Source organism: Candidatus Colwellia aromaticivorans (assembly GCF_003333305.1).
Lineage (GTDB): Bacteria > Pseudomonadota > Gammaproteobacteria > Enterobacterales > Alteromonadaceae > Colwellia > Colwellia aromaticivorans.
On record NZ_QOLD01000053.1, the window covers coordinates 1 to 57,671 of the forward strand.

General features: G+C 38.1%; 55 protein-coding genes, 1 tRNA gene and 4 riboswitches. Of the genes, 23 read left to right on the forward strand and 33 right to left on the reverse strand.

Annotation, left to right across the window (positions count from 1 at the left end; all coding sequences use genetic code 11):
- Nucleotides 1-391: 391 nt before the first annotated feature.
- The 6 genes from cobO to DWA31_RS07705 all read right to left on the reverse strand — a co-directional run bounded on the left by cobO (nucleotide 392) and on the right by DWA31_RS07705 (nucleotide 8,670).
- Nucleotides 392-1,033 carry a cob(I)yrinic acid a,c-diamide adenosyltransferase gene (cobO, locus tag DWA31_RS07680; RefSeq protein ID WP_210725567.1) on the reverse strand — a complete coding sequence of 214 codons (642 nt, stop codon included), beginning with the start codon at nucleotides 1,031-1,033 and terminating at the stop codon, nucleotides 392-394.
- Nucleotides 1,034-1,074: 41 nt separating this feature from the next.
- Nucleotides 1,075-1,422: a DUF2149 domain-containing protein gene (locus tag DWA31_RS07685; RefSeq protein WP_114326019.1), complete on the reverse strand. Its 348-nt coding sequence runs from the start codon at nucleotides 1,420-1,422 to the stop codon at nucleotides 1,075-1,077.
- A gap of 10 nt (nucleotides 1,423-1,432) precedes the next feature.
- A complete protein-coding gene (locus DWA31_RS07690; protein WP_114326020.1) occupies nucleotides 1,433-1,939 on the reverse strand; it encodes a MotA/TolQ/ExbB proton channel family protein in 507 nt (168 codons plus the stop codon).
- A gap of 1 nt (nucleotide 1,940) precedes the next feature.
- Nucleotides 1,941-6,467: a cobaltochelatase subunit CobN gene (locus DWA31_RS07695; protein WP_168427309.1), complete on the reverse strand. Its 4,527-nt coding sequence runs from the start codon at nucleotides 6,465-6,467 to the stop codon at nucleotides 1,941-1,943.
- Nucleotides 6,468-6,611: 144 nt separating this feature from the next.
- Nucleotides 6,612-8,012 (reverse strand): cobyrinic acid a,c-diamide synthase CobB, encoded by a 1,401-nt coding sequence (locus DWA31_RS07700; RefSeq protein WP_245942541.1) that lies wholly within the window; start codon nucleotides 8,010-8,012, stop codon nucleotides 6,612-6,614.
- 46 nt (nucleotides 8,013-8,058) lie between these two features.
- Entirely contained in the window at nucleotides 8,059-8,670 is a 612-nt protein-coding gene (locus tag DWA31_RS07705; RefSeq protein WP_114326022.1) for a hypothetical protein, read from the reverse strand.
- 193 nt (nucleotides 8,671-8,863) lie between these two features.
- A riboswitch (cobalamin riboswitch) is annotated at nucleotides 8,864-9,112 on the reverse strand.
- A 173-nt stretch (nucleotides 9,113-9,285) separates the two neighbouring features.
- On the opposite strand from DWA31_RS07705, the gene DWA31_RS07710 reads away from it, so the two are divergent.
- Genes DWA31_RS07710 through cobD form a run of 3 tightly spaced genes read left to right on the forward strand, consistent with a single transcriptional unit; the run spans nucleotide 9,286 to nucleotide 12,003 of the window.
- Nucleotides 9,286-9,891 carry a histidine phosphatase family protein gene (locus tag DWA31_RS07710; protein WP_114326023.1) on the forward strand — a complete coding sequence of 202 codons (606 nt, stop codon included), beginning with the start codon at nucleotides 9,286-9,288 and terminating at the stop codon, nucleotides 9,889-9,891.
- A gap of 8 nt (nucleotides 9,892-9,899) precedes the next feature.
- Complete coding sequence (locus DWA31_RS07715) at nucleotides 9,900-10,925, forward strand: cobalamin biosynthesis protein CobD/CbiB (protein WP_245942543.1); 1,026 nt, start codon at nucleotides 9,900-9,902, stop codon at nucleotides 10,923-10,925.
- A 49-nt stretch (nucleotides 10,926-10,974) separates the two neighbouring features.
- Nucleotides 10,975-12,003 (forward strand): threonine-phosphate decarboxylase CobD, encoded by a 1,029-nt coding sequence (gene cobD, locus DWA31_RS07720; protein ID WP_114326025.1) that lies wholly within the window; start codon nucleotides 10,975-10,977, stop codon nucleotides 12,001-12,003.
- Nucleotides 12,004-12,079: 76 nt separating this feature from the next.
- On the opposite strand, the gene DWA31_RS07725 is transcribed toward cobD, so the two are convergent.
- The 19 genes from DWA31_RS07725 to DWA31_RS07815 form a co-directional block, all read right to left on the reverse strand.
- Nucleotides 12,080-12,973, reverse strand: a complete 894-nt coding sequence (locus DWA31_RS07725; RefSeq protein WP_114326026.1) for a TonB-dependent receptor domain-containing protein — start codon at nucleotides 12,971-12,973, stop codon at nucleotides 12,080-12,082.
- Nucleotides 12,943-13,929 (reverse strand): TonB-dependent receptor, encoded by a 987-nt coding sequence (locus DWA31_RS07730; RefSeq protein WP_114326027.1) that lies wholly within the window; start codon nucleotides 13,927-13,929, stop codon nucleotides 12,943-12,945. Before DWA31_RS07730 ends, DWA31_RS07725 begins: the two co-directional genes overlap by 31 nt.
- A 66-nt stretch (nucleotides 13,930-13,995) precedes the next feature.
- A riboswitch (cobalamin riboswitch) is annotated at nucleotides 13,996-14,138 on the reverse strand.
- Nucleotides 14,139-14,150: 12 nt separating this feature from the next.
- Nucleotides 14,151-14,978, reverse strand: a complete 828-nt coding sequence (locus tag DWA31_RS07735) for a cobalamin-binding protein (protein ID WP_245942545.1) — start codon at nucleotides 14,976-14,978, stop codon at nucleotides 14,151-14,153.
- Nucleotides 14,975-16,504 carry a cobyric acid synthase gene (locus tag DWA31_RS07740; RefSeq protein WP_114326028.1) on the reverse strand — a complete coding sequence of 510 codons (1,530 nt, stop codon included), beginning with the start codon at nucleotides 16,502-16,504 and terminating at the stop codon, nucleotides 14,975-14,977. Before DWA31_RS07740 ends, DWA31_RS07735 begins: the two co-directional genes overlap by 4 nt.
- The gene (gene cobU / locus DWA31_RS07745) at nucleotides 16,501-17,088 is read right to left on the reverse strand and encodes a bifunctional adenosylcobinamide kinase/adenosylcobinamide-phosphate guanylyltransferase (protein WP_114326029.1); all 588 of its coding nucleotides are present in this window, start codon (nucleotides 17,086-17,088) and stop codon (nucleotides 16,501-16,503) included. Before cobU ends, DWA31_RS07740 begins: the two co-directional genes overlap by 4 nt.
- Nucleotides 17,088-17,897, reverse strand: a complete 810-nt coding sequence (locus DWA31_RS07750; protein WP_168427312.1) for an adenosylcobinamide-GDP ribazoletransferase — start codon at nucleotides 17,895-17,897, stop codon at nucleotides 17,088-17,090. The genes cobU and DWA31_RS07750 overlap by 1 nt, the downstream gene beginning before the upstream one ends.
- A 37-nt stretch (nucleotides 17,898-17,934) precedes the next feature.
- Nucleotides 17,935-19,011: a nicotinate-nucleotide--dimethylbenzimidazole phosphoribosyltransferase gene (gene cobT, locus DWA31_RS07755; RefSeq protein WP_425451869.1), complete on the reverse strand. Its 1,077-nt coding sequence runs from the start codon at nucleotides 19,009-19,011 to the stop codon at nucleotides 17,935-17,937.
- 24 nt (nucleotides 19,012-19,035) lie between these two features.
- On the reverse strand, nucleotides 19,036-20,166 hold the full coding sequence (locus DWA31_RS07760; protein ID WP_114326031.1) for a FecCD family ABC transporter permease: 1,131 nt from the start codon (nucleotides 20,164-20,166) through the stop codon (nucleotides 19,036-19,038).
- Nucleotides 20,159-20,986 (reverse strand): ABC transporter ATP-binding protein, encoded by an 828-nt coding sequence (locus DWA31_RS07765; protein ID WP_114326032.1) that lies wholly within the window; start codon nucleotides 20,984-20,986, stop codon nucleotides 20,159-20,161. Before DWA31_RS07765 ends, DWA31_RS07760 begins: the two co-directional genes overlap by 8 nt.
- A 109-nt stretch (nucleotides 20,987-21,095) precedes the next feature.
- A riboswitch (cobalamin riboswitch) is annotated at nucleotides 21,096-21,270 on the reverse strand.
- Nucleotides 21,271-21,346: 76 nt separating this feature from the next.
- Nucleotides 21,347-21,988: a histidine phosphatase family protein gene (locus DWA31_RS07770; protein ID WP_114326033.1), complete on the reverse strand. Its 642-nt coding sequence runs from the start codon at nucleotides 21,986-21,988 to the stop codon at nucleotides 21,347-21,349.
- Nucleotides 21,989-22,178: 190 nt separating this feature from the next.
- Nucleotides 22,179-22,925: a 5,6-dimethylbenzimidazole synthase gene (bluB, locus tag DWA31_RS07775; RefSeq protein ID WP_114326034.1), complete on the reverse strand. Its 747-nt coding sequence runs from the start codon at nucleotides 22,923-22,925 to the stop codon at nucleotides 22,179-22,181.
- A gap of 44 nt (nucleotides 22,926-22,969) precedes the next feature.
- Nucleotides 22,970-23,158, reverse strand: a riboswitch (cobalamin riboswitch).
- Nucleotides 23,159-23,474: 316 nt separating this feature from the next.
- On the reverse strand, nucleotides 23,475-24,749 hold the full coding sequence (locus DWA31_RS07780; RefSeq protein WP_114326035.1) for a type II toxin-antitoxin system HipA family toxin: 1,275 nt from the start codon (nucleotides 24,747-24,749) through the stop codon (nucleotides 23,475-23,477).
- Nucleotides 24,749-25,036: a helix-turn-helix domain-containing protein gene (locus DWA31_RS07785; protein ID WP_114326085.1), complete on the reverse strand. Its 288-nt coding sequence runs from the start codon at nucleotides 25,034-25,036 to the stop codon at nucleotides 24,749-24,751. Before DWA31_RS07785 ends, DWA31_RS07780 begins: the two co-directional genes overlap by 1 nt.
- Before the next feature lie 412 nt (nucleotides 25,037-25,448).
- Nucleotides 25,449-25,763 (reverse strand): helix-turn-helix domain-containing protein, encoded by a 315-nt coding sequence (locus DWA31_RS07790; RefSeq protein WP_114326036.1) that lies wholly within the window; start codon nucleotides 25,761-25,763, stop codon nucleotides 25,449-25,451.
- Nucleotides 25,750-26,082 (reverse strand): type II toxin-antitoxin system RelE/ParE family toxin, encoded by a 333-nt coding sequence (locus DWA31_RS07795; RefSeq protein ID WP_114326037.1) that lies wholly within the window; start codon nucleotides 26,080-26,082, stop codon nucleotides 25,750-25,752. Before DWA31_RS07795 ends, DWA31_RS07790 begins: the two co-directional genes overlap by 14 nt.
- On the reverse strand, nucleotides 26,063-26,434 hold the full coding sequence (locus tag DWA31_RS07800) for a hypothetical protein (protein WP_114326038.1): 372 nt from the start codon (nucleotides 26,432-26,434) through the stop codon (nucleotides 26,063-26,065). The genes DWA31_RS07795 and DWA31_RS07800 overlap by 20 nt, the downstream gene beginning before the upstream one ends.
- Nucleotides 26,435-26,574: 140 nt before the next feature.
- Nucleotides 26,575-27,138 carry an excalibur calcium-binding domain-containing protein gene (locus tag DWA31_RS07805; RefSeq protein WP_114326039.1) on the reverse strand — a complete coding sequence of 188 codons (564 nt, stop codon included), beginning with the start codon at nucleotides 27,136-27,138 and terminating at the stop codon, nucleotides 26,575-26,577.
- A gap of 107 nt (nucleotides 27,139-27,245) precedes the next feature.
- Nucleotides 27,246-27,791 (reverse strand): class I SAM-dependent methyltransferase, encoded by a 546-nt coding sequence (locus tag DWA31_RS07810; RefSeq protein WP_168427310.1) that lies wholly within the window; start codon nucleotides 27,789-27,791, stop codon nucleotides 27,246-27,248.
- Nucleotides 27,792-27,930: 139 nt separating this feature from the next.
- Entirely contained in the window at nucleotides 27,931-29,283 is a 1,353-nt protein-coding gene (locus DWA31_RS07815; RefSeq protein WP_114326041.1) for a Fic family protein, read from the reverse strand.
- 582 nt (nucleotides 29,284-29,865) lie between these two features.
- On the opposite strand from DWA31_RS07815, the gene DWA31_RS07820 reads away from it, so the two are divergent.
- From DWA31_RS07820 to DWA31_RS07830, 3 genes are read left to right on the forward strand one after another with little or no spacing between them, the layout of a single operon-like run.
- Nucleotides 29,866-30,519: an ABC transporter ATP-binding protein gene (locus DWA31_RS07820; protein WP_114326042.1), complete on the forward strand. Its 654-nt coding sequence runs from the start codon at nucleotides 29,866-29,868 to the stop codon at nucleotides 30,517-30,519.
- On the forward strand, nucleotides 30,503-32,905 hold the full coding sequence (locus DWA31_RS07825) for an FtsX-like permease family protein (RefSeq protein WP_114326043.1): 2,403 nt from the start codon (nucleotides 30,503-30,505) through the stop codon (nucleotides 32,903-32,905). Before DWA31_RS07820 ends, DWA31_RS07825 begins: the two co-directional genes overlap by 17 nt.
- Complete coding sequence (locus DWA31_RS07830; RefSeq protein WP_114326044.1) at nucleotides 32,905-33,981, forward strand: lipocalin-like domain-containing protein; 1,077 nt, start codon at nucleotides 32,905-32,907, stop codon at nucleotides 33,979-33,981. The genes DWA31_RS07825 and DWA31_RS07830 overlap by 1 nt, the downstream gene beginning before the upstream one ends.
- 28 nt (nucleotides 33,982-34,009) lie before the next feature.
- Here the strand turns inward: DWA31_RS07830 and DWA31_RS07835 are convergent, their stop codons facing one another.
- Nucleotides 34,010-35,248: a tyrosine-type recombinase/integrase gene (locus tag DWA31_RS07835; RefSeq protein WP_114326045.1), complete on the reverse strand. Its 1,239-nt coding sequence runs from the start codon at nucleotides 35,246-35,248 to the stop codon at nucleotides 34,010-34,012.
- A gap of 146 nt (nucleotides 35,249-35,394) precedes the next feature.
- Entirely contained in the window at nucleotides 35,395-36,288 is an 894-nt protein-coding gene (gene nhaR, locus DWA31_RS07840) for a transcriptional activator NhaR (RefSeq protein ID WP_114326046.1), read from the reverse strand.
- A 225-nt stretch (nucleotides 36,289-36,513) separates the two neighbouring features.
- On the opposite strand from nhaR, the gene DWA31_RS07845 reads away from it, so the two are divergent.
- The 10 genes from DWA31_RS07845 to DWA31_RS07890 all read left to right on the forward strand — a co-directional run bounded on the left by DWA31_RS07845 (nucleotide 36,514) and on the right by DWA31_RS07890 (nucleotide 44,482).
- Nucleotides 36,514-36,828 (forward strand): hypothetical protein, encoded by a 315-nt coding sequence (locus DWA31_RS07845; RefSeq protein ID WP_114326047.1) that lies wholly within the window; start codon nucleotides 36,514-36,516, stop codon nucleotides 36,826-36,828.
- Nucleotides 36,825-37,298, forward strand: a complete 474-nt coding sequence (locus tag DWA31_RS07850; RefSeq protein WP_114326048.1) for a Na+/H+ antiporter subunit E — start codon at nucleotides 36,825-36,827, stop codon at nucleotides 37,296-37,298. Before DWA31_RS07845 ends, DWA31_RS07850 begins: the two co-directional genes overlap by 4 nt.
- Entirely contained in the window at nucleotides 37,298-37,591 is a 294-nt protein-coding gene (locus DWA31_RS07855; RefSeq protein ID WP_114326049.1) for an MrpF/PhaF family protein, read from the forward strand. Before DWA31_RS07850 ends, DWA31_RS07855 begins: the two co-directional genes overlap by 1 nt.
- The gene (gene mnhG / locus DWA31_RS07860) at nucleotides 37,592-37,921 is read left to right on the forward strand and encodes a monovalent cation/H(+) antiporter subunit G (protein ID WP_114326050.1); all 330 of its coding nucleotides are present in this window, start codon (nucleotides 37,592-37,594) and stop codon (nucleotides 37,919-37,921) included.
- Between the two features lie 59 nt (nucleotides 37,922-37,980).
- The gene (locus DWA31_RS07865) at nucleotides 37,981-38,949 is read left to right on the forward strand and encodes a Na(+)/H(+) antiporter subunit B (RefSeq protein ID WP_245942548.1); all 969 of its coding nucleotides are present in this window, start codon (nucleotides 37,981-37,983) and stop codon (nucleotides 38,947-38,949) included.
- Complete coding sequence (locus DWA31_RS07870; protein WP_210725568.1) at nucleotides 38,949-39,341, forward strand: cation:proton antiporter subunit C; 393 nt, start codon at nucleotides 38,949-38,951, stop codon at nucleotides 39,339-39,341. Before DWA31_RS07865 ends, DWA31_RS07870 begins: the two co-directional genes overlap by 1 nt.
- Nucleotides 39,338-40,816: a monovalent cation/H+ antiporter subunit D family protein gene (locus DWA31_RS07875; protein WP_114326053.1), complete on the forward strand. Its 1,479-nt coding sequence runs from the start codon at nucleotides 39,338-39,340 to the stop codon at nucleotides 40,814-40,816. Before DWA31_RS07870 ends, DWA31_RS07875 begins: the two co-directional genes overlap by 4 nt.
- Nucleotides 40,813-42,327: a monovalent cation/H+ antiporter subunit D family protein gene (locus tag DWA31_RS07880; protein ID WP_114326054.1), complete on the forward strand. Its 1,515-nt coding sequence runs from the start codon at nucleotides 40,813-40,815 to the stop codon at nucleotides 42,325-42,327. The genes DWA31_RS07875 and DWA31_RS07880 overlap by 4 nt, the downstream gene beginning before the upstream one ends.
- Nucleotides 42,328-42,552: 225 nt before the next feature.
- A complete protein-coding gene (locus DWA31_RS07885) occupies nucleotides 42,553-42,804 on the forward strand; it encodes a hypothetical protein (protein ID WP_136037985.1) in 252 nt (83 codons plus the stop codon).
- The gene (locus DWA31_RS07890) at nucleotides 42,797-44,482 is read left to right on the forward strand and encodes a Na(+)/H(+) antiporter subunit D (RefSeq protein ID WP_245942550.1); all 1,686 of its coding nucleotides are present in this window, start codon (nucleotides 42,797-42,799) and stop codon (nucleotides 44,480-44,482) included. Before DWA31_RS07885 ends, DWA31_RS07890 begins: the two co-directional genes overlap by 8 nt.
- A gap of 332 nt (nucleotides 44,483-44,814) precedes the next feature.
- Here DWA31_RS07890 and DWA31_RS07895 read toward each other — a convergent pair whose 3' ends face one another.
- The 4 genes from DWA31_RS07895 to yejK form a co-directional block, all read right to left on the reverse strand.
- Nucleotides 44,815-45,645, reverse strand: coding sequence for a M23 family metallopeptidase (locus DWA31_RS07895; RefSeq protein WP_245942546.1), 831 nt, complete (start codon nucleotides 45,643-45,645; stop codon nucleotides 44,815-44,817).
- Nucleotides 45,638-46,519, reverse strand: coding sequence for a 6-carboxytetrahydropterin synthase (locus tag DWA31_RS07900; protein WP_114326058.1), 882 nt, complete (start codon nucleotides 46,517-46,519; stop codon nucleotides 45,638-45,640). The genes DWA31_RS07895 and DWA31_RS07900 overlap by 8 nt, the downstream gene beginning before the upstream one ends.
- A gap of 76 nt (nucleotides 46,520-46,595) precedes the next feature.
- Entirely contained in the window at nucleotides 46,596-47,627 is a 1,032-nt protein-coding gene (gene pyrC / locus DWA31_RS07905; protein WP_114326086.1) for a dihydroorotase, read from the reverse strand.
- Nucleotides 47,628-47,766: 139 nt separating this feature from the next.
- Nucleotides 47,767-48,906 carry a nucleoid-associated protein YejK gene (yejK, locus tag DWA31_RS07910; RefSeq protein ID WP_114326059.1) on the reverse strand — a complete coding sequence of 380 codons (1,140 nt, stop codon included), beginning with the start codon at nucleotides 48,904-48,906 and terminating at the stop codon, nucleotides 47,767-47,769.
- Between the two features lie 100 nt (nucleotides 48,907-49,006).
- Here yejK and DWA31_RS07915 point away from each other — a divergent pair, with 100 nt between their 5' ends.
- The 4 genes from DWA31_RS07915 (at nucleotide 49,007) to DWA31_RS07930 (ending at nucleotide 52,534) form a co-directional block, all read left to right on the forward strand.
- Nucleotides 49,007-49,225 (forward strand): YejL family protein, encoded by a 219-nt coding sequence (locus DWA31_RS07915; protein WP_114326060.1) that lies wholly within the window; start codon nucleotides 49,007-49,009, stop codon nucleotides 49,223-49,225.
- A gap of 41 nt (nucleotides 49,226-49,266) precedes the next feature.
- Nucleotides 49,267-50,997, forward strand: a complete 1,731-nt coding sequence (locus DWA31_RS07920; protein WP_114326061.1) for a DUF3413 domain-containing protein — start codon at nucleotides 49,267-49,269, stop codon at nucleotides 50,995-50,997.
- Between the two features lie 167 nt (nucleotides 50,998-51,164).
- A tRNA-Pro gene (locus DWA31_RS07925) sits at nucleotides 51,165-51,241 on the forward strand.
- 231 nt (nucleotides 51,242-51,472) lie between these two features.
- Nucleotides 51,473-52,534 (forward strand): 3-oxoacyl-ACP synthase III, encoded by a 1,062-nt coding sequence (locus DWA31_RS07930; RefSeq protein WP_114326062.1) that lies wholly within the window; start codon nucleotides 51,473-51,475, stop codon nucleotides 52,532-52,534.
- Between the two features lie 10 nt (nucleotides 52,535-52,544).
- Here DWA31_RS07930 and DWA31_RS07935 read toward each other — a convergent pair whose 3' ends face one another.
- Nucleotides 52,545-52,970 carry a hypothetical protein gene (locus DWA31_RS07935; RefSeq protein ID WP_114326063.1) on the reverse strand — a complete coding sequence of 142 codons (426 nt, stop codon included), beginning with the start codon at nucleotides 52,968-52,970 and terminating at the stop codon, nucleotides 52,545-52,547.
- Nucleotides 52,971-53,208: 238 nt separating this feature from the next.
- Here DWA31_RS07935 and DWA31_RS07940 point away from each other — a divergent pair, with 238 nt between their 5' ends.
- Nucleotides 53,209-53,889, forward strand: coding sequence for an alpha/beta hydrolase (locus DWA31_RS07940; RefSeq protein WP_210725569.1), 681 nt, complete (start codon nucleotides 53,209-53,211; stop codon nucleotides 53,887-53,889).
- A 364-nt stretch (nucleotides 53,890-54,253) separates the two neighbouring features.
- Nucleotides 54,254-56,632 (forward strand): EAL domain-containing protein, encoded by a 2,379-nt coding sequence (locus DWA31_RS07945; protein WP_114326064.1) that lies wholly within the window; start codon nucleotides 54,254-54,256, stop codon nucleotides 56,630-56,632.
- 105 nt (nucleotides 56,633-56,737) lie between these two features.
- Here DWA31_RS07945 and DWA31_RS07950 read toward each other — a convergent pair whose 3' ends face one another.
- Nucleotides 56,738-57,343, reverse strand: a complete 606-nt coding sequence (locus tag DWA31_RS07950) for a hypothetical protein (RefSeq protein WP_114326065.1) — start codon at nucleotides 57,341-57,343, stop codon at nucleotides 56,738-56,740.
- Nucleotides 57,344-57,475: 132 nt separating this feature from the next.
- Here DWA31_RS07950 and DWA31_RS17690 point away from each other — a divergent pair, with 132 nt between their 5' ends.
- On the forward strand, nucleotides 57,476-57,598 hold the full coding sequence (locus DWA31_RS17690) for a hypothetical protein (protein ID WP_281268623.1): 123 nt from the start codon (nucleotides 57,476-57,478) through the stop codon (nucleotides 57,596-57,598).
- Nucleotides 57,599-57,671: the final 73 nt, after the last annotated feature.

Below are 57,671 nucleotides of genomic sequence, written 5' to 3' on the forward strand. Positions count from 1 at the left end.
TGAACATCCTGAGCGATGGTCAAAAAAAGAGAGAAACTGGCAGCCAATAGGCGCTGTGGAGTTAAATCCAGAGCAGCACAAAGAAGCTGCTTAACAATTTAGGCGACAACTGCCTTGAAAAACGCCGTTAACTCAAATAAAGTTTGCAAACGTTTTGGTAAATATAAAAAAAATTGTTGGTGTATTTTTAATACTAACTAATTTTGTCAATAAGTTAACCAATTCCAGCAAGCGAAAATGAATCTATATATATCCCATAAAAAAGACTGATAACTACTTTGAGTTATCAGCCTTTTGTTTTAAGCATTATAGTTATTTAGTGTTTTGTCTAACACAATACTCATGGTTAGTTCTTTTTAAGAGTATTGAGAATTAAATTATTTATCTAACATTACCAATCAAGCCCTTTTTGTGCCTTAACGCCAGCTTTGAAAGCATGTTTAATAGGCTGAACTTCTGATACCGTATCAGCCAATTCAATTAATCGACGATGACAGGCACGCCCTGTAATTAACACATGTTGCATTTTAGGTCGATTATTCAACGCCTCAATAATATCGTCTAGTTCAATATAGCCATACTTAACCATGTAGGTCATTTCATCGAGTAAAACAATATCAAGGGATTCGTCGCTCAACATTTCCTTACTTTTTTGCCATGCAACTTTCGCCGCTGTTAAATCAGTTTCGGTGCTTTGCGTTTCCCAAGTAAAGCCCGTGCCCATTACATGATGCTGAACAGCGAACTGCTTTAAAATATTCATTTCGCCGCACTCCCATTTACTACCTTTAATAAACTGAACAACACCTGCTTTTTGTCCATGACCAATAGCGCGTAATACCGTACCAAAGCCAGAAGTACTTTTGCCCTTACCGTTGCCAGTTATTACAACAAGAACACCACGTTCTTCTGTCGCTTGGGCAATTTTTTCATCAACTTTTGCTTTAATTTTCTTTTGGCGGTCGATATGTTTTTGTTCTTTAGCTGCTGCTTTTTCAACTTCTATTTCGGCTTCTTTATTTACATCACTCATATTATTGCTCATTCTCTTTAATCATTTTGTTAATCATTGGGTTATTTATTACTGATCAGGATTAACTTACCCGTTTCAGGATCTCGATAAACTTGTCCCATCGACTGATAACCTTCTTGGCTTTTCAGTTTGTTTTTTAACGCTTCAGGTGTTGAAGTTAATTCTTTACCGACAGAATCGACGGGTTGTATTTTTGCCGAAGACTCTTTACTTGTTGAAGACTCTAGCTGATTCACCCCGAAGTGTTGTTCTAATTCTGGACTTAGTGCCACAAGCGCGGCAATCAAGCCACAGGCAAAAACAAGCATGATATCAATCAGGTTCGCTAATGGACCTAAAGGTTCTTGCTCTTGACTATCAAATTGACTACTGCGCCATTCGTTACTCATTTTATTCACCTTATGCGCTTTTTGCTACAACAGTTTCAAGAGATGTTTTTGAATCGATTGTTGATAAGGCATTATGTACTTCATCATCTAAACGTTGCATGGCGTTATCATACCAACGTCTGCGCATTCGCCCTAAAATAAAACCAATAACACCGGCAAGTAAGCCAATAATCGTGGTATCAAAGGCGACGGTCATTGCGGTCGTTAAAATACTAATATCACCGGTACCTAATGCCGATAAGCCAGGGCCTAATGGGATTAATGTTCCCATTAAACCTAGCATTGGCGCTATGCGCGTAATAAAGTCTGCGCGCTCGATGCGTTTTTTCCCTTGTTCAATCAATTGGCGCCTTTTATTTGCCGCGACTAAAGCTGGAATAACAAAGAAGCGCTCGCCGATAGCGATGCCTAATTCATAAATAGCCAAGGCGGTAAAAAACAATAATCCCCACACTACTGGTTGTAATAACCAAGAGGTAATTAAATGCATTAACTCTAAAGAAAAACCATATAACATATTAAGACTCCAACTTATGTATTTGACGACGAGCACGAAGATAGCCACTGAGCACCAATAGAAAGATCACAATAACCAAGCCAAACAATAAATAATCATTTTCCAATAACTGTTCATCCTTGCTTTCATCATAATTTTCCGATGACTTTGCATCTTCAGCATTATTCTCTACCGCTTGATTATCTTCCTTTATTTGTGAAGACGCTGAAGGTTCAGCATTTTCCCGTTCGATTGCTGTGCTAATTTCTTGAAGATGCTGCACACCAGAGCCGATATCACCAACAGGCGTATGATTCGCCGCGGCTAAAACCTCTGCTAATTGGCTATTTAACTGTGCTGACAACATGGGTTTAATAAAATCATAAATAGGATGATTAGCATGGGTATGTCCGCTGCCTGGAATGCCATTTTCAATAATGTTTTTGGCAAACTTTTCAGCAAGCTGTGTTTGCGTTTCTTGTGTTGCTTGCCAAAAGCCCTTTTCGATGGCAACTAGCATCACAGCTAGGATATTACTTTGCACATGAATATTATGCTTTTCTTGTAAAAACTCATCTAAGCCTATCTCTAAGCTGTCATCTATATAAATAGCCTTTAAATCTTCCCATACCCAAGAACGAATAATTTCAGGGCTAGTCGCTTGCCAGCCCCAAAGGTTTTCAATGAACTCACTGCCCATAGTTCTTGCGCCTGCGTAACCTTGTCTCATTAATGGTTGTATCCACTGTCTATTAAGAAAACGCCCGCGTAATTCTGACAACAAGGCCGTTTGCAGCGGATCAATAGAGAGTTGTTTATTATTAGCGTGAGAAATAACAAAACTGTTTGGTTGCTCACCTGCAATGGTTTCTATTGCTAGATTTAAGCCGCCCAAATAGTCATAAGCATCGTTGTTATCGATTAAGCCATATAGGTTACTCGCTCGCCCTAGATACGTATTATTCACATGTGCCAGTTGTTGGCGAAATAACGTCTGAACATTGCTGCCCATTTCCACACCAGCAGAGGGTGCACCGTAAGCGTGACTCATGCGTTTAATATAAGCTTCACCTAATTGTTTGCGTTCTTGCCATGCACCAGAACGTTCAGCTAAGCGGTTAATACCCGCGCCATAAGCGCCCGGTGCTGTACCAAAAATACGGTAACTTGCCTGACGACCTAGTAATTCTGGGCTTATATTGCCATTTATGCGTAATAAATTTTGTGCTTCGAGTAGCCAATTACTGGCAACAAAGTTACTCGCTAAGCTCTCATTAAACTCATGCTTTTGCTGGTCAAGCATGTGGGCAACAGGTTGTAATGCTGCTTGTAATGCACTGATTAATGCGGGGTGGTCGCGTTCGATTATTTTTTTACTTGCCGCGAGTGCCAGTAATACAGAACGGTCGAGCCAAGCGAGCTGTTGAGCATATAAATCTCTGAATAAGCCTGATGTGGTAAAAACAATATCACGGCGTTCATTACGCTTATTGTCGAGCGGCATAAGTTCTAGAGACTTTAAGATGCCACGACGATTCCACACTGGCTTAACGCCGAGCATATCCATACCAAAAGCAATCATAGCGCCTTCGTCACGAACCGCATCAGATGCCCATAAAATAACGGCTTCTTTGTGAGTTTTATCAACAACTGGATTTTTCTCTCTAGCTTTATTTGCCAATTGTTGGCCCGTTGAAAAGCCTAACTGTGAAGGTATCAGGCTACCATCAAGTGCATAAAAATTACGGCCCGTTGGTAAAGCATCAGGAGTTCTTATGGGATCATTGCCTTTACCTGGCGCAACAAAGCCACCATTTAAGGCATTGAGTAGTGCTGACATTTCACTTTTTGGAGACTTAATCAGATTTGCTTTTATTTGCTTGCGCTGAATTTTATCAAAGTCTAATTCGCCTTTTTCAATGGACTCCATCATTATTTCGATAGCATCTTGTTGCCAACCTTTACCATAAACATGTAACCCTAATGGCATGAAGTCTTCTTGTAGCTTTGTTAAGTAATGCCCTACTTCATGGAGTAAAAAGTCGTCATCAACTTCACCAAAGCCAATACCACGGACCTGTAGCTCTTCATCCATACTGGCAACAAGTTCGTCGGTTAAATTAAGTACTTCTATTTTATGACGCAAAGCTTTAATCGCTTTTTTCTTAGTATCTTGATTCGACGCTGCTTCTGCACTTTCAATTAACTGACGTAGTTGCAATAAGCCGTCATATAACTCAGTTGTTGCTAGCGGTGGCGTTAAGTGGTCTAACATAACGCCAATACCGCGACGTTTCGCTTGAATGCCTTCACCAACACCATCAACAATATAAGGATAAATACTCGGAATACTTTCGATAACAAGTGACGGATAATCGCTGGCAGACAAGCCAACCGCACGTTTAGGTAAAAACTCATAAGTTGAATGTCGACCTAAATGCACAATGGCATTGGCTTTAAAAACATCGCGTAAATGATAATAGAAAGCTAAATGTTGATGTGGTGGTGGGAAGGTCATATTGGCATGTAATAGTTCTTCATTTAGCTCCCAACCTCTTGGTGGTCGCGGCCCTAAAAAGATATTGCCAAATTGAACACCCGGTAGCAAAATTTCATTATTCCATACCATGGTTTTTCCAGGAACTTTGCCCCAGCCACGAATACCTTCAATTTGCATGGTAATTAACGCCTTTTTGAGCGCTTCAGCTTCTTGCCATTGCTCTGCTGTAATAGGGCTACTTTCAATATTTAAGCTGATTAAACCTCTATATTTATGGGTCAGTTGCTCAAGAAGGTCTAATGCACGCACTCGACCTTTATGGCGAATACCGTCTAGCGCATGGTGTAAATCAACCGAGGTGCTCTCAACATTTTCAAGTAAAGCTTCTAATACCGATTTACGTTCAAGTGCAGAAAGGCTGGCAAGTTCTTCTTGACCATTTTCAAGAAGATATAGCTTAACTCTCGCATGTAAATACCCTAATGGGCCTTCAACCATTTCAGCTTTCACAATATCGGGTAAGGTTTCAAAGTAGCCTTGATACTGGCTTACCGACATAGTATTAATCAGACCCGACATTTTATTTAAAGCACCAGCATCTTGCGGTAAGTTAACCGCTTTTAGCTGTAATAAGTCGAGCAATTCATCGGCAGATTTTGGGAAGTCAGCTTCTGGGCCAAGATCATAACCCTCCACTTTTAGTCGCTGTAATATGTGCCACAATGACTGTTGTACATCTAAGTTATCTGCGCCGATGTTATGTCGTCCTGGAGGATGATTGTAATAAACAATCGCCACTTTCTTGGTCGAGTTATCGCTAGTTTTTAGTGCTAACCATGCATTCACCCGAGCTTGTAAACGCTCAATCTCTGTTGTTAACACTTGGCTAATAGATAAACTAGCACCTGTTAGTGGATCTAATTTAGCGCTTGAAGCCAGCGCTAAAACGTGGGGCTGAGAAACACCTTGTAGTTCAGGCATTGCCACGCGGTAGTGAACACTGTCACTGGGTAATCCTGTCGGAGAAAGTTCATATTCTAATACGCTAAGTTCAGTAACCCTGATACCTTTAAATACAGGAATGTTCAATACCTTAAGTTTTTCAGTGACCGCTTCTCGTCCTTCCCCGCCACCAATAACAAAGTCTTGTAATGCTATTAGCGCAAATGGCTGTGTTGTCTCTAAAGTGAGCAGTTGTTCTATCGCTTGTTCGCTAGGTTTTCCCCAGCCCGCAAGTACTGAAACACACAACCATTGGCTTTCGCATAATTGCTGATGCAATTGCCATTGCCCCGGTTGATCGCCGGTATCATGATCAATCAAAAAGATCACTGGCTTAGCTTGATTGTCTTTGATGTTTTTCTTGAGTTCGTCAACGTTAATAAGTTGCTCTTGCCAATAAAAACGTATCGGTTGAAGAGGTAAAACATTCGCTGCCTGTGCTAGCAATTTTTTCCGGTTAGCCGCTGAGGATGGCGTGGAAATCTGTGTTAACCAACCAAACAGTTGCCCAAGGTTTTCTTTGCCTCTGTTTTGCCAGTAAGCACGCGCTTGCAACCAGTGAGCGAAATGTGGCCATTCTTTTTGTTTGGCTGTTAAAGCGCTTAAGTAGTCATTTTTATCTAATGAAGCCATCAAGTGTTGTAATTGTTTTTTAGATAATTTGGTAATACTCCCGCCTTGCGCATCTTGATGCAACGCCATTAAACGTCGATCGGTATTGAGCATTAAGCGGGTTTGCTGGGGTTGATACTGTAACGAGAGTAAACGTTCAACTGACTCACCAAAAACACCGGCAATAACTAACGCTTGATGTTGATTAATCAGTTGCTGTATTTGTTGATTGGTTAACTGATTCAATTGGCTGACACTACGAATGGTAATGCTACTTTCTGATGATGGGCCGTTACTTAAGTTTTGCATTGCTAAAAATTGATGCGCGCCTGCAACAATACTTGCTGCAGAACGATCTGAAACCAATGCCAGTATTTTAAGTTCTGCGGCACTAAGCGTTAGGCTACTGATAGTTGCAACAAAACATAAAGCCATCGGAAAGTAATTTTTGTCTATTCCATTCCTCACAGTGTTTTTAAAAAAATATTGTATTACTTGTTTGTAAAAAATGAAGCTGAACATCATAACTCTCATATAAAAGTGTTAATATAATAATGATCTATATCGTTAGTCGATACGCTAAAAGCAGCGTGTTTTATTAAAAATACGTAATGCTAAACTAGGATTACTTGGCAGGTACCAGTGCATATATGAGGCAAGAATATTGTTATGTAGATAGACAAACTCGCCTGCGCGTTCACTTGGGTGATGCGTAGTTTGGCAACTCGGTTCAAGATCAATTTCTGCTGAGGAATAATGAAAACTATGCCCTCGCATTATATTGCCCTCAATATTTACCCCTTCACTTTGATCAAATGAAGGTAAGTCGACCCACTGTGAGCCTATTGAAGCGAGCTTTTTCTGCATAATAGCTTTACCCGGCATCAGTCCAAGCATGGAAAACTGTTGACCCGACAAATCGGTAAGTTGATCAAGTAAGTACAACATGCCCCCACATTCAGCAATGATAGGTTTGTTACTTGAAGAAAAATGTCTCACATCATTTAGAAAAGTCACATTGTTCATTAACTTCTCAGCATATAATTCCGGATAGCCACCAGGAATATACAGAACATCACCTTCAGGTAAATTCGCATCTGTAAGTGCAGAGCAATAAATAAGTTCTGCTCCTGCTTGTTCTAAAAAGGCGATATTAGCTGCATAAATAAAACTAAAAGCATTGTCTCGAACAATAATGACGCGAGTACCCTTTAATGCTTGATGAACAACCCTTTGTTCGTTTTCTAGTGTAAAGAATTCTACTTTTTCTGGTAAATCTGTAAGGCCAGTATTCGCTATATGGCTCGAAGCTTGATCAAGTTGGGCATCAATATCAGCAAGTTCTTGTGCTTGTACTAAACCCAAGTGGCGCTCTGGTAAGGTAATGGTCTCGTCTCTTGGAATACGCCCATGAAAGCGAATGTCATCTGACAAGTGACTACTCAACATTTCTGCATGACGATCTGAATTGACTCGATTACCAATCACGCCATAAAAAGGTAGGTCTTCACGAAACTTGACCAAACCAAATACCACCGCCGCAAACGTTTGTGCCATGGCCTTAGCATCAATAACACCTAATACCGGTATATTAAAATATTGCGCTAAATCTGCACTACTCGGCGTCCCATCGAATAAGCCCATAACACCTTCAATCAAAATAAGATCCGATTCCATCGCCGCGCGATAAAGTAATTCTCGACAACCTTGCTCACCCACTAGCCACAAATCTAATTGATAAACTAATTCACCACTGGCTTTGCGTAAAATCATAGGGTCAATAAAGTCTGGCCCCACTTTAAAAACGGTCACTTTACGACCTTGATTACGGTGATAACGTGCAAGTGCAGCTGTTACAGTCGTTTTACCCGAGCCGGAGTGCGGAGCAGCAATAATTAATGCTGAGCACATAGCACCACTACCTACTTGGTGTTCTGCTTTATCTTGAAACGGTAATTTTTTATTATTCGATAATGCCATTAAGTAATCTCTTCTAAATAATTGTGTTTGTTATTTCTAGATGCAGCTAAAGTTGCTTATTCATGTAGATATTAGCATTTACCAAATTTTCCTTGAAAAAATGACTCAGGGTAAAATCAATGACAATAGCGGAAACTACATAGAAAATAGGATTCGAAATAGATTTAAAATAATATTTATCAATACGAGTTGCATATTCCGACCACGACAAATCAGGGAACTTACCTGATAACGTGTAATAACTGCCATTTGAAATGAAGAATGCAATTGAACTAGCAATAAACAAGGCTAATGCCACCTTAACAATATTTACTTGCCAAGCGTTTTGCTGCCAATTTGGTTTAATATAAAAGCCGGCAGTAAACATAGCCGCATAACTGAATACCAATGCAGGATAAGATGTCGTTATACAATCGCCAAACTGACCGCGATAATATGATGAAGCGAGATCTATAGTGACCGATAAAATATAGAAAAACCAAAACATTTTAATGTTACGTAAGTACATTCCTGCTAAGAAAAAAATAGCAATTGATGCACTGGGTAAGTGATTCAAACTGGCAAAGTGATGTGTGCGTGTGGCGAGCATGAGCAAGGTTAATATTGCAAATACCGCAATGAGCAAGCTAATAGGTAATTTTTGGTTGATTGATTTCATTACGATCCCGTAGTCTAAAATACATAGAATTTAACGGTGTAGGAAATCAAAGTTAGTAAACGGTGTTAGTCGCGTAATTAGCTATTAACGCGATGAAAATGAGCTATTCATACATTAAGTAATCGCGCAGCTATAACTCAGGCCGTATACTGTTCTCTGAATCACCGCCCACCGCAGTTGTCGAGTAAAACCTATAAATAGGTTTGATTAGGCCGGTCTCCGGACTCCTGATCATTGCATTTGCAACACCTTCCCATATGTTCACTATTGTAATGTGCTAAATAGTGATTCAATACAGTGGTTTTGTTGCTGCTCACAGTTACCGTTGCGGGGGCAGTACTGGTATTTCACCAGTTTCACGTTTCATCTTCACTAATTGTATTTTGTCTTAAATTTATAAAACATAAATACACTTGAAGACACCTAAATCAGCGCAGATAATACGCCATGAATCGTAGTTATTCAACAATTAACACGGTTTATAGCCACACCTGAGGGCGAAAAAACAAAATATTTCCCATAAATAATATTTGCATTGAACCTAGGTAGTGATTTGGTTATTCTCTTCGTCCGCATAAATGATTATGACAACTGCATGATTGGTATTTAAATCAAATGAAAACAAACTTATATTTAGCTCGTCATGGTCAGACTCAATGGAATAAAGTTCAACGTTTTCAAGGCAGATTAGATAGTGAACTTACAGAAATGGGCAAGCAACAATCTGAAAAACTTGCCCAACACCTTGCTAACCAACAAATAGATTTAATAATTTCATCGTCTCTTGGGCGCGCAGTTAATAGCGCACTTATTTGCCAAAAAACATTAAATATACCAATAGTTAGTTTAGACGAACTAACTGAACGAGATTTAGGGCATTGGCAAGGGCAATATGTTGATGACATTAAAGTTAATGAAAACTATAACGAAATTTTCCACCAGTTCTCCGTATTAAAACCCAAAAATGGTGAAAGCGCGATAAACTGTGGAACACGTATTTATAAAACTATTAAAGTGCTGGCAAATAATCATATTAATAAAAATTTATTAATTATTTTTCATGGTGAAGCATTGCGTTGTTTTTTAGCGAAACTTGGTCATCAGTCAACAAATAATGCCTATGAATTATTCGCCAATGGTTGTACCTTTCACTTAACGTATAATCATGAGGATGAACGTTTTAAAATGCCCCGTGAAAGCGAACTATCACAAGCGGAATAGAATCAATAATGACGTTGATAGAAAATATATACGGCCAAACAATGTTATTAGTGCCTGAGCTTGCTACTTCTTTAACTATTTTATTGGCTGTGTTGCTTGATAAAGTATTGGGCGAAGCCAAAAAGTATCACTACCTAATTGGCTTTGGGTATTTAGCAGACAAGGTAGAGTCAAAACTAAACCCCAACAACCCCCAAAGTAGTTTGGGTGCGAGCAACCTTAAGTCGACGTTAAAAACAAAATTACTCGGCACATTTTCTTGGTGTTTACTTGTACTGCCTTTACCAATAATGTATTTTTTTATTTTCGATAGTCTAGTTTGGTACTGGCAAGTTTTGCTCGATGCTACTGTGCTTTATTTGGCGATTGGTCTTAATAGCTTGCACCACCATGCAATGCAAATTTACAAACCGCTAAAATCAGGCGATCTTGATCGCGCACGCCATTTTACTGGTTATATTGTTAGTCGAGAAACAAATTTACTCTCAGAGCAGGAGATGTCAAGGGCGACGATCGAGTCTATGCTAGAAAATGGACATGACTCGGTTATTGCCTCGCTTGTTTATTATATTATCGGCGGTGCGCCATTAGTAATATTACATCGATTTGCTAATACACTTGACGCAATGTGGGGCTACAAAAACCCTCGTTTCAATCACTTTGGCTATGCTAGTGCCAAACTAGATGACCTACTCGGCTTTGTTTCAGGTAAATGTTGTACGCTACTTTATGCGATACAAGGTGGTTTTCAGAAATCTTTGGTGAATGCTTATCAGCAAGGTAATCAGTATAAAAGCCATAATGGTGGCTGGGTTATGGCTGCAGGAGCTACTGTGATGAAAATAACACTGGGGGGCAATGCGATTTATCACGGTAAAACAGTTACCTCACCAACATTAGGTTTAAAGTTAAGTCTAAGTAGTTCAATAACTAACGAGGATATCCCTCGCAGTTTAGCCCTTGTTAGTCGAGCGACTATTTCATTATTTTTATTAGTCTTTATCTATCAACTAGCCCGCTATATTCTTGTATAATTAACGCTGTTTCTTTCAACATTTAACACTCAACTTTAGGCGAACAAATTTGGCTCTTATTCATGGTGGACAACTACAGCAAGTGGCTAAACAGTTTAATATTGCCCCCGAAAACTGGTTAGATTTATCTACCGGCATAGCACCATTTAGCTACCCCATTCCAGATATCCCCGAAAAATCATACCAAGAATTACCACAATCAAGTCACGATTTAGAAACAGCGGCAAAGCACTATTATGATGCAAATAGCCTGCTAGTAACTAACGGTAGTCAAGCAATAATAAAGCTTTTACCCACACTTTGGAGTGAACAAAATTCGCATTCAACTACCGTTTATTTACCTGAACAAGGTTATAAAGAACATGCATTAGCGTGGCAAACGGCAGGCTTTACACTCTGTTGGTATCAAGATGAATTACCTGCCTTTACAGAAATAAAAAAAAACTCAGTGTTGGTGATCATTAATCCTAATAACCCAACCGGGCAGTTATACAATCGTTCAATACTTATAAACTATCAAGAAAAATTGGCAAAGTGTAATAGCTTATTAGTTATTGATGAAGCGTTTATCGATGTAATAAAGCCTTCACAATCAATGACAAATACCATTAATAACTCTAACAACACATTGATATTGCGTTCATTTGGTAAGTTTTTTGGTTTAGCGGGCATTCGTATTGGCTTTTTAATTGGTGAAGAAACTTGGTTAGAAAAATTTCGCGAGCACCTTGGCGCTTGGCAAGTAAACGGCCCTGCTCAGTATATTGCGGGAAAAGCATTAGTAGATAAGCGCTGGCAAAAGCAACAACAACAAAACCTAAAGACATTAAGTGCAAGGTTACGGGCAGTATTAGCTGAAAATGTGCCTTTTGAATTCACCACTACAATATCAGGTACTGATTTATTTCAAACCGTTTATTTTAAAGAAGGCATTGATGTTGAGCATTACTATGTTGCACTATGTCAGCAAGGTGTTTATGTGCGTCTAACCGATGATAAGCGAGCTTTAAGGTTTGGCTTAGCAAAGGTGGAGCAACTTGAACGATTAGCGAATGCCTTAGCTTCAATAAATAATTAACCAATAAAAAAGGTAACTCAATTGAGTTACCTTTTACCTATCTATTAAACTGGATTCAGGTTTAATAGTAATTAAACTAAAATGTATAGGTCGCTGCTAGCTGATAATTAATACCATCAGTTAGGTAATGTTCAGCAACAGTATAATCTCGATCAAAAAGATTATTGACTTTACCTGACACAGACAACTTATCTGATAGCTGGTAGCTTAATGAAATATCAGTTAACAATACTGAATTTAACGTTACAGCGCTATATTTGTTATCTTTACTTTCACCACGGTAATCTAAAACAAGATTCGCTGTTAGTGCATCAACTTGATAACCTAAAGTATAAATTGCTGTCACTTTCGGACGACGTAGCAACTCCTTACCCGTTGATTTGTCTTCGGTCTCAACATAGCCAGCGGCTACTAAATGAGAAAAGTCGCCCGTTTGCAATGCGAAAGTGAAATCAACACCTTGCGCTGTTGCATTATCAATATTCTCTGGGTGCCAAACTCCTGAAGCATCGGGTGCCCAGTTAATTAAATTATCAATTTCAGAATCATAAATACTAACTTCTAGAATACCGTTATTAAAGTGGTTACGTATAAGTATTTCAGTGCTTTTAACTTCCTCAGGCATAAGATCTTTATTACCACCGCCTGGCCAGTATAAATCGTTAAACGTTGGCGCTTTAAAGCCAGTACCTTGGCTTATGCTTAATAACCAGTCGGCATTTGGTTGATAGCCAGCAGAAAGGTTATAGGTTACCTCATTATCTAACCCTTGAATGTTATCTTGGCGCAATGCACCTTCAAACAGAAATGAATTCATTTGATGACGAGATTGAATGAAAACAGCACGGGCTGTGCGCTTATCTTTTACATACACTGAACTTGTATTTGAAACACGCTCTTCGTACCAATCAAAACCACCAACAAAGCTAGTATTTTCACTTAACTCACATACTGACCTAGGAAACCAAATTGATCACGTTTCGTGGTAATTTCATTCACAACTTTAGGATCGGAGTCACCTTTAAAAGTCCCTCCTTCATCTTGTGATTTAGCAACAAACGTTTCAACTAAAATGTTACCTGAATTATATACTGCCTCTAATTTTACCGAGTAGTTTTCATGCTCATTTTCATCAGAGCCACCGTATTTATTATCATACTGTGCCCCCCCCTTTTCATAACGAGAAATTAAATTGAGTGAGTATTGCTCAGTTAATTTACTTTGACCATTAAGACTAAAAGACTGACGATCATAACCGTCTTTATCTTCTTGGCCTGGATAATCAGTAGTGTTAAAACCGTCAGTTTCTTCTAAAGCGCCTGCGATAGTTAATGAGTTCGATTCATTACCTAAACCAATAGCAGCTTCTGTTTTCCAGTAACCGTTGCTACCGAGACCCACAGTTACAAAGCCTTCTCCCGATTGAAGCTTTTTAGTGAAAATTTGAATCACACCACCAATAGCGTCCGACCCCCAAAGTGCACCACGAGGGCCTTTAACCACTTCAATGCGATCAATTAAACCAACAGACATTGAAGAAAAGCTGGTTGTTCCTAGTGTTGCAGAGCCAACACGCACACCATCAACCAAGATAAGCGTATGATTACCGTTAGTGCCGCGCATAAATACCGAAGCAGATTGACCTGCGCCACCTAGGTTAGCAACGGTCACACCTGCTACGGTATTGAGTAGTTCTGTAATGTTTTGTGGCTGAATCGCTTCTATTTCAGCTTGACCAATAACTTGTGTCGCTGAAAGCGATAAAAATAAATCTTGTTGAGAACGGTTAGCTGTTACAACAATTTGTTCCAAATTAGCGTCTTCTGCACTTTCATTTGAATTAGCCACCGCACTTGATGCAGCAGAAAGCAATGCTGAAGCTACAGCAATTTGAGTTAATGTTTTATTAAATAGTTTAGTTTTCATGTTACCTCGCTCTATGATGCCCTCCGCATCATGTTGATCACTTAGTTGTTTATATTTAGCTAAATGATAATTAAGTAAGCACAAGATGTCGGACTTAAACTCGTTAATACATCGACGAACTATTACCGTTGCGGGGGCAGTATCTAATTTCCATAGATTTCCCTCGTTGCCTACCATAATAAAAGTGGAAGATTTTCCACTCGTTGGTTTATCTAATACGTTTATCGAAACGCATCAAGTTTGTCACACATATCTTCTATACCGTCTAACATGCGGGTGCTAAATCTATGCGTTAAATCTGCATTAATTCGAATAAAGCGATTATGCTTCACTGCGGGAATTTCTGGCCACTTATGCCAATCAATGACGGGTAGTTCTGTATTCGATTTTTGAACAGGAAAAATTATAACTTCAGGTTGCGCTACAATGACATTTTCAATACCAATTTGCGGGTAAGCTGTAGGATTCTCTGCAAAAACATTCTGCCCTTGGCAAACTTCAATTAATTGATTAATCAAAGTCCCTTTATTTATCGTGCGCATCGGCTCAGGCCATAGTTGATAAAAAACTTTCATTGGCGCTATGCTGACATGTTGTTGACGTAATTTTTTAAGTCGTTGTAGGTAATCATTAGCCACTGATTCCGCTTGTATTTCATGCCCTGTTAATTTACCTAACTCTCGTAGTTCTTTCGCAACATCCTCAATTTTATGTGGCTGACTGTAAATGATGTTCAACCCCATTTTTTCCATTTGTTCAATGTCAGAAACTTTATTACCTGATTGCCAAACAATAACGATATCGGGCTTTAGTTCGAGTATTTTTTCTATTTGAATACCGTGATATCCACCGATTCGAGGAATGTTCAATGCCGCGGCAGGATAGTCAGAATGAGATACCGTACCAACAATTTTATTACCTGCACCTATGTCAAACAACATCTCAACTATATGCGGTGCAAGCGCGACAATTCGCTGCTCTTTTGCCGTACTTATAAATGATGAGAGTAGTAAACTAACAATAAAAAATTTTGTGTAAATCATCTTCATGTAATTCCCTCCTTATAGGGAGTTGTCGTGTTAGTCCTAACGCCCGCTTGCAAAATTTTTTCAATATCATCCATATGTAAATGTTGCTCACAAGTATCGGCTAAACGATTCAATTGAACTTCTCGGTGTTGATCAATATTAATCACCGATTGAACGCCATGATCTTTTTTAACCCACTGCAATACAGCGCTTGTTACCGCACCACGGTCAAACAAACCATGTAAGTAGGTTGCTACAATTTGGTTATCTTCTGAAATGAAGCCATCAATACCAGAAGATCCCGCCGATAGTTCACTTATCAAGGGGTTATTAAGCGCAGTACCATGCGAATGACCACAATGAATCTCGTAACCAGAAACTTCACACTGCTGGCCCGCTAACGTAAATGTGCCAGAGACCTGAGTAAGGGTTTTTGATGTAGTTAATGTTGTCGTAAAATCAGCTAGGTCCAGTCCAGAAATAACCCTTTCTTCATTGTCTGCAAAGTTTGATTCTATAGCATGAGGGTCAAATATTTTACGGCCTAACATTTGAAGACCTCCGCAAATACCAAGTACCTTACCGCCATATCTCAAATGGCGATTAATATCTTCTTGCCAACCTTGCGCTTTTAAAAAGGCTAAATCAGAAATTACGTTCTTACTACCTGGGAGTATAATTAAATCGCAATTATCAATACGCTCACCCATTTTTACGTAACGTAAATCTATCTCAGAATTCAGTCTTAATGGGTCAAAATCGGTGTGATTACTAATATGTGGCAACAAAGGAACAGCAATTATAATTTTGCTTGAACTGACTTTGTTATCAATAGCAATGGCATCTTCAGCATCAAGTGCTAAATCGTGCAAATAAGGTAAAACACCTAAAACAGGTTTTCCGGTACGTTCTTCAAGCCAAGTTAAGCCCGACTCTAATAATTTAATATCACCACGAAAGCGATTAATAATAAAACCTTTAACCCGGGATTGCTCAGACTGAGACAACAACTCAAGTGTACCCACTAGGTGAGCGAATACCCCACCACGGTCGATATCAGCAACGATAATAACCGGACAATCCACTTTTTCAGCATACCCCATATTGGCAATATCATGTGCCCGTAAGTTAATTTCCGCTGGACTCCCAGCGCCTTCAACCATAAGTACATCAAACTCTTTCGCTAGCCGATAGTGAGACTCAACTACCGCGTTCATTGCCACCTTTTTATAATCGTGATAACTACTCGCGTCCATATTTGAAAGTGCCTTACCATGTACAATAACTTGAGCACCGGTATCACTATTTGGTTTTAATAGAATAGGATTAAAATCAACACGTGGTGCAATATTGGCAGCAATAGCTTGTAATGCTTGTGCTCGCCCTATCTCGCCACCATCTTCTGTCACGGCGCTATTTAATGCCATATTTTGTGGTTTAAATGGGGCAACTTTAAAACCGCGATTAACAAAAACGCGACAAAGCCCAGCAACAATTGTACTTTTTCCTGCGTCAGAGGTGGTACCCTGTATCATCAAGGTTTTCATTTTTGCTCCTTTGACTTAAGCGACATTGATTTAAGGGATAATGCAATGCCTGCCATAATAAAATCTACATCCGTTGCTATCGTGGCAATTTCTTGATGTAGCCAACCAGCTTGATCAACAAAGTTTCTTGATAATTCGCCCATAGGCACAATGCCATGACCAACTTCGTTACTCACTAGCATTAAATTAACTTCATTCGTTTGTGCATAGTCTGAGAGTACATTGAGTAAGTACTCCTTCTCTTGCTTCCAGGTATTTTTATCCATCGAACATAAACAATTACTAAGCCATAACGTAAGGCAATCTACTAACACGGTTATTGGTGTTTCATACTCGCTTTGGTGTTTTAACACTAATTGTTTAATAGCGTTCGCTAATTTAATCGGCGATTCAATTAACACCCAATGTTCAGGTCTTTGTAATTGATGTTGCTTTATGCGCGCTGACATTTCTCCATCAAGTGATTGAGCTGTTGCCACATAATAAACTTGAGATTGAGCGTATTCTTCAGTGTACTTCGCCTGTTTTTCAGCAAATGAACTTTTACCAGAACGCGCACCACCTAAAATGAGATGAAGCGACATTAGTTCGCCACTCCTGTGCTGGCATTTGAAACTGCAGTACCATAGCCAAAGATCAGTAAACTCAGATAAATAACAATTTCACTACTCTGCTGTGCCGCACCTAAACAATCGCCAGTGTAGCCACCCAGCTGACGATTAAACCAAAAAACTAGCAACGACCTAAATAAAAATAAAATAACAAACAACAAAAAACATTCACCTAAGGGTAAAAACCCTACGCTGACTAATAGCCCTGTCACCAATAAAATAATTAAGTTATTGGTCGATAAACCTTGTGTAACCGATTTAACTTTAGAGGTGGCATCAAGTGCGACATAAGGCATCTTGTAAATTAAACTGGTCGCTACGACGCGGCTCAAGGTATTTGCCAAAATTAGCGCAACAACAGGCGAGGCAAGCGCCATTAAACTCTGATATTTCAGTAATAAAATAATAAATAACGCCGTTGCACCATAAGTACCTAAGCGACTATCTTTCATAATATTGAGTTTATTCTCTACGCTCCAACCACCACCAAAACCATCCCAAACATCAGCCCAACCATCTTCATGAAATGCTCCAGTTACAAGTATACTTGCCGCCATAGCAAGTAAAATAACCAATGATTTTGGTAAATAATTAATCGATACTAGATAAACAACTGAGCATATAATACCTACAACAATACCCACCACAGCAAAATAACGACTGGCTTTATTCAGCTGGTCGGCAGTTATTTCCTTCGGTAAGCTGACAGGAATACGAGTAAAAAAGCTAATTGCCAACAATAGCAATGTTTTCTCTTTTTGTAGGTTTTCTCTTTGGCTCAAGTTAATCATTATTTATTTTCTATAGTGTCAGCAATAACTAAACAACGTTAGTTACTGCTGCTTGTTCAAAACTAGCCATATCGTTATAAAAGGCGGCAGCAGCTTGAATTAATGGCAACGCTAGTGCCCCACCCGTACCTTCGCCCAAGCGCAGACCAAGATTTAATAACGGTTCAACAGTAAGCCACTGCAGCATTTTCTGATGTCCTTGTTCACCTGAACAATGGGCAAAAATCATATAGTCTTTTACTGCAGGGTTTATCTGTATAGCGACCATTGCAGCAGCAGTACAAATAAAACCGTCAACCAAAATATGCATATTTTCTTCAGCTGCAGCTAACATCGCTCCAGTGATCTGTACAATTTCAAAACCACCTAAACATGCCAGTAATTGCATCGGATCAGTTAACTTGTCACGATGCAGTTCAAGTGCTTGTTCAACCACTTTTTGTTTTTTAAGCACTACATCATCTGATACACCCGTACCTTTACCGACAGTTTCTTCTGCTGAAATCTGCATAATAGCCGCCATAATTGCTGATGCTGATGTTGTATTGCCAATGCCCATTTCACCAAAAGCAACCAAGTTACAGCCCTTTTCTTTAGTTTTCTTGATCAATGACTTAGCCATAGCAAAGCCTTGTTCAACCGTTGCTAATGTCATTGCTGGTGCTTGGTGTAATGGCTTAGTAATACAGCCTAAGCGTTGATTAATCACATTTAATTCTGCGGCTGGCTCAGTTAAGATCCCAGCATCAACAACACTTAGCTGCCAACCTAGTTGACGACAAAAAACATTAATTGCTGCGCCGCCAGTGGCAAAATTTGTAACCATTTGCTCAGTCACTTCACTTGGCGCTATTGAAACGCCCTCTGCTGCAACACCGTGATCTCCAGCGAAAATAATGAGACTTGGCTGATTGATAACTAAAGGAGCAACTCGATTAGATGACATAGCCTGCACACGTGCCAGTTGTTTGGCCGTAGTTTCTAACTGCCCGAGTGCTCCTAGTGGTTTGGTCTTACAGTCAATCTTAACTTGGATTTTCTCATCAAATTTTGTACTAACAGTTTGAATAGTAAAAGTCATATGCCTCTCAATAGTTATATCCATTGTTGTTCTTGTTAATCGCCTTTATTAACTAGCCCGATTCTTTCGAAAATAAAGCAATGTAAGGAAAAATAGGCTACCTATTGCTGCGGTAATAACCCCTACAGGTAACTCTTGGTTTACCAAGACAGTACGCGATAATATATCGACCCAGATCATAAATATGCCGCCAACTAGTGCTGTTAGCAAAATACCAAAAATAGTACCTTGGGAGATAAAAAATCGAACAATATGTGGGATCATCAAGCCCACAAAACCGATACCACCGCACATTGAAACTAGCGTAGCGGTAATCAACGAACTAAGTAGCAACATAATAATGCGAAAACGATTCACATTAATGCCCAATGTTGTGGCACTCTCGTCTCCTAATAACATTGCATTTAATTGGCGTCGGTAAGCCAACATAAAAGTGATACAGGTAGTGATCACTACGGCTGGAAATAATAAATTTTCCCACTGAGCGCGTGAAAAACTTCCCATAGTCCAAAATAGCACTGCGGTAACAGCTTGAGGGTCAGTATGATAGAGCAGTAAACTCGTAAAGGAGCTAAACAAAAATGATAAGGCAACACCCGCCAGCAACATAGATTCAACCTGCTGGCTTTGCCTCCGCCCAGCTATTAACATTAGCATCACCATCGCAACTAAACTGCCTGCAAAAGCCGCAATAGGCGTCATAACAGTAAAGATACCGCCTGTAAATGTGATAAGTATAACAACTCCCAATGAAGCACCTGATGAGATACCAAATAAGTAAGGATCAGCTAATGGATTACGCGTAACGGTTTGAAGAATAAGTCCTGAAATAGCCAAACCACAACCAGCAAGCAAAGCTAATATGGCCCTAGGCATACGCAATTCCCAGATAATGCGACTAACAAAGCCAATGTCTTTGTCAGCTTCATTTGGCCAAATACTGTACCAAACGTCGGCGAATGAAATATCCGCGGCACCAAAAGATAACGCACAAAACAGGCTGAAAAAACAACCGACTATGGCAAAAACTGTTACCACTGGTTGGCTAATACCTTTTTTTTCTAACCATGCGCCATGCTTTTTATGAACGAATGTTTTTTGAGTCTTATTTACCTGTGCTTTGCTTACCAACGGCTGGTTAGCTTTGATATTATTTTTAGCGAGTTCTGCTTTAAACATGGTGTTCTCCATGTTTATATTGAATGTAACCATAGTCATAGGATATGTGTGGAACTTTGTGTTGATGATGTTCGCTAATATGCGCGCAAACGCCAAAAACATCCGATAACATTTCGCTAGTAAGTACTTTTTTAGGCTCTCCTTGGCAAACCAGCTTTCCTTGATTTAAAACCAATAGGTTGTCACACATTGCACTAGCCAAATTAAGATCATGAAAAGACGCTATCACCGTAATCCCAAGTGACTTTGCAAGCTCCATTATTTGAATTTGATAACGCACATCCAAATGACTGGTTGGTTCATCCATGATCAAAAGAGTAGGCGATTGCACGATGGCACGTGCAATTAATGCACGCTGTTTTTCTCCACCCGATAAATGTTCGAAATGCTGTTGAGTTTTATGTGCCAACCCAACTTGCACTATGGCTTGAATAATTTTTTCATTATCTGATTTATCAGCACGAGAAAATATGCCTTTATGAGGTATTAGACCTAAAGCTACAACATCATGTACGGTTAAATTAAAATGCGAGGGTGTTTCTTGCAGTACAACAGCAACGTTTTTAGCATAATCATTGGCGTTTATCTGCCAAATATCATTATGTTCAAAACTCACAGTACCTTGTTCGGGTTTAACAAATCGATAAAGACAACGAAGTAAACTTGATTTACCCGCGCCATTTGGCCCTAAGATACCAGTAAAGCTGCCTTGCTCTACGGAGAAACTAATATCATCAAGGATCAGGTTACCATCAGTACACCAACTAAGATGCTCTGCGGTTAATAACGCTGATTTAGATTCGTTTAGGGCTTGGCTCAATGTTAACTCGCTTTAGATAGCGGTCAAACAGCGCACAATCTATTCTTATTTGAAGTGTTCAAACTAAAGAATGGAATATACAGTGTTCGAGTAACCCGCTCGAATTGGAATAACTGGTTGATATTTAATGGGTATCCTGACTCATTTCACTAAGTAACAATACCAAGTAGGTAGGTATGTATAAATTAGTATAAATTCACAGTTGCGGGCACAGTTGTGGACTTTCACCACATTCCCAAATATTACATTTATCGTGCAATAACATTAAAAATCAACAATCTTTTTTCAGTTCGTGATTATCAACAGTTGAACAGAAATAGCAAGTATTACTTATATTTTTAAGCGACAAAAATTTATGATTTATAGTACGAGTTTCGACCAAATCTTTCCGTTTTCATCTCGATATAAAGATATTCTAATCAAACTAGCGTATGACACATCAAGTGAAACCATATGAACTGTACCTGGGATAGGTAAATTTAAAATTTTGGCAAGTAAATATTTGATCACGCCAGCATGTGTTACCACAAGCGTGTTTGGTGAAGTATTTGTTGTAAGATAGCCTTTCCACCAGTTATCAACACGGCTAATAAAGCTTTCCATCGTTTCGCCATTTGGTGGTTGATTCTGCCAAGGGTTTTCCCAAAAATCTCCTATTGAACTTGTCGCTGATTGATCAGCCAATTTCCACAATGCCTGGTAGCTATTACCATCCCAGTCGCCAAAATCCATTTCCTGCAACTTACATTCTACTTCTAGTGGTAAATTTTGTTGCTGACAATACTGACTTGCCCATTCATGACAACGAACCAAAGGCGAACTAATACACCGGTTGATATGCTTTAGTGAGTCAGTGGCCTGTGATAGTTGTTTATGTCCAATCTCTGACAGCGCAACATCAGTTTTTCCAGCTAAAATACCTGGTGTTGCTATTTCACCGTGGCGCAATAAATAAAGTGTAAATTCACCAAAAAGTGACTTCTCTTGTTGCTTTTTTTCCATTGTTCGTCCTTATATCACCCTCAAGTTATTCTGCTCTAAAATGTGGTGCCATTGAGTCTTTAAGTGACGGTTTTTTATGATCATTTATTGTAAGAGTTCTACACAATACTTTGTAAATAAGTGATTGCTATATCAGTACACCTTAAAATGCATTTTGAAGTGTACTGATATAATTCAGGCGAATGTATAATTAGTATCTTTGAGCAATACCAGCATCGGCTGCAATTTTGCTAACCAGAGAATTTCTCTCAATATTATCAGTACCTTGCCATTGATCAAGATATACCAGTTCTTCTAAAGGTAGGCGCTTTAACCAGCCAGCAGATTCTAACTCTGGCTTTTTGAAAAAGTCGGATACATAACCTACACAAAGGTAAGCGATGGGGATGATGTCTTTTGGTATCGCTAAGGCTTCCTGTAATTCTTCTTGCTTGATGATACTAACCCAGCCTACACCAAGACCTTCTGCTCTAGCTGCTAACCATAAGTTCTGAACTGCACAAACACTACTATAGGTGTCCATACTTTTAACTGCCGTTCTGCCAAGTACCACTGGACCCGTACGCGAACGGTCACAGGTGATGCAAATATTAAGAGGTGATTCTAAAATGCCTTCTAATTTAAGTGAGCGGTAAACTTTGCTACGCTCATCATCAAACATATTCGCAGCATCTTCATTTGCTTGCAAAAATGCTTTATGCACTTTTTTCTTTACCTCTTTGGAGCGCACAATAACGAAATTCCACGGTTGCATAAACCCCACAGAAGGTGCGTGATGAGCTGCATGTAAAACCCGACTCAGCACTTCATCAGGTATGGGGTCAGATTTAAATTGACCACGCACATCACGGCGATTGAAAATAGTTTTATAAAGCGCATCGCGCTCTTGTTCACTAAAAAACACTTCTTCTTGGCATTGCTTGGCGATATTTTCCATTGTAGTCCCCTTCAATTGGAAATAAGAGCACGCCTGTCCAAACGTCTCAATGTGTTATTTAGGCCGGTCTTCTGACTTAAGATCATTTTATTCAAACACCTTCCCAGTTCTCTATTTATTGGAAACCAGTGGCATTTGTTTGAATAATCACCATTACAGCGTTGGGCACGTAGCGGGTTTACACCGCTTTCCCGATTCTCCAATACTTTATTGGTACAAGGGCACATGCAATAAAAGTATTAGCACCTAACAACAAAAGCGCTACTATTACAAAAAGTATTTATGCTGTCAATGCTAACTATACCCTGTAATAACGTAGTTAATATGGCTTGTCATTTAGGGTTAAATAGTAATATTCTGTGGCGCTAAGTGCCCCTTTGTGAGATAGAAGTCTATGAGATAAAAAGTTTTTTAGACTATAAACTATATGATCTAATACCCCTGTACCTTAGAAGTATTAATTCAAAAGTAAGTCAATTACACATACCGCCTAAAACTTGTTAGTAAACCAACTCCCTAGGTTGGATTAACATTCAGATGCGTGTACCGTTAATTAGAATCAATACGAAAGTCATGATGTAAATTTTGCCAATGTGCTTTCAACGTTTGCTGATGTAATTCATCCATAGGCAATTCAGTTAACATTTTCAACCAATGCCCTCTGGCAAGCTCAAGTGTTTCTTCAAGATGAACTTTTATTGCTTGCCAAGGAGCACCAATCCGTTTTGTCCATGCTTCAAATGATGCCATATCCGCTTGATACCAATTTTTGTTCTTTGCCATATTGAGTGCGAACTCTTGCTCTCCTTCTACATAGGGTAGCGTTGATACAATATCATAAGCTGGTGACAACATCGGTCTTTTACTATCAGGATATATTAATGACCAATTCTTTAAATGGGCATCACCATTTGCCAATAGAATATTTACCAATAGCCGCCTTGCCATTTGCTGTACATCTTTCAAACCTTGTGAGCCAAATTGGTAGAGTGCATTAGCAATTTGCTCGTAATTAAACTTTTGATATTTTTCATGAGAGTACACTTGGAACACTTGGGCAAAGTCTTCAGTATGAACTCGTTGACCTTCTTGTCGATCAAACCGCTTGATAGCATAAGCGTGAACTTCGTTAGGAAGCTGGATATCAGGCAGGTTATCCAATTGCGTCAATTCAACCAATTTGATTTCAGGAATATCAACCCCCACAAATTCAGCTAATCTCATGGCTGTGTATTCATTGTAAGGAACATACTTATGTATGGTGGACGGTGTTTTGATGATCCAACTATTACTATTTGCATCTTGACCAATATTATATCGACCATCTTTGCTCTTAACTGAAGAAAACTTCATTTGTACGCCTGCCAGAGAAAATTTACCTTGGCTGTGTTCAACATCTACTTGAACAGCTTCAACTTGTTCTCGGTGATCAAGTGCCCATTTAGGCACATTGCCAGCAGATATAGGGTCAGCCTGTAAAGCACCGGGTAAGTTCTTTCCCATATGGGCCATTAAAGGAAATTCATTATCAATGTGCACTTTAAGAGAGTGGACCATCCAATCACGTAGCGCACCTTCTGGCAGTAAATTTGAAAATACTGGAGCTAGTCTCTGAGAACTTATCAATGGTTGTGATAAGTATTGCTCATTAGCTAGTTGTGTCATCGTAAAAGTTTGACGTTCAGTCTTTGCCAACGCCACATAATCAGGAGAAAATACGAAAATATTTTTCCCGCCAGAATAATGGGTAAGCACTCCAATATCTTGCCCGTTGAGTGATAGCCTAAGTCCTTCAACACTTTCCATTCTTTTTTTAGCTGTCATTACTCATCCTCAAGGTGCTTATGCTTACTCGACCAAAAATTATCATCTATTGAAGGTGATTCAACATGCTGACTTTGTGTAGTTTGGTCAGGATCAGTTATTAATAATTCAAGCCCTAGCCCTGCTAATATACGCAGCAAGGTAGAAACTTTTAAGTCCTGACCTGATTCGATGCGTTGATATTGTTGTTGTGACATACCAATAAGCATGCGCATATCTTTTTGCGAGAGTTTTCTCTTTTTGCGTTCTGCAATGAGCAATTCAGCAAGAGCTTCAACTGTCTTCATAAAAAAAAACTCATATGATGTATTAAAAGCAAAGATACAACTTTTATGTTGTAAAAACAAGAAAAACAACCATTGAGTTGTAAATATAACAAAATACAACTCCTAAATTGTTTTGTTGTGATAATTCCTTCAACTTATTAAGTTATATTTGCATACATTTAAGCTGTTCAGCTATCAAGTTAAAGTAAAAAATTTAAGACGCTTTGTGCCCCTTTCCGAGATAGATCTGAAGTGAATGATGCTGCAATCCCTGCATTGATGAGACCTTTGACTGAATGGTTTTTTAATATACTGATAACTTAACAAAAAATTTTCTATAATCGGTATTTTTTGTTGATGAAAAATGATGAGGTAACCATATCACTACAAGCAGATATTGAGTGATATGACTAACTGAGTTTATGGGTAGGTACTACAATGCTGCTATATGCGACAACGTTTCTGGATGCGACTTTACCAATTTAAGCAGCGTAACCGCTTGTCCATTAGGCGCACTACGTCCTTGCTCCCAATTTTCTAATGTTCGCACTGATGTATGTAGGTAGTTAGCAAAGACACCACGGGACATGTGAAAATTTTTACGAATTGATAGTATTTCGTTTGGTGAGATCACCAACTCATCCGCAATTTTCATCTCATGCGTCTTCAAAGTTAACTTACCTTCGCTATGGTCTTTTGCTTCGTTGAGTGACGTTGTTAGCTCTGCAAATAAATCACGTTTGCTCATTTTTCCAGACCTCCATAAAGTCTTTAAGTTGTTTTTTCTGGGTAGTCGTCAAATCTGACACTTCATTTTTTGCATACACGGTAAGTAAATAGAAACGACTATGTCGGTCGAAGTAGTAATAAATGACTCTTGCACCACCACGCTTACCTTTGCCTTTTGCAGCCACTCTAATCTTTCTCAACCCACCTGTACCCTGTATCACATCACCCTTAACAGGCTCCGATAACAATTCACGCTGGAATGCACTATATTCATCATCTAACATGTAGTCACTGCGATGTTTTTCAAAAATACTAGATTCAACAAATACGGCTTTCACCCATCAAGTATACGCAATATGCGTACACTTGACAAATTATCTTTCTATTACTGATTATCAGCAGATTAAATGATGATTGTATTGATGCACCTTTGTCGTCACCATTATCATGAAATAACTCTAATATCTCATGAGGCTGTTTATAATCATTTTCTATCTCGACAAAAGCAGTGCCATTATATTCCCTTAAGCCTTTGGTTCGATCCCAAATATAAACCGATTTACCCGTATTATTAGCAGCTTTAAATACCTCAGCTCTTATACGTAAGGTTTCATGACTAATGATTTGAATGATGGGAGAGCCAGCTTGGATATTTAACTCAAGTTGAGTGCTGAAATTATTTAAGTACAAACTACATCCATGTTATTAATTGTATAATTGGGATTAAAATACAATAAAACAATAACTAAGCACATGTTATTTTGAGGTTTTAACTGTATTTATTGAGATAAAGCAACATATGAAATAATTTATAAACTCAAATATCATGGTTAAAACCGTGAATCATTTTCACAAGGAATACCGTCTCTATCACCATCCATTTTTGTATTAGGACAATGTTTGGTAAAAAACTCTGCTTCTGCGCGAGATGTCATTTGGCTACAATGCTGTCTGCCATCACAAGAAAAATTAGCATTCGACTCTGAGAAAGCACGATTTAATAACGAGCCACTCGGTGTTACTGTGTTTGGGGTATGTTGGACTGGCGTAGTGGCTGTTGATAAACCTAAGCGTTGATAACCAAAAGCGCCAATAGCTATCACTGCAATGAGTAATATTGCCTTGCTTTTGGGTGCTGAAGTGTTTTTGTGAACACGTGGCCTATGCCTTTGTATCGCTTTAGCAGCAACACCTTCAATGCGACAGTTAACAGCTCTGGATTTACCATTGGCTTGCTTTTCAACGTCAAAGTAGATGAAATCACCAACTTTGGGCTTTCTACTCATGGCTTTTAAGGTAGAGATATGAATAAAGGTATCTTGTTTAAGCTCACTCGATTGAATGAAGCCAAATCCTTTATCATCTTTCCAGCTTTTTAATTGTCCTTTGTGCATCACGGTTCCATTGCAGATGTCATTTCAAGTACATAGTAATATACTAATCTAATATCTCATAATAACAGTTACTTAGGTAGCGTTAGTTAATAAAACGTTGTTTAGTATCATGCTTTGAAACATAAGGTATGCCAGGAAACGTTATCTCTACTGATTTTGTCACCTTCATGATTCGATAGAATAAGTGATAAGCCAAGTTGTTTTGCCTCATGTATTGTTCTGTTAGCATCCATTTCAAATGCCGTTCGAGTATCAGAAAAGCCACCATGTCTTAGTGTGATAATTAGGTAGTCATTATCATTTAAAAGCGTACTAATGGTTTGCAAACTTTGTGTCTGCTCTTGCGGTGATAGGTGCATCCAAACAGCACTAACAAGGATGATATCGAAGATTTTTCCTTTCACTTTTTCAAGTTTTGGTAAGGTATCGTTTAGCCAGGTTACATCATCACCAGTAAACGCTTGTCCTAGCGCCCTTAAATCGTCAGATGGCTCTATTGCGGTAACGCATAACTTTTTATGTTTTGACGCTAATGCATCTCTACCGCTACCTGCACCAATGGCGAGTGCAGTTTTGCATTGTTTGAAGTTAATTTCCTGAATCCACGAATTATGGACGTTTTCAAACGAAACAGACTGATATTGTGCGAACAAAAGTGCTGACTTTTCACTATAAAACGCTATATTCTTAGTTGTTGCTAGTCAATCCTAAACTCCAAGGCTATTGGCTTGCGGAAGCACTATAATAGTAAAGTTATATGGCTAACATTACTGTTAAAATAAATGCTATTACCTAAGTAAGTACATCTTCTAGCTTGTCCAATGCATCACTGTTACTATCAGCTAACTGCTGATAATGCTCTATCATTTCAAGCAGCTTAGGATCAGATTTGTCTTGATGAAAATCCATATTTCTTTGGATGTTGATTATTAGCTTTTCTAAAGTTTCATCAATAAATTTATCTCTGTTACCTTTTTGAGTCAGTGTACTTGTTCTTTTGAACACATTGTTTTCGACAAATTTAATTAGGTAGCGAATATTTCGTTTACCTGAGCCTTCTACAGTTAAAACGTCTTTCTCAATCAGACTTTTCAAGTCTCTTGTCGCAGTAGCAAGTGAGCAACCGGTTATAGCTCTGTATTTTTCATTACTAATACCGTCAGTAACAAAACCTTCGGGTCCTGAAGCAAACATTTTAAGTAATGCTTTGCTCTGTCTATCATTGAGTTCAGTTTGTTGGTGCTTCTCCCAAAACTTAGATTTCTCTAAGATGAAATCAACTTTATTAGCTGCTAATACTTGCGCATCATGCGTAATATTTACAAACCAATTAACCCAGTTTGAAACGTTTAAGGTTGTATTTGTGTCTTGAAGCTCTTGATAATACTGTTTTCTGTTGGCGTTAATCGTCGCTGAAAGGCTAAATAGCGGCGGACTCTCGAAGTCTTGATAAAGTGCATGCTCGGCTATAGCTCTTCCTATACGACCATTACCATCTTCAAAGGGGTGAATTGATACAAACCATAAATGAGCAATAGCCGCTCTTACTGGGCCAGATAGTTTACTTTCATTGGTATTGGGCAAAGCCGTGGCATTGTACCAATCGAAAAATTGCTGCATTTCTTTAGCAACGTCATTTCTTGAAGTACCTGGTGCTTTGAATACGACCTCGATGTTTCCATACAAGTCGTCTTTGATTACATCAACGGTTTCATTTCTATATTCACCTTTAAGTACTGGTTTTCTAGCGTTATCATCATCCTGAAGCAATAACTTGTGCCAGTAGCAAAGTTTCTCTTTGTTTAGTGGCTGATTAAGGCTTTCTCTAACATTGATAAGTAATGCAGCAATGCCTTCTTCTTTTAGATGAGGAGTTGAGCTTGATTCAACGTCAAGGCCAAGGAAACGAGCTACAGATGAACGAACTTCCTCTCGGTTAAGGTTTTCACCCTCAATTTCACTAGAGTTTATGGCTTCTTCAACGATCAATAAGATATGAGCTTCTTGCTGAAACTCCAGATTTAATTGTGCTAATCGACCGAGCAGACTGTATGCATTCTGCTGATACTTTTGCACAATGGGCTCTAATTCACTGGTGTTATAAGTGAACTCGGGCCAATTTTGTTGTTGCCAATTATATTTCATGAGTTAAAAACCCCTTCCTTTTAACTCATAATACATCTCAATATGAGTTAATAAAAGTACTTTTTTACTCATGACCATATTTAAAAATTATTGAATAATAAGGTTCGTACACCGACTGGTATAAGATTAAATGTTAGGATGAAATTGAAACAAACTAGACAATATAAGCATTTTTATATATTGTTGATGTCTAGAAGGTGTCGCTACAGGCCTTGTGTATATTGGGGTGTTGACATTGCACAGGTAAGATCTAACGCTTAATCTGTGACAAGCATAAAGATCTATTTGTTAGTTTGGGAAGTATCAAAAAAGATCTTTGTGAACCTCTTCTACATCCCCTGTAAAATACGATCTAAGGATCTACTGCTTAACTTCGAATGACAATTAGTTATAGAATTTAAATTTAACTATTCGAGGTTTTCGCTTTATTCTCCTCATTGCTCAGGCTTAGTCGTCGAACGCTTAACCCCAAGATGTATTTAAAAGTTACCTGTTTTATTTGGAATATTTTAAACGCTGTATTTTCTGATGGTTTTACAATATTTGTTACGCTAAAATACCATAGACTAACAAGGAGTTACCATGATTGAAGTCAAAGATTTGTGTTTTATCCGTAATGATGGCGATAACAAGCAAAACATTTTAAATCATCTTGATTTGTCTGTACCCGCAGCACAACACCTTGCATTGCTAGGTGATAGTGGCTCAGGTAAAACCACCTTTTTGCACATTCTAGCGGGCCTACTTAAAGCAGATAGCGGTTCAGTCAGTGTTAATAACCAAGAGCTCTCTACACTAAATGAACAAGAACTTGCACTTTACCGCCGTAAAATAGGGCTAATATTTCAGCATTATCAATTGCTAGATTGCTTAACCGTAAAGCAAAATATTTTATTTCAGCACAAACTAAACTTTCCAAATCAAACGGCTAGTGAGTTTGACCATCTAGTTAAGGAGTTAGGGCTACAAAATAAGCTCAATGCCCTACCTCATCAACTTTCTGGTGGTGAACAACAAAGGGTCGGTATTGCCAGAGCCTTACTGAATAAACCTCAGATTATTTTTGCAGATGAACCTACAGGTAACTTAGATCAAAAGCGCTCGCACCAAGTTGTCAAACTACTTACCGAGTTATGCAGAGAGCGAAAAATCAACTTAGTAATGGTGACTCATAGTCATCAATTAACTGATTACTTTGATCAAGTCAAAGTGCTTAGAGATGGCCATTTTGACTAATTCGGCGAATGAAATTAAACTAATTTTAACCACCCATATATCGTTTTATCGAAGACATCCTTGGTTAATGGCATTGTTTATTTTAGGGTTTAGTTTAGGTAGTGCCCTATTAACTGCAATTTCTGGGCTTAATCAAGAAGCAAAAATTCGTTATCAACATTCCTCAGCATTAATCAATAATCCCGTCACCCATTTAATTAAACCACTCATGGGAAAACAGACTATTGATGGTGATGTATGGATAAATTTACGGCAACAGGGTTTTATAAATGCCCAACCTGTTTTACGCGGTAAATTAAAAACAAGTGAAGACAAAACGCTGGCAATTCAAGGTGTAGATACCTTGTTATGGTTAAACACGCAATACAAACTAAGTAACAAAAATGTCAATAAAGCGCCCTCTCGCTTTTCTCTTTCTACCTTGTTAGTAGACTCGCAATTTGCTGACCGAATTTACACCGCAGCGAGTAGCCAAGCACAATTTGTTCTGCAAAATGGACAATATCAACCAGACATTAGTTTGGCTGATGGTATTGGGCTATGGGCAATTACCGATATTGCCCATGCTGATTATTTATTAGAGGCTAAAGGTCAATTAAGCTTTATTGAGCTGTCGCATGTTACTGAGCAGCAATTAGCGCAAATTAAACAGTTGATTGCGGGGCAAGCACAGCTAGTTGATGCGCAGCAACAATCGTTTGATGTGCTGTCACAAGCGTTCTTTTTTAATCTTACCGCACTTGCCATGCTTGGCTATATTGTTGCGGCATTTTTGAGTTTTAACGCCATAAAACTCACCTTAACTGCACGAAAAAAATTGTTGAAGCAAATGCAGTTGTTGGGCTGCACCAAGCTAAATATTCAACTTAGTCTTACTGTTGAACTTGTTATTGTGAGCATTTGTACCGCGCTTTTAGGCTCATTAGGCGGGTACTTCATTGCTAATGGGCTAGTGCTTGATGTAAATCGCACATTGGTGGGCTTGTATCAACTTGATAAAACGCTTGTTATCCATTGGCAATGGTCAAATGTTTTATTGGGTTTTGCACTTAATATCTCTGCGTTAGCGGTAATATTGTTAACTCAAGCCAAGCAGGTTGCCAATAAAGGTCCATTGATGTTTTACAGTTTATTGGTAAGTACCTCAGCGGGGTTAATTTGGTTACTCAATTACGCAACTAACGAATACAAAGCTTTACTGTTGTGTTTTACTATTTTGATATTGTTTATTTTGCTAGTGCCTAAAGCACTATCGGGTTTGGTTGCATTTCCTTTTACCATGACTAATCCGTTAACCCAGTGGCTACATGCCGATACGCGATTTCACTTAAAAGACTTACATATTGCCATTATTGCTATTTTAGTTGCCCTTGGTAGTGCCGTAGGCATGCAAATTATGGTGAATAGTTTTAGTACTACCTTAAATGCACATCTTGAAAAACAACTGAGTGCAGATATTTATTTACGCTCAGATAAGCTCGATCAAAATTTAAGGCAAACACTCAGTAACTTGCCTGAAATTAAGCTAATAAGCATATATATGAAAAGCGAAGGCAAAGTAAACAATGTTCCTGCAAAGCTTTCAAGCTTTGGTGAAAGCTTTAAACATTATCAGCATATTTCGCTTACATCAGGTTTACCCATTAGTGATGAAAACTTCACTGATAAAGGGTGTTTGGCTAATGAGCAAAGCAAAATTAAATTTGGTTTTTCTTTAGGACATGTGGCTGTATTTGAGCAAAACTTAATGCGTTTTAACTGCCGTATAACGGGTTTTTTTTATGATTATGGTAACCCAAGTGTCTCATTACTCACATTGGAAAAACGACAAAAAGCAGCAGAGCTAAACACGGAATATGTGGGTTATTCAATTCGCCTAAAAAGTAGTACCACAGTTGCACAATTTAGCGAGCGTTTAATTAACGAGTTCAAACAAGACAGCACAAAGATTTTGCCAAACAAACGCTTTAAACAATTAGCCAATGCCTTATTTGACGATACCTTTGTAGTGACCAAAGCGCTTAATGGCTTTATTCTCGCCATTGCATTGTTAAGTCTGTGTACCAGCCTTTTAAGTTTAAGTGTTAATCAATTAAAACAATTAACCGTATTACGTAACTTAGGGGTAACACAGCAGCAATTATTAATCATGAAGTTACTACAAACCGGAGGTATAGTGTTATTTACTGCATTATTTGCTGTTCCGCTTGGCTTTGCCCTTGGCTTTTCGTTATTAACTTTTGTAATGCCGATTGCGTTTGGCTGGACCATTCACTTTAGTTTAGATTTGTCCAGTTTACTACTATTGTGCTTAACGCTAGTTGGAGTATCTGTTTTGTGTGCCTACTTGCCTATTCGTAAATTAACCAACTTAGAGATCACGTGATGAAAAAGCGAATAGTGAAAAGGTTATTACTCACCGGGCTTGTTTTTGTGTCCTTTGCTTTTGTACTGGGTGCTTGTCAGCCTACGGAGCAAAAATCGAAACCGTCTGCGTTGCAAATGGCCATCGGTAAGCCTGTAACAAGGGGCTCTACATTAGTCTTCCCAAAAGATCATGGTATTCACGCTGAACAAGGCATTGAATGGTGGTATTTAACGGCTAATTTACAAAGTGACACTGGCGAAACCTTCGGTGTTCAATGGACACTGTTTCGTACATTAATGCCGAGTGAAATTGAATCAAAATGGTGGGATAACAACCTTTATTTCGCCCACTTTGCTATGCAACATAAACAAGCACATGTTGCGTTTGAACGTTTTTCACGAGCAGGCCAAGCCAAGGTGACTAGCTCGCCGTTTAATGCCGTTATTGATGATTGGCAATTGAGCAGTATCAATGATGACTTTTTACCACTGAGCCTAACGGCAGCACATGAAAACTACCAAATAGCGTTATCATTAAGCGACAGCCCAATAACATTACATGGCGTAAATGGTTACAGTCAAAAAAACCAAAGTGGCCATGCGTCTTATTATTTTAGTTATCCATTTTTAAAAGTAAAAGGCAGTCTAACTTTTGCCGGAAGTACGTATAAAGTGACAGGTAATGCGTGGTATGACAGAGAATGGTCCGCCAGTTTACTTGACAAGAATCAACTTGGTTGGGACTGGTTCAGTCTAGTTGACTCGCAATCGACAAAAAAAGGGCTAATGCTATTTTGCATTAGAGGTAATGGACACAGTTATGATTATTGCAGTGGTACGCACATAGCGTCTAATGGTGAAGCAACTGAGATTTCAAAAGAAAGTATTAAGCTGTCTGTCGTTGAAACGGTAATATTAGATAATCGCGATTATCCCAGCAAGTGGCAGGTTGAGTTACCTAATACCCCTGCCATTTTTATCCAAAGTATCACCAAAGATTCGCGCAATCAATTAACTATTCCCTATTGGGAAGGCCGAGTTAAAGCAACAGGAGGCTTTAATGGTAAAGGCTATGCCGAAATAACCGGATATTAATCAACCTATCTAGTCGATTCAGGTAGCGTTAATCAACTTTTCTTTTTCTACCACTCTCCGCTCTCATTTTGTTTTCAGACTGAACATATATAGTATCTGTGGTTGCCATGCTCGCATGACCTAAGTCTTCAGAAAGATCCTTTAAAGACCGACCTCGCTCAATTTCCATACTTGCTCCAGTATGTCGAAGCCAATGCGTGGTAGCTTCTTTAAGTTTCCTCGATTTATTTTCACCTTCAAGTTGTTTCATGCGGGTATATGCTTGGTCAAAGACAACTTGTACTAAACGCCTAAGATGTCTTGAGGTCATTCCTCCTTGACCTCGAACTTTTTCAACAAGTACATTATTCTCACTACTTGCAGGAAGTCCAGAAAGTCCACGAGATAATCGATATCGTTTTAAAAACGGCATAAAATCCGGTGGCACCGTTGTATCACGAAGTTTTCTGCCTTTTCCAAATATTTTTAACCACCAATTTTGATCTTCATCTTGCCAAAAATGTCCCATAATTGGTGACCAATTATCACGTTCTGAAAGTTCTGATATTCGTAAAAACAAGGTTTTTAACGAGGCAATAACAAAAAGGTTTCGCTCATATAATTGATCTTCATTCGCCATAGATACTGCTGTATCTAATAAATATTGCCATTGAGAGCTAGACAACCTTTTCACTTCTTTAACTTGTGCATCACTAATAAAATGCTTGCAATCTTTTTTGGCTATTTGTGCAGGATTTCCATAGCAAAGTTCTTCACCCATCAAGTAGTTATAAAACACAATAATGGCAGTAAATGTAGAGGTTAATGTCTGTTGTGAAGGACGATATTTTTTCTTATTAACCTCTTTAGATACTTGGCTTTTAGCCGCTTGTATTTTGAAGGGACGCCATAATTCATTTGAATTGAAATAGCTGTTTTTAAGCTTGAATCTTTCTTGGCTACTGGTGCCAATCCAACTTACCGGAGGTTTCCAACAAAAATCAGCGTATTCTAGAATGTCAGCTTTTCTGAGTTCATCAATGGGCTGTTTTTTTTCGTTAAATGACCACAGTAAAAATTTCTCAATCTCGTTACGGAACCTATCATAAGTATGAACAGATTTGTTTCGTCCGGTGTATTCAAGAAAAGATTTTCCCCATTGCCAATGTGTTAAAGACCATGCAGAACTAGTTGTTATAAAATCATTAAGTTTTGGATAATCATCAAGCTCTAATTTACATAGCTCTACATATATTGGGTAAAGTGGTACGGGAGTTTTTATGGGCATATGTAAATTATTAAAGATATTTTTAAGTCGACTATACTTTCCCCTCCCTTCTATGTCCAATACTAGGGGTATCAAATAGATCTTTACTAAATTAATGTTAATAATAGTGATTAAGTAAAAATGGTATATGAGTTTTTATTTTAAGCTTAAAACTGTTTGTTTGCTGCGGTAACAATTTCAACAATGGCGGGATGCTTTAATCTACGCTCTGGAGAGATAATATAGTAATGCTCTTTAATTTCGTCGGTACGCCCAACAATTTTAACATCGTATTTATCAGTAACGTATTCGTCAATTAGGGTCGGACTGCTAAAAACACCAAAACCCGCTTGTCCAAAGGACTTCATTAATGCACTGTCATCAAACTCCGCAACAATGTTTGGCGATATATTATGCTTTTCTAACCATGATGATAAGCGTGTTCTTACTGCTGACTTTTTACTTTGCATTAACCAAGGTAACTCTGATAAAGATTGAAGCAAGTCATTGGGTAAATTTTGCAAAAGTGTTTCTGCCGCAAAAAAAGTAAAGCCACATTCAACAAGTAGATAATTGTATGCTTTCACATGATTTCCTAACTGAAGCGGTTGGTCTGTCAATATACAATCTAACTTATTAATAGCTAAGTCTGCTACTAAACTATCCTGGTCACCTTCCACACAAATTAATCGCACTCTATCTTTCATTTTTAACACAGGTGAAAGTAGTTGATAAGCCAATACTTTAGGTATTACGTCTACTATCCCTACCGTAAATGTATGCCATAACACAGGCTGCTGTCTTTTTAATATATGTTTTACTTCATCACCTAGTTGAAAAATTTCTTCAGCATAGCTATAGATTAATTGCCCTACTTCAGAAGGAAATAATTTTTTTCCTTTTCGATCAAATAAATTAACACCAACTTGAGCTTCAAAACTGGTGATTTGTCCACTTATCGTTTGTGGCGTTAGATTTAATCTTGTACTAGCCTTACTAATACTACCTTCAGTTGCAACGACATAAAAATAAAATAGATGGTTATAATTAAGTGGACTCATATATTATTTCACCAAGTTTTTACGATGATAATATCAATAATATTCGAATTTACCTACAACAACAACTGAACTATACCTAAGGAGTGCCCTATATACCCATGATACTTCAACTCCAGCTGAATCCAACATATTGAAGTAACATGGGTATAAAATACATTGTTGGACAATTATATAAATTTTTGAAACAACGTGCAGTATTGAAATTAGCGGTAAATGAGGCAATAGATGAAGATTGATGTTCAGAACTCTTTAGTTGATTACGACCATACATTAGATGCTGATATTCAGCGTAGACTACTGCTTGCATTGTCAAAAGTTAAATCTCATATATCTTCTATCACTTTTATACTATCAAGTGTTGTTAGTGTTACAGGACACCATGCAAACCATTGCTCATTAACTATTACACTTAAACGATTATCTGACATCTCAGTTGAAGAAACTCAAGTAGATATCAATAACGCTATCGATCGTACCATTCAAAAAGCAACTCATATTATTTTTCGTAAAATTTCAACAGGAGGAGATAATCGGATATGAAAACACATACCATCAGCCTGTTTTTTACTTTAGCTACTTTTTGGCTGCTTAATTCAGGTCACAATACCCTACTCATTTTACTGCTTGGCCTCGCTTCTATTTGTTTGGTGATTGCAATTGTTCATCGAATGGATGTGGTTGATCATGAATCACAGCCGATTCATTTAACGCAAAATATTTTTAGCTACCTTTTATGGCTTATCAAAGAAGTAATACATTCCAATATCATCGTGATAAAACATATTTGGCTAGGAAATAAAAGCATATCTCCAACGTTAAGAAGAATTAGAGTCAGCCAAAAAACTGATATGGGAAAGGTAATATATGCAAACTCCATCAATTTAACCCCTGGTACTGTAACAATAGATCTCATTGATGATGAAGTTGTAGTGCATGCACTACTTCAAAAAGATATTGAAACATTACTCGCCGGTGAAATGGATCGTCGAGTAAGTTTGCTGGAACGCTAATGCTCATTGCCGCCACGTTCGCCATTTTTATTGCCATGATCTTAGCTATTGTACGAGGCATTGTTGGTCCTACACTTTATGATCGTATTTTGGCGGTTAATATGTTTGGTACTAAAACAGTGTTACTGATTTCATTGTTAGGTTTTGTCATGGGCAGACCTGAGTTTTTGGATATTGCAATTGTTTATGCACTCATTAACTTTATCAGTGTGATAGGCGTTTTACGCTACTCAGATACTAATAAATTTAAACATTCATCTGCCGATAAAGAATCTTTGGATAAGGAGTCTTAAATGGACATGATTACAAATATTAGCGGAGCTGTGTGTTTAATCATTGGCAGCTTTCTTTGTATCTCTGGTGGTATTGGAATTTTACGTTTTCCTGATTTTTATACCCGAATGCATGCCGTTGGTGTCACCGATACATTGGGCGCAGGGATGATTTTGATCGGCTTGATGTTTTACAGTCCTGATTTTTTAACGTTTTCAAAGTTAGTTATGATTTTGTTACTTACTTTATTGATTGGCCCTACAACCAGTCATGTTTTGGCAAAATCTGCAATGTATAACGGCCTGATGCCAGAATTAAAACAAAAGGACAATGTTAAGGAGACAAACTAATCGAATTATTAATTGATATTGTTTTATTAACGTTACTATTAGTCGCTGCTTTTGCGATTATAAGGATGAAAGATCTCTTCTCTGTAGTAATGCTACTGGGTATATACAGCTTATTATCGGCAAGCTTTTTTGTCGCAATGGACGCAGTAGACGTTGCTTTTACTGAAGCTGCAGTCGGCGCTGGTATCTCAACTTTATTGATGTTGGTAGTCATTACTATGACTGGACGCAGTGAAAAGACAACTCGACATAAACCCATGTTAGCACTATTAGTTGTTGTATTTACTGGTGGTGTGTTGATCTATGGTACGTTTGACATGCCATATTTTGGTTTAGCCGATGCACCTATTCACAACCATGTTTCACCTCGTTATATTAATGACTCAATGCAAGAAATTGGCATTCCAAATATCGTCACATCTGTTCTTGCAAGCTACCGTGCATTTGATACTTTTGGTGAAGTTGTTGTTATTTTTACCGCTGGTATTGGGGTGCTAGCACTGTTATCTGTTGTACGTCGCCCAGAAGACAGTGACAAAATAACAGCGATTAATGATTCTATGCATGAACGGTATCTTGTTATCCGTATTGTCACCAAAATATTGTTACCCTTTATTCTATTGTTTGCACTATATGTACAATTTCATGGAGACTTTGGTCCCGGCGGAGGCTTTCAGGCAGGCGTTATTTTTGCAGCAGCAATTATTTTGTACACCATGTTGTTTGGTTTAAATACTGCACGTAAAGTCATTAATCAATCTTTTATCCAGTTCATAGCTGCTGTTGGTGTATTATTGTATGGCTGTGTTGGCCTAGTTTCTTTACTAAACGGTGGGAATTTTTTTGATTATAACGTCTTAACGAATGACCCCATTGTTGGCCAACATATAGGAATTTTGATAATTGAGTTGGGCGTAGGTTGTACTGTTGCGTCTGTGATGATCATTATATTTTTTAATTTCGCAGGCCGTAGAGAGATGCAACAACACAATAAAAAAGTTCACAGTAGCGATCTGGAGTCATTGTAATGATAATAGGACTTTTTAATGACTGGGTTGTTGTTGTACTTATGATGATCGGACTTTACATTGTTATTGCCCATGGTAATTTAATTAAAAAATTAGTAGGACTCTCTATATTTCAAACCTCGGTATATATTTTCTATATTAGTATGGCGAAAGTTGAAGGAGGGTCAGCACCTATATTGGCTGAAAGTATAAAACAATTTTCTAATCCACTCCCGCATGTGTTAATCCTCACCGCGATTGTTGTTGGCATTGCAACCACCGCTTTGGGTCTTGCGCTAGTAGTTCGCATTAAAGAGGCTTATGGCAGCGTTGAAGAAGAAGATATTCAGCATTTAGATAATCAAACCCAAACAGAGTCTCCAAAAAAAGTACTAGAAGGTGATCAAGCGTGATCTCACATCTGCCAGTTTTACAGGTAATTGTACCACTAATGGCAGCACCTTTATGCTTGCTATTAAGACGTGCACAGTTAGTTTGGTTATTTGCACTCTTAGCTAGCAGTTTAGCTTTTTTGATTAGTATATTATTGTTGCAACAAGTGATGACTTCTGGCGTGATTAGTTATGAATTAGGGGGATGGGAAGCTCCTTGGGGTATCGAATATAGAATTGATAAGCTAAATGCGTTTTTGCTATTGATTATTACAGCAATCAGTACTGTGGTTTTAATTGCAGCCCAAACGAGCATTGAAAAAGAAATTCCCAAAGAGAAGCACACACTTTTCTATATATTATATTTATTATCCTTAACCGGTATGCTAGGTATTGTGTCTACAGGAGATGCATTTAATGTGTTTGTTTTTCTTGAAATATCCTCACTATCGGCATATGCATTAATTGCCCTAGGCAATGACAGACGAGCGCTTTGGGCTTCTTATCAATACCTGATCATGGGAACTATTGGCGCTACTTTTATATTAATTGGCATTGGTCTGATGTATCAAATGACCGGTACACTGAATATGGAAGACCTTTCCCAACGCTTACCTCAAGTGGCACAAACACGAACCGTATTTACCGCCTTTGTTTTTGTTATTGTTGGCGTCTGTTTAAAATTAGCTTTGTTTCCTCTTCATTTATGGCTACCTAATGCATATGCGTATGCGCCATCTATTGTCACCGTTTTCTTTGCTGCAACGGCAACAAAAGTCGCTATTTATTTGCTTATTCGCTTTACGTTTACCGTATTTGGACTTTCTTTTTCTTTTACCACATTACCTTTACAAGGCTTGTTTCTAACATTAGGTTTGGCGGGAATATTTGTTGCTTCAAGCGCAGCTATTTATCAAAAAAATGTAAAACATATTTTTGCTTATTCTAGCATAGCGCAGGTTGGCTATATTATTGTTGGAATAAGTACCAGTACAGTTATGGGCTTAACAGCAACTTTACTCCATTTGTTTAACCATGCACTCATGAAAAGTGCCATTTTTTTAGCGCTGGGTGCTGTGGTCTATCGACTAGGTACTATTCAACTAAGTAGTTTTCATGGTTTAGGTCGTCAAATGCCACTGACTATGGCCGCTGTTACAATAGGCGGGTTAAGCTTAATTGGCGTACCTCTTACCGTAGGTTTTGTGAGTAAATGGTATTTATTGATCGCCTTAATTGAAAAAGGTTGGTGGCTTGTTGCCATACTTATTCTGTTAGGATCATTACTCGCTGTCGTTTACGTGTGGCGTATTGTAGAAGCGGCTTATTTTAAAGAGCCTTTAGCTGGAAGTATGCCAGTAAAAGAAGCCCCGATGTTATTTCTTATCCCTATATGGACACTAATTATAGCTAATATCTATTTTGGTCTCGATACCCGACTTAGCGTTCAGGTTGCACAATCTGCCGCTCAGGGTTTATTTGGGGTATCACCATGATTTTTTCTTTAGAAGTGATGCTACAACTAACCATTGCGATACCATTATTAGCGATACTCGGTATTATTTTTGCCCGTAAAAATCCAAATATTCGTGAAGGAATTACAATTACAGCAAGTATTGTATTGCTGTATATTGTCATAAATTTATATCAGAGCCTACTCTCTGGTAAAACTGTCAATGTTTTTTGGTGGGAAATCATGCCCAATTTGAGCATTAGTTTTTCTATTGAACCGCTAGGCATGATATTCGCTTTAATCGCTAGTTTCCTATGGCTTATCACCACAATTTACGCTATTGGCTATATGCGTAGTCATCAAGAAGAAAACCAAACCCGTTTTTATAGTTTTTTTGCTTTAGCTATTTGTGCAGTAATGGGCATTGCATTTTCTGACAATCTATTTACATTATTTGTATTTTATGAAGTATTGACCCTTTCAACCTACCCTTTAGTTACGCATGCAGGTACTGACAAAGCCAAACAAGGCGGAAGAGTTTATTTAGGCATTTTATTAAGTACTTCAATTGCATTTTTCCTATTGGCCATAGCCAGCACTTGGTTCATCACTGGTACTTTAGACTTCAAGCAAGGTGGTATATTTAGCGCTAATATTGATAAAACCATCGCAGGGGCTTTACTTGTACTGTTTATTTTCGGCATTGGTAAGGCGGCGATAATGCCTTTTCATCGGTGGTTGCCTGCCGCGATGGTTGCTCCAACACCTGTAAGTGCATTATTGCACGCTGTTGCTGTGGTAAAGGCCGGGGTTTTCACTATTTTAAAAGTCTGTGTATTTATTTTTGGCTTAGATTTATTAGCCATTTTACCAACAACACAATTTTTACTCTATTTGGCTGGTGCCTCGGTGTTACTGGCCTCACTCGTTGCTATGCGACAAGATAATTTAAAAGCAAGACTTGCCTATTCAACCATCAGCCAATTAGGTTACATCACTATAGGCGCGCTTTTAGCGACTTCCTCAGGTGTGATTGGTAGCTCTATGCATATTGCCACCCATGCTTTTGGCAAAATTACCTTATTTTTCTGTGCCGGTGCCATTTTGGTTGCCGCACATAAATCTAATATAAGTGAAATGCGTGGACTGGGTCGTCAAATGCCATTCACGATGATGGCATTTTTTATTGCCAGCCTTTGTATTATTGGCTTACCTCCCACAGCAGGTACATGGAGTAAATGGTTTTTGTTAATGGGCACTCTAGAAGCCGAACAGTGGACATTAATGATGGTGCTAATACTTAGTTCTCTACTCAATATTGCCTATTTGCTGCCAATTCCTTTTCTCGCTTTTTTTCCAAACATTTCAGCTAAAAATAATCAAGGGGCTGAGAATGCCACTACCAATATTCAAATAAAAGAAGCACCACTAGCATCATTAATTGCGATAGGCATTGCAGCCCTAGCTTGTTTGATTCTATTTATTTACCCAAACCCACTTTACGAATTGGCTACGGCTATTCTGGACACAGAGAGGGTGACTTATGGAAAATAACAAAACGACACATCTTTATCCGCTGAAGAACCTCAAAAGAGTTTTATATTATATAGCTAGTTCTTACATAGTTTTTTCCGCTCAAGGTTTTATGACGTTATGCCTAACCTTTTGCCATTATAAAATATCAACGTTTATGATTTTGCCACTATCATCAGCCTGGTGTATTTCCTCAAGTGGAAACGTACTTTGCTTGCTATTAGAAAAGCAGACTGGAGAAATACTGTGAATGAACAAGAGAAACATTGGCTCGTTAGGGCAAAGACGGTGCGCTTACTTTGGCGAGGCGGTATTGCTATTTTGTTTTTGTTAGTTATCGCCGATTTTTTTGTTCACGCTCACCCTTATTTCCAGATAGATGGTACTTTTGGCTTCTATTCATGGTTCGGGCTTGTAGTTTGTGCTGGTATGGTAGTTTTCGCTAAGGCACTTGGTGTTTTTTTAAAGCGTAAGGATACCTATTATGACAATGAGTGACTTTCCACCGGGCCTTGTCTTAGTTCTTGGCGCTTTTCTCTTACCGATAATAGCAAAAAAGTTCAGAGCTATTCTCACACTCGGCCTTCCGTTGATCACACTTTTTTTAGTATGGAATTTACCCAATGGTTCATTCTCTACCTTCCTACTTTTCGACTATCAACTAACCTTTGTTCACAGTGACTCACTAAGCCGTTTATTCGCCACCGTTTTTTCGATAATGACATTTGGTGGAAGCCTTTACGCACTTAAACAAAAGCAAGTGTTAGAGCTAGTTGCGGTATTTGTCTACGCTGGCAGTGCTATTGGCGTTGTTTTAGCTGGAGATCTGATAAGCTTATTTATTTTCTGGGAAATGATGGCTGTGGCATCAACTTTAGTACTGCTCTCGGTGGGCAGTAATATTTCATATCAGGTATCAATGCGTTATTTTCTCGTTCATGTATTCGGCGGTACTTTATTATTAGTAGGAATATTGGCGCATATTATAGACTCCGGCTCTACCGCTTTCACGGCAATGGAACTTAACTCTTTCGGCTCTATCCTTATTCTCATTGGTTTCCTTATCAATGCAGCTGCGCCACCACTTTCAGCATGGTTGTCAGATGCATATCCAGAAGCTTCTTTCAGTGGCGCCGTATTTCTTTCAGCTTTTACCACCAAAGCGGCGGTGTATGTTTTACTACGTGGATTTCCGGGCGTTGAAATCCTTGTATTTATCGGAGTGTTCATGATTTTTTACGGGATTATCTACGCGCTGTTAGAGAACGATATTCGTCGAATCCTCGCTTACAGTATTGTAAATCAAGTGGGTTTCATGGTGACGGGAATAGGAATTGGCACCGAAATGGCGTTGAACGGTGTTGCCGCACATGCCTTCACACACATCATCTATAAGGGATTGTTATTGATGTCGGCGGGAGCCGTTATTTATATGACAGGTAAGCGCAAGTGCACCGATCTAGGTGGACTATTCCAGAGTATGCCACTCACCACCATTTGCGCGATTATTGGTGCACTTTCGATCTCATCGTTTCCATTGACCTCAGGATTCATTAGCAAGTCGATGATCAGTCAAGCTGCTGCAGATGGGGGCTTAACTACCATCTGGTTCCTACTGATGGCTGCATCGGCTGGTGTATTTCTTCATGCAGGCATTAAATTCCCTTGGTTTGTTTTTTTTCAAAAAGATTCGGGCTTGCGTCCATCAGACCCTCCTTGGAGTATGAGACTAGCAATGCTCTTATTTGCGGGGATTTGCATCGGCTTAGGCGTTTGGCCAGAATTGCTATACTCGATGTTACCTTACCCGGTTAACTATGAACCTTATACCGTAACGCACGTGTTACACATGTTGCAGCTATTATTATTCTCGGGCTTTGCTTTTTTCTTGATGCTACCGTTAATGAAACGAACACTAACCATCACCCTAGATGCCGATTGGTTTTATCGACGCCTTTTCCCTTCAGCTTTTAAAAATATTTTTTCCATTATATGGCGAATTGACAAAGTAATACGATTAGCATGCCTTGATAAGCTGAGTAGCGGTTTTCGCTTTATTTCAAAGAAAAACAATCGACTTAGTGGTTTACTTTCACGAAATCACCCTTCAGGCAGCATGGCGATGTGGGTTGCCGTGGTGTTAGCCATCTATTTATTTCTTAGCTTTTTTAAATGATACTGGATTAACTCAAGGTTATTCTTGGCGGCCCTTTAGAAGGCGATCAGGTTAGTGCAATTTTATCTTAAGCGGCAACCGCAGCCAAAGGGTTTATTCAACATAAGCCTGAACAACTGGCTTATGTACATTATGGCATAAGAAGATTTGTTGAATGTGGTATAACTATAGCGAACCGGCTGTTAGAGTTTGCTGATGAAAGTAGGTTGTAATCATTATCCCATAACATTTAACAAATCCGGTCTTAGAAAAAATACAAATAACTTGGAATCAATCAGAATGATTTCACACTATTTTCATAAGTAATTAAAGAACTATTTTAATGAGAAACTCTATTTGAAAGGAATTATTTTCATCGCAAGTTGCGGATCAAACCTCACCTTATGCCAATTCATACGCCAGTCTAGATGAGGACCTGTAACTCTCCCTGAATTACCTACTTTGGCAATGACTTGTCCTTGTTTTACTTTATCACCCGCTTTTACCATTGAAGCGCTTAAGTGTAAAAAGTTTGAGGTGATACCATGACCGTGATCTATAACAAGGGTGCCACCAGAATAAAACATATCAGGTACCCATAATAAAACAGTGCCACTAGCTGGCGCTGTAACTGGCGCACCAATTTGTCCTGAGTAATCAACACCAAAGTGAGGGTTTTTAGGTATGCCATTATAAAAACGCTGGCTACCATAAACGCCTGTTATGCGTGAGCTTCTTGGTGCAATAAAACCTTGAGAAAAATCAGTTAAATCACTGGAAATTTTGCGAACCTTAACCATTTCTGCGCGATCTTCTCCTGCACGTATATTGGCTTTTTTATTTGGGTTCATTATCTTTTTACTAATACCTTCAACACGAGATATTTTATAATCACGTTTTTCTGGGGTAAAAGTTTGCGTTTCTACTGTTCCAGTTGGCGAGGTAATCGTTAACGTGTATTGTGTTTTATCATCACGAGAAAAAGCAAATACATAATCCCCATGCTTAGATACAGGCAGCACTTTTTCATTTAACGTTACTACATCGTTAGTATGAGTTTTTCCTATGACTAAACCACCCTGCTTTATTTCACCTGAAAGCTGTATTTCTGCTTGAGCACTTATAACAGGTAAAGTACTTAAACTAACAATGAACAAAGCATAAATTTTTCTCAGTTTAAACACTGACAATAGCCCCTTTAGCAACACCTTCATAGGCGATAACTTTTACTGTTTTGTTAGGCAATTCTTTTTTAAGCTGTCTGGCAATAAAATCTGCGAGTAATTCTACGGTTGAATCACAATCAACTACATCAAGTACTTTACTCTCAACGGCAATATCAAATCGACCTTGTGGCGCGGTGTAACTAAAATATTGATGATCGGGTGTTAAATTGTTTATTGCTTGTGCTGAAAGCTCAATGTCGTCTTTATTAATTCTATCGGCTTCACTAGCGATATAAATATCCTGCCAACGCTGACACCACATATGTTCTAATTCAGTATCTTTTTGCTCATCAACAAAGACTTGAATTTTAGATCTATGCCCATGGGCAATTCGCTGACAATTTCCATCGTGAAGTTTTAAACCATGGGTGTAATGATAATAGTCACTGTTGATAATTTCAGGGCGTAAAATCAAGGTTAAACCTTGCACATTATTTGGTAGCTCGGCCATGATGATAGCATTCAAGTGCTCATTGACTGAGTCAACGGTTATCTGTAAGCAATCAATTTGAGCAAAAGCACAATGGGGTGATTGCAGATAATAACTAGCACGATCGCTAACATAGTCGAGCGTTTTATGATTTTCGTGATGAGGTGAATCAGCTAAGGTTAATTCAGCGGCTTGCATCGGTAAAAGTAATTTATGATCAACAGCGTCATCAATAATCGCTTTGATCTGTTTTTTAACAATGGCAAAATCAAGTACCATAGACTGCTCATTCAACGAGCCATCAAGTAACACATCAACAATCCAGCTTTCACCAACAATACCGCGCTCTTTACAAAGGTAAGAGAAATCAATCACGGTTAAATCATTTACAAATAATTGCATTTTTATCCTTTAGTTATTCTTTAGCTGTTATAGCTATCCTTTAAATACCCTTTAGCTGTTCTTTAAACGCGCTTTCTTAATCTTCAACTTGCCAAGCAATGCTGTCATCGCCACGAATAGGTACCACAACATCATTGCCAAAGCTTAAGGTTGCTGGCACTTGCCATTCTTTCTTAACTAGGGTGATTTTATCTTCATTTACTGGTAACTGATAAAATGCAGGGCCGTTCAAACTGGCAAAGGCTTCTAACTTATCTAGCGCATTTTCTTGCTCAAACACTTCTGCATATAACTCAATTGCCGCATGAGCAGTATAAGAGCCTGCACAGCCACAAGCTGATTCTTTAGCATGTTGCGCATGAGGGGCTGAATCAGTTCCTAAGAAAAATTTAGCACTACCGCTGGTTGCTGCGCTAACAAGTGCTTGTTGATGAATATTACGTTTTAAAATAGGTAAGCAAAAATAGTGAGGTCGAATACCACCAACTAACATATCGTTACGATTAAACAGTAAGTGATGTACTGTAATAGTTGCTGCAACGTTTTCACCAGCACTTTGCACAAAATCAACCGCATTTTTAGTGGTGATATGCTCAAGCACTACTTTTAGATCTGGGTAGTTGGCAACTAATGGCGCTAATATAGTATCAATGAACACTTGCTCGCGATCGAAAATATCAATGTCATTGGTGGTGACTTCACCATGAATCAATAATGGCATACCAACGCTTTGCATTGCTGCAAATACTGCTTTTAACTTAGCAACATCGGTAACACCAGAAGAAGAGTTAGTTGTTGCACCGGCAGGATATAATTTTGCTGCATAAACAATGCCTGACTCTTTTGCGTCAATAATGTCTTGAGCGCTGGTATTGTCTGTTAAATAAAGCACCATTAGCGGCTTAAAATGTTTACTTGGTGAAGCAGCCATAATGCGATCATAGTAACTTTTTGCGAGCTCTGCATTGGTAACTGGCGGTACTAAATTTGGCATAACAATGGCGCGGCCAAAGTAGCGGCTAATATCAGCGACTGTATTTTTTAATACTTCTCCATCACGTAAATGTACGTGCCAATCGTCAGGGCGAGCAATAGTGATTGTACTAATTTGAGCTGTCATTCTAGTTATTTCCAATATTATTTAATTTTCTGACCTATATCACTTAAATGATACAAGTTGTTGATATTTCGAGTTAAGCTATAGCTGCTAACGTAACGCGTAACCATGAGGTTGTTTATTTAATTTGTTATTCAAGTATTTCAGGATCATCATTTACGTTACCAGCGTTGGCTAGTAATGTTTGTAATTGTTCTTTTAGGTTTGGTGGCACTTTGTAAATTGTTATAGAGTCATTATGCTGATTATAAACCACATCTTGGCCAAAATGGCTGCGCTCAAAACTCAAACTTATCCCGTTACCATAACCTGAATATTTAGTGATTTTATTAACCACTGTTTGATCATGGGGAAAAGACTCTTCAATCGGATAGGATTGCTGCTGGCAAAATTGATAAAAGTCTTGGCTCTGACCAGCAGAATCTGTTGTTGTATGACCAATAACCTTGCCTATTTCTTGCACTGAGACATCTTGCGAGCTAGCTTTTTGTTCTTTACAATAACTGAGCAATTCTTTACGTGTTTGTTGCTTTTCAGTTGCATCTAATTGGTTTACCGAAACATAATCTTCAACGGCTTGCACTAAGGTTTGTGTTTGCTCTTTTGAATTTAAGCCTTCTTCACACCCTAAAAAGTCCAGAAAGAAATCAGATACTTTACGTCCAGCACGGCCTTTAATAAAAGAAATATAACGATTACCGCTAGCATTTTGTTGATAATCAAATAAATCAATGCGTGCTGCCAATTGTAATTTATTGATATCTAAGTGCTGAGCGGCTGAAATGTTCAATTCACCATCAACACTATAATGTTCAGACACTGGAATAACCGCAACAAGCAAAAATCGTCCGCCCATATATTCATAATGGCAAACAACAAGATAACCAGTTTCTTCTATATCATATTTTTCTATTTCATTTTTTAAACTGTTTGCTGCTTGAATGCTAAAGTCATAAAAACTTTGTTTGTCATTAAAATAGCTTTCCATTAAATCAACAAAGCGAGCAGCTTGTAACCCACTATTGTTACTACTGTTTTCATTGCTGCTTTCAGTATTACCTGCCATTGGCATGGCAGTAAAACTGCCATAAGCTTTGCTGGCTTTACCATTATAGATAGCATGTAAACCATCAACAAATGCGGTTATTTTAGTACTGGTTCCACCTTGTTCAGGTGTTAAGTTTTCAGGACCCAAGCGTAATGAAACTTCCCCTGAACCCTCTTTTTTAGAAAGAAAATGTAATGCAATATTTGAAATGATTAAACTCATATAATACTCATATTAATACTCAAGTGACTTTATTAGTATATTGTTCAGGCATTTGATAAACTAAGGCTATTAAATTTATCATCAGCAATTAAGTGTCATTATGCCCATTGTATCGAAATACTCCAATGAACGTGTAGAAAAAATTATTCAAGAATTAATGGATGTTCTTGTTAACGAATCAGCAACCACAGATTTAGCATTAATGTGTTTAGGAAATACTATCACTAACGTTATTAGCAAAGTCCCTGCTGATCAGCAAAGTGCTATTGTAGACAATTTTAGCCGCGCATTAAAACAATCTATCCAAAAAACTCATTAGTTCTGACAATTAAAGACAAAAATAAAGAAGAAAAATAATCAATGGTCTCTTTTGATACAAAAAGCTATAGCAAAAAACTTTTACATTTAATCAGCTGGAGCCATTGGTTCACTTTTTTCAATATTATCGCCGCTATCGCGCTATCCTCATATTATTTATTTAGCGAAACTCCACCAGACACCTTAATAGGACAAATTTACCTCATTACAACATGGGTTAGTCATATTGCTTTTTTAACCTTTATGAGTTTTGTTTTAATTTTGTTTCCGTTAACGATTATATGGCCAAATACTAGGGTAATTCGTACGAGTGGCTCCATTATTTTTACTTTTGGGCTACTACTACTGATACTTGATGGGTTTATATATAGCCGATTAGGTTATCACTTAAATGCTTCTTCTAGTTCACAAATTATTGGATTGATAAAAGAAATTGCGCAAACTAATGATATTTTTTATATTGTTAGTGGCATGTTAGCTATTGTAATTTTAGGCTTTGAATTTACAGTCAGTAACTACGCTTGGAAGCATTTAAAACAACTGCAAAAAACGATTTTTGCCCGCTTTGTCATTTTCATCTTAGTCTTAGCCTTTTTCTTTAGTCACCTAACCCATATTTGGGCAGATGCTAACCTTGATTATGACGTACTACGCCAAGACACTGTATTGCCTTTATCATACCCAGCAACAGCAAAAACACTATTAACCAAGTATGGTTTGTTTGATATTAATGATTATATTGAGCGAAAAGCGAGCCCACTCTCTTTTAGTCGTACTATTCCTGATTATCCTCAGCTAACTGACCAGCAATGTTCTACAGCAACCGCAACTACACAGTCAGTATTTTTAATACTCACTGATGAACAGTTAAATAAGCATCAATTACAACAGGTTGAGCGTCGAGTCAGTGTGGCAAGTTATCAGCTAAACAATCATGTAGATACCGCATTACTTGATGATACTTGGTTTAACCTATTTTATTCACTGCCAAGCATTTACCAAGAAGATATTTTAGCGCAGCAAACTAAACCCTTATTATTTCAAGCAATTGAACAACAGAATTTAGCTAGTAGCTACACATTAATTAGTAAAGAAGTTGATGATGAAAATAGTAATACTTTGTGGTTTTCTGATTTATTTAATGAAAAAATTAAACTTAATGATATCTCTCCTCTTGTTTTTGCTGACAAGTTAAATAGTAAAAAACCTGGCTTACATTTGATTTACTTTAAAAGTTCACCACGAGAAAATGAACAAAACAGTGAGAAAAACAATAATAGTCGCTATCAGTTTGAATTGTTTGTTGATGCACTGATGTTAGCCCAACAACAAAAAACAGATAAAGATATTATTTGGATAAGCTCGTTGGGGAATCAAAGCAATGATACTCGATTAGGTGTTAAGCCCACGTTGTTGATTGCACCAAATAAAATAAATAACGATGCTAAAACGTTAAGCTTATTAACTAGCCATATGGACTTACAACCAACACTAATGACAAATTGGCTTAGCTGTCATGTTGAGAGTAAAAGCTATAGTAATGGTGCTGATCTATTGACGTTAAATAAAGATAGAGTTATTGCTAATACTTCTGCTGAAGGACTGATGATATTTAATAAGGATAAATCTGTATTCATTGATCAAAATGGTAATTTTGAAAGCTATTCAAGTCAATTAGCTGCCCCGATCACCGTAAATAAAGATTTTCCGTTAATGATTGACGGCGTGCACTTTATTAAACAATTTAGCTTACAAGCAGAACAAAACAAGTAACTTGAATATTAATTATCCAATTACCGATAATTAAGAACAATAAATTAAGCGTACGGTTAATTGTCGTTGCATTCGTTAAATAAATCATTAATATAGGCATCTCAAAACGCAAGTATAGTGAGCCACTCCCCTAGGGTGCTTATGAGAAAATCACTTTGTTTTGTTATCGGGGTATAGCGCAGCTTGGTAGCGCGTGCGTCTGGGGGACGTGAGGTCGCAAGTTCGAATCTTGCTACTCCGACCAAATTAAAAATAAAATTCAGCCACTTTTAGAGTAAACCAAATAACTCTTAGGTGGCTTCTTTGTTTTATCTACTAATGCATAACTCACCAATGCTTAATCAAATAAGATATAATCATTAATCTGTAGGATTAAATACTGACTTAGCGTTTATTTTACTCCATATGAAAAATGCCATACTAGAATGCTTTTATATTTGTCCCTACATCATATTTAATGGATACTCACCTTAACATGCAATACGCACGCGTATTTATCGATGATATTAGTTATCAACTAGCGCCACGTATTATTTCTAGTGATGAAATAGAGCGAAGGCTTGAACCTGTCTATAAGGCTCTTCGCATACCTAAAGGTCAACTGAAAGCTTTTACTGGCATTGAGCAACGTCGATGGTGGAATGAAAGTTTTCGTTACTCTGACGGTGCAATTGCTGCGGCTACAAAATGTCTGACTAAAACAAACTTTAATATTAACGATATTGGAGCGATCGTATACACAGGTGTGTGCCGAGAAGGCTTTGAGCCCGCTACTGCCTGTCGAGTTGCCGCCAAATTAGGAGCAAACAGTCACACAGTTGTTCATGACATTAGCAACGCTTGCCTTGGCGCACTAAATGGTATTATTGATATAGCCAACCGTATTGAGTTAGGCCAAATTAAAGCAGGTTTGGTGGTTTCTTGTGAATCTGCTCATACTATTGTCGAAAGTAGCATCAAGTATTTGTTAGATAATCCCACCATGTCTGTTTTTGCTGATACGTTGGCCACACTTACTGGTGGGTCTGGTGCAACTGCTATTTTAATTACCAATGGCTCCTTTGCTAACAATCAAAAATCCCAAGTACTTAAAGGACATAAATTAGTAACAGTAACAAGCAGAACATCAGCTGCCGATTTTGAAATTTGTCATTGGGGTATGCAAGCAGTAGCACCAGGGCTATTTAAAGAAATAATGACTACTGATGCTACATCTTTACTTAAAAAAGGAATGCACTTAGGTAATTTGACCTGGCAGGATTTTCTAGTAGAATCTGGTTGGCAAAAGTCAGATGTAGATAAATTGATTTGCCATCAAATAGGTTCGGTTAATCGAAAACATGTACTTGAGCAACTAAATATCAGTGAGCAACAGGATTTCATCACGTTTCCAACTCTTGGTAATATGGGTACAGTATCACTGCCTGTGACCGCCGCTATGGCGACGGAACAAAACTTTTTGAAAAAGAACGATAAAGTTGCATTTCTAGGTATCGGGAGTGGTTTGAGTTGCATAATGATGGGGCTAGAATGGTAACTTCCCTCACTTAGCTATTTTTCAAAGATAAAAACAACCCACTTATAAATAAACCTATCACTAGCAACAGCCATTCCCATGGTGGATCTCCAGGGGTCATAAGGTCAATTTCTACCGCAGCACGTATGGTTATTAACATAGCACTAATGCCTATTAGCGGAATAGCCCAGAAACACCATCGTTGATCCTGCTTAAAAGGTATAATTAATAAGAGTATCAACGTCAATGCTGTCAATAACATTAAACTACCTGACCCATTAAGCATTGCTCGAAACAATATCTGCACACCCGGTGATAGTTCATGCCAAGAATGATTTGTTGCTGCGGCATGATATGACATATAGCTGTTTTGTATCGCATAAACCAGTCCTCCGACAAACATAGGAGAAATTGCTAAGCTATGACAAATCAGGGCGGCTGTTTTAGTTGTGATCATTGATTGCTAACCTTGAGTTTATTATTCATTACTTTTGAGCATTGGCATTTTTTATAAGTAGATTATACGTCATCAATCTAGCATATCAGCCTAAATCAACATTATTATCTCAACAATTAACAAAGCCTAATCCATTATAAATATGTTAGTTGTTAACTCATTACTATAAACACTATCAAAGACTTTATGCTTTCAACCAAAGTAGAGTATATTATACCGTCCAATACAAAGAGATATAATGAATAAACAAACAATGTTGCTAGATCGCATTACGATTGAGCCAAAAACAAAAGCTACTTCTTGTGTTATCTGGCTACATGGGTTAGGTGATTCAGGTGCCGGGTTTGCACCAGTGGTACCACTCTTAAATTTGCCACAGGGTCATGCTATTCGTTTTGTTTTTCCTCACGCACCAGAGCAAGCTGTTTCTATCAATAATGGTTTTGTGATGCCTGCTTGGTACGACATTAAAAATGATGATTTACATAATCGGGCAGATATGGATGGTGTACTACAATCTGAATGCTTGGTGCGCGCTTTAATTCAAGAACAAATTGATAACGGAATTGCAGCCAGTAGCATTATTTTAGCCGGATTTAGTCAAGGCGGTGTAATGAGTTTGTACACTGGCTTACGGTTTGAACAAAAATTAGCAGCAATCATGGCCTTGTCATGTTATTTACCGATAAAAGATCAATTGCCCACTCAGTTGAGTACAGCCAATAAAAACACACCAGTATTACAACACCATGGCAAACTTGATGATGTGGTACCTATGTCATCAGGAAAAATGGCAAACGAGTTAATGAAAAATAAAGGTTATAATACTCAATGGAAAACTTACCTAATGGCTCATAGTGTATTGCCAGAACAACTTAATGATATTGGTACTTGGTTAACTAAATACCTTGTAGACTAATACTTTACCATCCTTTTTTACCTATGTTCAAAGCATATAATAGCTAATAAATATGATATTCAGACAGAAAAAAACAATCTGCATTAATGGTATTTTATAACGACCCAAAAAGTTGTGTATTAACATAAAAGTTTTAATAGTCATTATATTAACAAGAAAAAATATGATGTTGTGGTAAAGGTTTTAAGCTAATAACTTCGTCAATTTATTTTTACAACTCATTGCTTTTTATTTCAACTTGCTTCATTAAAATATAATAGCCTCGATGTAATAAATCATATAAGATTATAAATAACATACCGTTTTCATCGGTTTTGGCACATGAAATACCCACCATTTATTTCAAAGGGATACAGTCTCAAGTATGGATACTAGCAGTTTTATCGTTCTACTCTATAATGCCGCACTCCTAATTGCTTTAGGCGTTATTTATGATGCGCTGAAACTTGAGTCCATTAAGAATAAAACAATACGCAAATTAATCTCTGGATTATTTGTCGGGATGCTTGGTCTTGCAGTGATGAACACTTCATGGCAAATGGCACCAGGAATATTTTTTGACACACGGTGGGTGCTGATCAGCCTTTGTGGTTTGTTTTTTGGCATTGTGCCAACCCTGATTGCCGGTATTATGATGGTAAGCTTCAGACTGCACTTAGGTGGAGTAGGAGCGCTAGTCGGCTCCTTAATTATCATTATTCCTGGTAGCATTGGTTGTTTATTTGCCTACATATCGAAACACAAAAACCTGCAGCTTAATTGGTTCAAACTATACGCATTTGGCATGCTGATTCAAGTCTGTGCATTGAGCTGTATGTTACTAATGCCCGAACATTTACGATTCAAAGTCATCGGCGCAGTTATAGAGCCCGTAATATTTATTTTTCCTATTTGTACCATGGTAGTAGGTTTGATACTAAGGCGTCAACGTGATCGACGTAAATCTGAACACGACCTAACTTTAAGTCAAAAACTATTAAACAGGGAGCAAAGTATACTGAGAGGTTTAATTGGCTCATTACCTGATTTAATCTCTTTTAAAGATGTTCAAGGACGTTATCTTGGCTGCAATCATGCTTTTGAACAATACGTAGGCCTGACAGAGGAAGAACTGAAAGGAAAAATGGATCAAGAGCTAACCGGGAGTTTTAAACCTACAGAAATAGCAGCGCTTGATGAACAGGAAATAATTACCAGTGGTAAAGTTTATAGTCAAAATGAGTGGGTCGTATACCCTGATGGAAGCAAAGTTTTACATGAAACCATTAAGAAAACCTTTGATGGTTTAGATGGTACTCGCTATGGTTTAATGAGCGTCAGTAGAGATATCACTGAACGAAAAAATCATGAAGAGCAAATTCAACGACTTGCTTTTTATGACCCACTAACAAAATTGCCTAACCGCAGAATGTTGCAAGACAGGCTGCAACTCATGGTGACCTCTAGTTCTCGTGACGAACGATTAAGCGCACTTCTTTTTATCGACCTAGATAATTTTAAAACCCTTAATGACACACAAGGGCATAATATGGGCGACCAATTATTAATTGCTGTTGCCACCAGAATACAAAACAGTCTTAGAGACAAAGATCTTGTCGCTCGATTAGGCGGAGATGAGTTTGTTGCCTTGATTGCCAACCTTGGTGATGATGAAGTGACTGCTGGTCATATTGCCGAAGAAATCGCTGAAAAAATACGGCTATCCATTTGTAAACCATACAAACTATATATCAAAGGAAATTCAGATACCGAAAAAGAATTAGTTTTTCATTGCACGCCCAGTATTGGCATCAGTATATTCAAGTCAAACTTAAGCAACCATGATGATATTCTAAAACAAGCTGACGTTGCTATGTACCAGGCAAAAGCGGCGGGGAGAAATACTATTCGTTTCTTTGATCCTGCCATGCAGAATGCATTAGAAAAAAATGCAGCTATTTTAGCTGAACTGCACCAAGCAATAGATAATGCTGAGCTTGAATTGTATTATCAAATACAGATAGACGAAACCAAGGGTATTCAAGGTGCGGAAGTCTTATTACGCTGGTTTCATCCAAAACGCGGAATGGTTTCACCACTCGATTTTATTCCTTTAGCAGAAGAAAGTGGCTTGATCATCCCAATAGGTATTTGGGTATTGGAATCAGCTTGTCAGCAACTTAAAGTTTGGGAAAGCATCCCCAACCGAGAAAGTTGGCAGATATCTGTTAATGTTAGTGCTTTACAATTTCAACAAAATAATTTTGTTAAACAAGTACAAGATATCATTGCTTCAAAAAATATAAATCCGCGCAGTTTGAAACTAGAATTAACTGAAAGCATGGTATTAGAAGATGTTGATATTACTATTGAGAAAATGAATCAGTTGAATAAACTCGGCATTGATTTTTCCATGGATGATTTCGGCACTGGATACTCTTCTCTATCATGTTTGAAACGTTTGCCACTGAAACAATTAAAAATAGATCAATCATTTGTACGTGATATCACAACAGATCCTGATGATGCAGCAATTGTTCAAGCAATTATCAGCCTGTCTAGTAGCTTAAACTATGATGTTATAGCTGAAGGTGTTGAAACCAACGAGCAGCGACAATTTTTGTTTAATAATGGCTGTAGTCAATATCAGGGCTTCTTGTTTGGCCGTCCGGTGCCTATTATTGAATTTGAGAAGTTAGTAAGCTCCATGTCTTTTGATTATTCCGCTTGCTCTGCGCTAAATATGTTGGATGCTCAAATATAAATTAACCGTTAAAGATTAATAGACCTCTTGAGCCAAATATATCCAAATCACTTTTACAATCGGCGTTTTGTAATTTAGATATCCGTATGCCATTTAACGTATCCTTTAAAACAAAGTCTTACCGCAGCCAATAAGCACGCGATCATGCCATTTAATGTTAACTTGAGTAGAAAAGGCTTCACCGCTCATAGTGTCGACACAGTTTTTATCTTCAAGCTTAATAATAACGTCATTATTAAGTTGATAAACAGTAGTGCGCTGGGCAGTGTTAACTTTTGGCTCAACATAAGGGTAAGTTTTTACTAATTCACCATAATCACTACTAATATAAAAATGCTCACCATTAATAATCTCTAATAACCAAGCTGGCTCTTGCCCTATTGCACGGTAACTCACCCCTCGCAACTTTGCCACATGCCAAACATTTTTTTCAGTTAACTCATGATTGCGGCTAGTCTTGTCTAAAGAATCATCCTGACAAGCTTGATCTGTATAAGATAGCACCTTGGGATCACTGCAAGCGCCACAACCATTACTATATGTTTTAATCTTGTTTTCATTCATTAGTCCACAAACAGGTCGATAATCCATTGTACAAATTTGCGGTCTAGGGTCTATACAGGTAACTATATTATTGACTGATTTGTCCGTATTAGCAGTGCAAGCCGTTATTGTAGTGAAGAGGAAAGTACTTAGTAATTTAATGTTCATGTTCTGACTCCTTAATATATACCCATGATACTTCAATATGTGCATTTCAGGGCTGCTGAACGAGTCATGATCAAGGCGCATTTTTTTATTAAGGGTCGTTCCCTTAAAAAGAGATGCAACGAAGAACATGATTTGATCAGGGGCCCCTGTAAGGCTGGTTTAGAAACGCTTTATACTACGTTATTGATTTCGACAATGGAACAACCATTATCTTCAATCAAAGCCTTGCCTAAAGACGTTTCTAACTCCAGCTGAATCCGACATATTGAAGTAACATCGGTATATAAGTGATGTAGATTATTTTTATGATAACTTGTAGGAGATTGGC

Coding starts and splice junctions, on each gene's coding strand:
- DWA31_RS07700 (WP_245942541.1), bottom strand. CDS start 8,012: ATGGCATTATCGAATAATAAAAAATTACCGTTTCAAGATAAAGCAGAA.
- DWA31_RS07715 (WP_245942543.1), top strand. CDS start 9,900: ATGACGTTGATAGAAAATATATACGGCCAAACAATGTTATTAGTGCCT.
- DWA31_RS07790 (WP_114326036.1), bottom strand. CDS start 25,763: ATGAGCAAACGTGATTTATTTGCAGAGCTAACAACGTCACTCAACGAA.
- DWA31_RS07930 (WP_114326062.1), top strand. CDS start 51,473: ATGCAATACGCACGCGTATTTATCGATGATATTAGTTATCAACTAGCG.
- DWA31_RS07920 (WP_114326061.1), top strand. CDS start 49,267: ATGGTCTCTTTTGATACAAAAAGCTATAGCAAAAAACTTTTACATTTA.
- DWA31_RS07685 (WP_114326019.1), bottom strand. CDS start 1,422: ATGAGTAACGAATGGCGCAGTAGTCAATTTGATAGTCAAGAGCAAGAA.
- DWA31_RS07705 (WP_114326022.1), bottom strand. CDS start 8,670: ATGAAATCAATCAACCAAAAATTACCTATTAGCTTGCTCATTGCGGTA.
- DWA31_RS07855 (WP_114326049.1), top strand. CDS start 37,298: ATGCTCATTGCCGCCACGTTCGCCATTTTTATTGCCATGATCTTAGCT.
- DWA31_RS07870 (WP_210725568.1), top strand. CDS start 38,949: ATGATAATAGGACTTTTTAATGACTGGGTTGTTGTTGTACTTATGATG.
- DWA31_RS07820 (WP_114326042.1), top strand. CDS start 29,866: ATGATTGAAGTCAAAGATTTGTGTTTTATCCGTAATGATGGCGATAAC.
- DWA31_RS07850 (WP_114326048.1), top strand. CDS start 36,825: ATGAAAACACATACCATCAGCCTGTTTTTTACTTTAGCTACTTTTTGG.
- DWA31_RS07735 (WP_245942545.1), bottom strand. CDS start 14,978: ATGAAGATGATTTACACAAAATTTTTTATTGTTAGTTTACTACTCTCA.
- DWA31_RS07785 (WP_114326085.1), bottom strand. CDS start 25,036: ATGAAGACAGTTGAAGCTCTTGCTGAATTGCTCATTGCAGAACGCAAA.
- DWA31_RS07950 (WP_114326065.1), bottom strand. CDS start 57,343: ATGAACATTAAATTACTAAGTACTTTCCTCTTCACTACAATAACGGCT.
- DWA31_RS07935 (WP_114326063.1), bottom strand. CDS start 52,970: ATGATCACAACTAAAACAGCCGCCCTGATTTGTCATAGCTTAGCAATT.
- DWA31_RS07880 (WP_114326054.1), top strand. CDS start 40,813: ATGATTTTTTCTTTAGAAGTGATGCTACAACTAACCATTGCGATACCA.
- DWA31_RS07845 (WP_114326047.1), top strand. CDS start 36,514: ATGAAGATTGATGTTCAGAACTCTTTAGTTGATTACGACCATACATTA.
- DWA31_RS07710 (WP_114326023.1), top strand. CDS start 9,286: ATGAAAACAAACTTATATTTAGCTCGTCATGGTCAGACTCAATGGAAT.
- DWA31_RS07740 (WP_114326028.1), bottom strand. CDS start 16,504: ATGAAAACCTTGATGATACAGGGTACCACCTCTGACGCAGGAAAAAGT.
- DWA31_RS07815 (WP_114326041.1), bottom strand. CDS start 29,283: ATGAAATATAATTGGCAACAACAAAATTGGCCCGAGTTCACTTATAAC.
- cobO (WP_210725567.1), bottom strand. CDS start 1,033: ATGAGTGATGTAAATAAAGAAGCCGAAATAGAAGTTGAAAAAGCAGCA.
- DWA31_RS07940 (WP_210725569.1), top strand. CDS start 53,209: ATGAATAAACAAACAATGTTGCTAGATCGCATTACGATTGAGCCAAAA.
- DWA31_RS07915 (WP_114326060.1), top strand. CDS start 49,007: ATGCCCATTGTATCGAAATACTCCAATGAACGTGTAGAAAAAATTATT.
- cobT (WP_425451869.1), bottom strand. CDS start 19,011: ATGGATATAACTATTGAGAGGCATATGACTTTTACTATTCAAACTGTT.
- DWA31_RS07690 (WP_114326020.1), bottom strand. CDS start 1,939: ATGTTATATGGTTTTTCTTTAGAGTTAATGCATTTAATTACCTCTTGG.
- DWA31_RS07825 (WP_114326043.1), top strand. CDS start 30,503: ATGGCCATTTTGACTAATTCGGCGAATGAAATTAAACTAATTTTAACC.
- DWA31_RS07730 (WP_114326027.1), bottom strand. CDS start 13,929: ATGAAAACTAAACTATTTAATAAAACATTAACTCAAATTGCTGTAGCT.
- DWA31_RS07805 (WP_114326039.1), bottom strand. CDS start 27,138: ATGCACAAAGGACAATTAAAAAGCTGGAAAGATGATAAAGGATTTGGC.
- mnhG (WP_114326050.1), top strand. CDS start 37,592: ATGGACATGATTACAAATATTAGCGGAGCTGTGTGTTTAATCATTGGC.
- DWA31_RS07695 (WP_168427309.1), bottom strand. CDS start 6,467: ATGGCTTTATGTTTTGTTGCAACTATCAGTAGCCTAACGCTTAGTGCC.
- bluB (WP_114326034.1), bottom strand. CDS start 22,925: ATGGAAAATATCGCCAAGCAATGCCAAGAAGAAGTGTTTTTTAGTGAA.
- DWA31_RS07770 (WP_114326033.1), bottom strand. CDS start 21,988: ATGGAAAAAAAGCAACAAGAGAAGTCACTTTTTGGTGAATTTACACTT.
- DWA31_RS07900 (WP_114326058.1), bottom strand. CDS start 46,519: ATGCAATTATTTGTAAATGATTTAACCGTGATTGATTTCTCTTACCTT.
- DWA31_RS07830 (WP_114326044.1), top strand. CDS start 32,905: ATGAAAAAGCGAATAGTGAAAAGGTTATTACTCACCGGGCTTGTTTTT.
- DWA31_RS07760 (WP_114326031.1), bottom strand. CDS start 20,166: ATGTTTAAAGCAGAACTCGCTAAAAATAATATCAAAGCTAACCAGCCG.
- cobU (WP_114326029.1), bottom strand. CDS start 17,088: ATGTCGCTTCATCTCATTTTAGGTGGTGCGCGTTCTGGTAAAAGTTCA.
- DWA31_RS07780 (WP_114326035.1), bottom strand. CDS start 24,749: ATGACAGCTAAAAAAAGAATGGAAAGTGTTGAAGGACTTAGGCTATCA.
- nhaR (WP_114326046.1), bottom strand. CDS start 36,288: ATGAGTCCACTTAATTATAACCATCTATTTTATTTTTATGTCGTTGCA.
- DWA31_RS07945 (WP_114326064.1), top strand. CDS start 54,254: ATGGATACTAGCAGTTTTATCGTTCTACTCTATAATGCCGCACTCCTA.
- DWA31_RS07890 (WP_245942550.1), top strand. CDS start 42,797: ATGAGTGACTTTCCACCGGGCCTTGTCTTAGTTCTTGGCGCTTTTCTC.
- DWA31_RS07835 (WP_114326045.1), bottom strand. CDS start 35,248: ATGCCCATAAAAACTCCCGTACCACTTTACCCAATATATGTAGAGCTA.
- yejK (WP_114326059.1), bottom strand. CDS start 48,906: ATGAGTTTAATCATTTCAAATATTGCATTACATTTTCTTTCTAAAAAA.